53 protein-coding genes (2 of these 53 only partly in view) are annotated in these 56,863 nt (G+C 70.8%); 26 read left to right on the top strand and 27 right to left on the bottom strand.

Annotated features, from left to right (window positions below):
* A protein-coding gene (locus tag MQP27_RS42920) for a glycoside hydrolase family 3 protein (protein ID WP_242775768.1) crosses the window boundary here: on the top strand, positions 1-2,239 show its 3' portion. It extends 596 nt beyond the left edge of the window; only the last 2,239 of its 2,835 coding nucleotides appear in the window; the start codon falls outside the window, past its left edge; it ends in the stop codon at positions 2,237-2,239.
* Positions 2,240-2,350: 111 nt separating this feature from the next.
* Here MQP27_RS42920 and MQP27_RS42915 read toward each other — a convergent pair whose 3' ends face one another.
* The 3 genes from MQP27_RS42915 to MQP27_RS42905 all read right to left on the bottom strand — a co-directional run bounded on the left by MQP27_RS42915 (position 2,351) and on the right by MQP27_RS42905 (position 7,932).
* A complete protein-coding gene (locus MQP27_RS42915; protein ID WP_242775766.1) occupies positions 2,351-3,796 on the bottom strand; it encodes an aldehyde dehydrogenase family protein in 1,446 nt (481 codons plus the stop codon).
* A gap of 226 nt (positions 3,797-4,022) precedes the next feature.
* Positions 4,023-5,684 (bottom strand): PucR family transcriptional regulator, encoded by a 1,662-nt coding sequence (locus tag MQP27_RS42910; RefSeq protein ID WP_242775765.1) that lies wholly within the window; start codon positions 5,682-5,684, stop codon positions 4,023-4,025.
* Between the two features lie 124 nt (positions 5,685-5,808).
* Complete coding sequence (locus MQP27_RS42905; protein ID WP_242775763.1) at positions 5,809-7,932, bottom strand: ATP-binding protein; 2,124 nt, start codon at positions 7,930-7,932, stop codon at positions 5,809-5,811.
* Positions 7,933-8,210: 278 nt separating this feature from the next.
* Between MQP27_RS42905 and gabT the strand changes: the two genes are divergently transcribed.
* From gabT to MQP27_RS42890, 3 genes are all read left to right on the top strand, one after another.
* On the top strand, positions 8,211-9,545 hold the full coding sequence (gene gabT / locus MQP27_RS42900; protein ID WP_242775761.1) for a 4-aminobutyrate--2-oxoglutarate transaminase: 1,335 nt from the start codon (positions 8,211-8,213) through the stop codon (positions 9,543-9,545).
* Positions 9,546-9,776: 231 nt separating this feature from the next.
* A complete protein-coding gene (locus MQP27_RS42895; protein WP_242775759.1) occupies positions 9,777-10,598 on the top strand; it encodes a phosphatase PAP2 family protein in 822 nt (273 codons plus the stop codon).
* Positions 10,599-10,696: 98 nt separating this feature from the next.
* Complete coding sequence (locus MQP27_RS42890) at positions 10,697-12,481, top strand: GmrSD restriction endonuclease domain-containing protein (RefSeq protein ID WP_242775757.1); 1,785 nt, start codon at positions 10,697-10,699, stop codon at positions 12,479-12,481.
* A 49-nt stretch (positions 12,482-12,530) separates the two neighbouring features.
* Here MQP27_RS42890 and MQP27_RS42885 read toward each other — a convergent pair whose 3' ends face one another.
* The 8 genes from MQP27_RS42885 to MQP27_RS42850 all read right to left on the bottom strand — a co-directional run bounded on the left by MQP27_RS42885 (position 12,531) and on the right by MQP27_RS42850 (position 22,180).
* Positions 12,531-14,333 (bottom strand): chitinase, encoded by a 1,803-nt coding sequence (locus tag MQP27_RS42885; protein WP_242775755.1) that lies wholly within the window; start codon positions 14,331-14,333, stop codon positions 12,531-12,533.
* A gap of 70 nt (positions 14,334-14,403) precedes the next feature.
* A complete protein-coding gene (locus MQP27_RS42880) occupies positions 14,404-14,868 on the bottom strand; it encodes a bifunctional DNA primase/polymerase (protein ID WP_242775753.1) in 465 nt (154 codons plus the stop codon).
* A gap of 130 nt (positions 14,869-14,998) precedes the next feature.
* Positions 14,999-16,426 (bottom strand): NAD(P)/FAD-dependent oxidoreductase, encoded by a 1,428-nt coding sequence (locus MQP27_RS42875; protein WP_242775751.1) that lies wholly within the window; start codon positions 16,424-16,426, stop codon positions 14,999-15,001.
* A gap of 29 nt (positions 16,427-16,455) precedes the next feature.
* On the bottom strand, positions 16,456-17,256 hold the full coding sequence (locus MQP27_RS42870; RefSeq protein WP_242775749.1) for an ABC transporter permease: 801 nt from the start codon (positions 17,254-17,256) through the stop codon (positions 16,456-16,458).
* On the bottom strand, positions 17,257-18,180 hold the full coding sequence (locus MQP27_RS42865; RefSeq protein ID WP_242775748.1) for an ABC transporter permease: 924 nt from the start codon (positions 18,178-18,180) through the stop codon (positions 17,257-17,259).
* Positions 18,180-19,343, bottom strand: a complete 1,164-nt coding sequence (locus MQP27_RS42860) for an ABC transporter ATP-binding protein (protein ID WP_242775747.1) — start codon at positions 19,341-19,343, stop codon at positions 18,180-18,182. The genes MQP27_RS42865 and MQP27_RS42860 overlap by 1 nt, the downstream gene beginning before the upstream one ends.
* The gene (locus tag MQP27_RS42855) at positions 19,340-20,590 is read right to left on the bottom strand and encodes an ABC transporter substrate-binding protein (protein ID WP_242775745.1); all 1,251 of its coding nucleotides are present in this window, start codon (positions 20,588-20,590) and stop codon (positions 19,340-19,342) included. Before MQP27_RS42855 ends, MQP27_RS42860 begins: the two co-directional genes overlap by 4 nt.
* Before the next feature lie 54 nt (positions 20,591-20,644).
* The gene (locus MQP27_RS42850; RefSeq protein WP_242775744.1) at positions 20,645-22,180 is read right to left on the bottom strand and encodes a gamma-aminobutyraldehyde dehydrogenase; all 1,536 of its coding nucleotides are present in this window, start codon (positions 22,178-22,180) and stop codon (positions 20,645-20,647) included.
* A 212-nt stretch (positions 22,181-22,392) separates the two neighbouring features.
* On the opposite strand from MQP27_RS42850, the gene ybiA reads away from it, so the two are divergent.
* Positions 22,393-22,992, top strand: coding sequence for a riboflavin biosynthesis intermediates N-glycosidase (ybiA, locus tag MQP27_RS42845; RefSeq protein WP_242775742.1), 600 nt, complete (start codon positions 22,393-22,395; stop codon positions 22,990-22,992).
* On the opposite strand, the gene MQP27_RS42840 is transcribed toward ybiA, so the two are convergent.
* Positions 22,944-23,744: a DUF4190 domain-containing protein gene (locus tag MQP27_RS42840; protein WP_242775740.1), complete on the bottom strand. Its 801-nt coding sequence runs from the start codon at positions 23,742-23,744 to the stop codon at positions 22,944-22,946. The two genes, ybiA and MQP27_RS42840, sit on opposite strands and share 49 nt — an antisense overlap.
* Positions 23,745-23,879: 135 nt before the next feature.
* Here MQP27_RS42840 and MQP27_RS42835 point away from each other — a divergent pair, with 135 nt between their 5' ends.
* Both MQP27_RS42835 and MQP27_RS42830 read left to right on the top strand, forming a co-directional pair.
* The gene (locus tag MQP27_RS42835) at positions 23,880-24,917 is read left to right on the top strand and encodes an adenosine deaminase (protein WP_278197203.1); all 1,038 of its coding nucleotides are present in this window, start codon (positions 23,880-23,882) and stop codon (positions 24,915-24,917) included.
* Between the two features lie 34 nt (positions 24,918-24,951).
* Complete coding sequence (locus MQP27_RS42830) at positions 24,952-25,638, top strand: glycerophosphodiester phosphodiesterase (RefSeq protein ID WP_242775738.1); 687 nt, start codon at positions 24,952-24,954, stop codon at positions 25,636-25,638.
* On the opposite strand, the gene MQP27_RS42825 is transcribed toward MQP27_RS42830, so the two are convergent.
* Complete coding sequence (locus tag MQP27_RS42825; RefSeq protein WP_242775736.1) at positions 25,635-27,302, bottom strand: RNA polymerase sigma factor; 1,668 nt, start codon at positions 27,300-27,302, stop codon at positions 25,635-25,637. The two genes, MQP27_RS42830 and MQP27_RS42825, sit on opposite strands and share 4 nt — an antisense overlap.
* A 266-nt stretch (positions 27,303-27,568) precedes the next feature.
* On the opposite strand from MQP27_RS42825, the gene MQP27_RS42820 reads away from it, so the two are divergent.
* The gene (locus MQP27_RS42820) at positions 27,569-28,720 is read left to right on the top strand and encodes a serine hydrolase domain-containing protein (protein ID WP_242775977.1); all 1,152 of its coding nucleotides are present in this window, start codon (positions 27,569-27,571) and stop codon (positions 28,718-28,720) included.
* On the opposite strand, the gene MQP27_RS42815 is transcribed toward MQP27_RS42820, so the two are convergent.
* The 5 genes from MQP27_RS42815 to MQP27_RS42795 form a co-directional block, all read right to left on the bottom strand.
* Positions 28,713-29,237: a hypothetical protein gene (locus MQP27_RS42815; protein ID WP_242775734.1), complete on the bottom strand. Its 525-nt coding sequence runs from the start codon at positions 29,235-29,237 to the stop codon at positions 28,713-28,715. The two genes, MQP27_RS42820 and MQP27_RS42815, sit on opposite strands and share 8 nt — an antisense overlap.
* A 43-nt stretch (positions 29,238-29,280) precedes the next feature.
* A complete protein-coding gene (locus MQP27_RS42810; RefSeq protein WP_242775732.1) occupies positions 29,281-29,784 on the bottom strand; it encodes a hypothetical protein in 504 nt (167 codons plus the stop codon).
* A complete protein-coding gene (locus tag MQP27_RS42805) occupies positions 29,768-30,259 on the bottom strand; it encodes an RNA polymerase sigma factor (RefSeq protein WP_242775731.1) in 492 nt (163 codons plus the stop codon). The genes MQP27_RS42810 and MQP27_RS42805 overlap by 17 nt, the downstream gene beginning before the upstream one ends.
* 88 nt (positions 30,260-30,347) lie before the next feature.
* Entirely contained in the window at positions 30,348-30,965 is a 618-nt protein-coding gene (locus MQP27_RS42800; RefSeq protein ID WP_242775730.1) for a class F sortase, read from the bottom strand.
* Positions 30,962-31,318: a GVDTG sorting domain-containing protein gene (locus tag MQP27_RS42795; RefSeq protein WP_242775729.1), complete on the bottom strand. Its 357-nt coding sequence runs from the start codon at positions 31,316-31,318 to the stop codon at positions 30,962-30,964. Before MQP27_RS42795 ends, MQP27_RS42800 begins: the two co-directional genes overlap by 4 nt.
* A 219-nt stretch (positions 31,319-31,537) precedes the next feature.
* Here MQP27_RS42795 and MQP27_RS42790 point away from each other — a divergent pair, with 219 nt between their 5' ends.
* Positions 31,538-32,212 carry a YceI family protein gene (locus tag MQP27_RS42790; protein WP_242775727.1) on the top strand — a complete coding sequence of 225 codons (675 nt, stop codon included), beginning with the start codon at positions 31,538-31,540 and terminating at the stop codon, positions 32,210-32,212.
* Between the two features lie 118 nt (positions 32,213-32,330).
* Here MQP27_RS42790 and MQP27_RS42785 read toward each other — a convergent pair whose 3' ends face one another.
* A complete protein-coding gene (locus tag MQP27_RS42785) occupies positions 32,331-32,984 on the bottom strand; it encodes a TetR/AcrR family transcriptional regulator (protein ID WP_242775726.1) in 654 nt (217 codons plus the stop codon).
* A 68-nt stretch (positions 32,985-33,052) separates the two neighbouring features.
* On the opposite strand from MQP27_RS42785, the gene MQP27_RS42780 reads away from it, so the two are divergent.
* The 5 genes from MQP27_RS42780 to MQP27_RS42760 all read left to right on the top strand — a co-directional run bounded on the left by MQP27_RS42780 (position 33,053) and on the right by MQP27_RS42760 (position 38,738).
* Positions 33,053-33,823 carry an MBL fold metallo-hydrolase gene (locus MQP27_RS42780; RefSeq protein WP_242775724.1) on the top strand — a complete coding sequence of 257 codons (771 nt, stop codon included), beginning with the start codon at positions 33,053-33,055 and terminating at the stop codon, positions 33,821-33,823.
* A 71-nt stretch (positions 33,824-33,894) separates the two neighbouring features.
* On the top strand, positions 33,895-34,479 hold the full coding sequence (locus MQP27_RS42775) for a cupin domain-containing protein (protein ID WP_242775723.1): 585 nt from the start codon (positions 33,895-33,897) through the stop codon (positions 34,477-34,479).
* Positions 34,480-34,528: 49 nt separating this feature from the next.
* Positions 34,529-37,075, top strand: coding sequence for an AfsR/SARP family transcriptional regulator (locus MQP27_RS42770; RefSeq protein ID WP_242775720.1), 2,547 nt, complete (start codon positions 34,529-34,531; stop codon positions 37,073-37,075).
* A 57-nt stretch (positions 37,076-37,132) separates the two neighbouring features.
* Positions 37,133-38,059: a TIGR03619 family F420-dependent LLM class oxidoreductase gene (locus MQP27_RS42765; protein ID WP_242775718.1), complete on the top strand. Its 927-nt coding sequence runs from the start codon at positions 37,133-37,135 to the stop codon at positions 38,057-38,059.
* Between the two features lie 7 nt (positions 38,060-38,066).
* Positions 38,067-38,738, top strand: a complete 672-nt coding sequence (locus tag MQP27_RS42760; protein ID WP_242775716.1) for a hemerythrin domain-containing protein — start codon at positions 38,067-38,069, stop codon at positions 38,736-38,738.
* A gap of 153 nt (positions 38,739-38,891) precedes the next feature.
* Here the strand turns inward: MQP27_RS42760 and MQP27_RS42755 are convergent, their stop codons facing one another.
* Complete coding sequence (locus MQP27_RS42755) at positions 38,892-40,295, bottom strand: purine-cytosine permease family protein (RefSeq protein ID WP_242775714.1); 1,404 nt, start codon at positions 40,293-40,295, stop codon at positions 38,892-38,894.
* A gap of 369 nt (positions 40,296-40,664) precedes the next feature.
* Here MQP27_RS42755 and MQP27_RS42750 point away from each other — a divergent pair, with 369 nt between their 5' ends.
* The 9 genes from MQP27_RS42750 (at position 40,665) to MQP27_RS42710 (ending at position 48,599) form a co-directional block, all read left to right on the top strand.
* Positions 40,665-41,132 carry a DinB family protein gene (locus MQP27_RS42750; protein ID WP_242775712.1) on the top strand — a complete coding sequence of 156 codons (468 nt, stop codon included), beginning with the start codon at positions 40,665-40,667 and terminating at the stop codon, positions 41,130-41,132.
* On the top strand, positions 41,129-42,331 hold the full coding sequence (locus MQP27_RS42745) for a MalY/PatB family protein (RefSeq protein ID WP_242775710.1): 1,203 nt from the start codon (positions 41,129-41,131) through the stop codon (positions 42,329-42,331). Before MQP27_RS42750 ends, MQP27_RS42745 begins: the two co-directional genes overlap by 4 nt.
* Entirely contained in the window at positions 42,328-42,750 is a 423-nt protein-coding gene (locus tag MQP27_RS42740; RefSeq protein WP_242775708.1) for a RidA family protein, read from the top strand. The genes MQP27_RS42745 and MQP27_RS42740 overlap by 4 nt, the downstream gene beginning before the upstream one ends.
* Before the next feature lie 377 nt (positions 42,751-43,127).
* Positions 43,128-43,694: a TetR/AcrR family transcriptional regulator gene (locus MQP27_RS42735; protein WP_242775705.1), complete on the top strand. Its 567-nt coding sequence runs from the start codon at positions 43,128-43,130 to the stop codon at positions 43,692-43,694.
* A gap of 98 nt (positions 43,695-43,792) precedes the next feature.
* Positions 43,793-45,253, top strand: a complete 1,461-nt coding sequence (locus MQP27_RS42730) for a DHA2 family efflux MFS transporter permease subunit (RefSeq protein ID WP_242775703.1) — start codon at positions 43,793-43,795, stop codon at positions 45,251-45,253.
* A gap of 39 nt (positions 45,254-45,292) precedes the next feature.
* A complete protein-coding gene (locus MQP27_RS42725; protein ID WP_242775696.1) occupies positions 45,293-45,733 on the top strand; it encodes an SRPBCC family protein in 441 nt (146 codons plus the stop codon).
* A gap of 45 nt (positions 45,734-45,778) precedes the next feature.
* Positions 45,779-47,146, top strand: a complete 1,368-nt coding sequence (locus tag MQP27_RS42720; RefSeq protein WP_242775694.1) for a carotenoid oxygenase family protein — start codon at positions 45,779-45,781, stop codon at positions 47,144-47,146.
* Positions 47,147-47,272: 126 nt separating this feature from the next.
* Positions 47,273-47,845 (top strand): hypothetical protein, encoded by a 573-nt coding sequence (locus MQP27_RS42715; RefSeq protein WP_242775692.1) that lies wholly within the window; start codon positions 47,273-47,275, stop codon positions 47,843-47,845.
* Positions 47,846-47,999: 154 nt separating this feature from the next.
* Positions 48,000-48,599 (top strand): TetR/AcrR family transcriptional regulator, encoded by a 600-nt coding sequence (locus MQP27_RS42710; protein ID WP_242775690.1) that lies wholly within the window; start codon positions 48,000-48,002, stop codon positions 48,597-48,599.
* 6 nt (positions 48,600-48,605) lie between these two features.
* On the opposite strand, the gene MQP27_RS42705 is transcribed toward MQP27_RS42710, so the two are convergent.
* Both MQP27_RS42705 and MQP27_RS42700 read right to left on the bottom strand, forming a co-directional pair.
* On the bottom strand, positions 48,606-49,181 hold the full coding sequence (locus MQP27_RS42705; RefSeq protein WP_242775688.1) for a CGNR zinc finger domain-containing protein: 576 nt from the start codon (positions 49,179-49,181) through the stop codon (positions 48,606-48,608).
* A gap of 176 nt (positions 49,182-49,357) precedes the next feature.
* Positions 49,358-49,876 carry a GNAT family N-acetyltransferase gene (locus tag MQP27_RS42700; RefSeq protein ID WP_242775975.1) on the bottom strand — a complete coding sequence of 173 codons (519 nt, stop codon included), beginning with the start codon at positions 49,874-49,876 and terminating at the stop codon, positions 49,358-49,360.
* Between MQP27_RS42700 and MQP27_RS42695 the strand changes: the two genes are divergently transcribed.
* Positions 49,875-50,477, top strand: a complete 603-nt coding sequence (locus MQP27_RS42695) for a helix-turn-helix domain-containing protein (protein ID WP_242775686.1) — start codon at positions 49,875-49,877, stop codon at positions 50,475-50,477. The genes MQP27_RS42700 and MQP27_RS42695 overlap by 2 nt on opposite strands.
* Complete coding sequence (locus MQP27_RS42690; RefSeq protein ID WP_242775684.1) at positions 50,474-51,640, top strand: MFS transporter; 1,167 nt, start codon at positions 50,474-50,476, stop codon at positions 51,638-51,640. Before MQP27_RS42695 ends, MQP27_RS42690 begins: the two co-directional genes overlap by 4 nt.
* Here MQP27_RS42690 and MQP27_RS42685 read toward each other — a convergent pair.
* Together MQP27_RS42685 and MQP27_RS42680 are read right to left on the bottom strand one after the other, a co-directional pair.
* A complete protein-coding gene (locus MQP27_RS42685; RefSeq protein WP_242775682.1) occupies positions 51,573-52,832 on the bottom strand; it encodes an ArgE/DapE family deacylase in 1,260 nt (419 codons plus the stop codon). The genes MQP27_RS42690 and MQP27_RS42685 overlap by 68 nt on opposite strands.
* A 23-nt stretch (positions 52,833-52,855) precedes the next feature.
* On the bottom strand, positions 52,856-53,980 hold the full coding sequence (locus MQP27_RS42680) for a diaminopropionate ammonia-lyase (protein WP_242775680.1): 1,125 nt from the start codon (positions 53,978-53,980) through the stop codon (positions 52,856-52,858).
* 108 nt (positions 53,981-54,088) lie between these two features.
* Between MQP27_RS42680 and MQP27_RS42675 the strand changes: the two genes are divergently transcribed.
* A complete protein-coding gene (locus tag MQP27_RS42675; RefSeq protein WP_242775678.1) occupies positions 54,089-55,009 on the top strand; it encodes a LysR family transcriptional regulator in 921 nt (306 codons plus the stop codon).
* Positions 55,010-55,041: 32 nt separating this feature from the next.
* Here MQP27_RS42675 and MQP27_RS42670 read toward each other — a convergent pair whose 3' ends face one another.
* From MQP27_RS42670 to MQP27_RS42660, 3 genes are all read right to left on the bottom strand, one after another.
* Positions 55,042-55,446, bottom strand: coding sequence for a hypothetical protein (locus MQP27_RS42670; protein WP_242775676.1), 405 nt, complete (start codon positions 55,444-55,446; stop codon positions 55,042-55,044).
* Positions 55,447-55,934: 488 nt separating this feature from the next.
* Entirely contained in the window at positions 55,935-56,129 is a 195-nt protein-coding gene (locus MQP27_RS42665; protein WP_242775674.1) for a hypothetical protein, read from the bottom strand.
* Positions 56,126-56,863, bottom strand: partial view of a polyamine ABC transporter substrate-binding protein gene (locus MQP27_RS42660; RefSeq protein WP_242775672.1) — the 3' portion only. 453 nt of this gene lie beyond the right edge of the window; 738 of the gene's 1,191 nt are visible here — the last part of the coding sequence; its start codon lies off the right edge, out of view; the stop codon is at positions 56,126-56,128. The genes MQP27_RS42665 and MQP27_RS42660 overlap by 4 nt, the downstream gene beginning before the upstream one ends.

Below are 56,863 nucleotides of genomic sequence, written 5' to 3'. Positions count from 1 at the left end.
GGTCGAGGCGGGCGCGGTGGCCGGTGTGATGCCGGCGTACAACCTGGTCAACGGCCGCCCGAACCACGTGTCCCCGTATCTGCGCGAGCAGTTGCGCAGCTGGACCGACGAGGAGCTGCTGGTCTGCTCGGACGCGGGCGCGCCCTCCAACCTGGTCGACCACGAGCACTACTACGACACCCACGAGGAGGCCACCGCGGCCGCGCTCCTCGCCGGGGTCGACAGCTTCACCGACCACGGGACCGAGAGCGCGCAGATCGTCGGGCGCGTCCAAAGGGCGTACGAGGAAGGGCTGTTGACGGAGGCCGACATCGACACGGCCGTCCGCCGTCAGCTCTCCGTGCGCTTCCGGCTCGGCGAGTTCGACCCGCGCTACGACCCGTACGCCGGCACGCACGACTTCGACACCCCGGCGCACCGTGCGCTCGCGCTGGAGGCGGCCGAGCAGGCGATCGTCCTGCTCAAGAACGACGGTCTGCTCCCGCTCGCGCCTGACACCCGCGTGGCCGTCGTGGGCCTGCTGGCCGACGAGTGCAAACTCGACTGGTACAGCGGCACGTTGATCCACCGCTCGACCCCGCTGGAGGGCCTGTACGAGCGGTTCGGCGCGGAGCGCGTCGAGTTCGCGGAGGGCGTGGACCGCATCCGCCTGAAGACCTCGGCGGGCACCTTCCTCCAGGTCCCGGCCGTGGACGCGGACGACGAAGTACGCGGCGCCGAGGGCGCGTTGGACCCGGCCCTGCTCTCCGGCCGCACCGACCTGCCGCCGCTGACCACCGACCCGGCCGGCACCGAACTCGCCCTGATCGACTGGGGCGAGGGCGTCCTCACGCTGCGCGCGCCCGACGGCCGCTATCTCTCGGTGGCCGACGACGACTACGTACGCGCCTCCGCGGACCAGCCCGGCGGCTGGGTCGTTCAGGAGACGTTCCGCCTGGAACCCCATGCGAGCGGTCACCTCCTCAGGCACATCGGCACGGGTCGCCATGTGTGCGTCGCCGCGGACGGAGTGAAGGTTGCCGACGAGAATCCGGAAATCTTCGAGCTGGTCGTCGTCGAGCGCGGCGAGGAGGCGGTGCGGCGGGCCGCCGAGCAGGCGGACGTTGTCGTGGTCGTGGCGGGCAACGACCCGCACATCAACGGCCGGGAGACCGAGGACCGTACGACCCTGCGGCTGCCCGAGCACCAGGAGCGCCTGCTGCGCGCGGCCCGCGCCGCGAACCCGCGCACCGTCCTGACCTTGGTCTCGGCGTATCCGTACACGGTCCGCACGACGTCCCTCCCGGCGGTCCTGTGGACGGCGCACGGCGGCCAGGCGGCCGGTACCGCCCTCGCCCGGGTCCTGTCCGGCGACGTCTCCCCGGCCGGCCGGCTTCCACAGACCTGGTACGAGGACGACGGCGACCTGCCCGGCCTGCTCGACTACGACGTGATCGGCAGCCGCCAGACGTACCTGTACTTCGAGGGCACGCCACTGTTCCCGTTCGGACACGGCCTGTCGTACGCGAGCTTCTCCTATGCCGACCTGACGACCTCGGTGACCGGCGACGCGGTGCACGTCTCCTTCACGGTCACCAACACCGGGGACGTGTCGGCCGACGAGGTGGCCCAGCTCTACACCCGCGCCGTGGAGCCGACGGTGACCCGCCCGCGCCGCGAGCTGGTCGCCCACCGCAGAGTCACCCTCGCCCCGGGCGAGAAGGCCGACATCGCCTTCGAAGTCCCGCTCCGCGCCTTCGAGTTCTGGGACGTGGCACGCGGCGGACCGCGCCTGGAGCCGGGCCCGTACGACCTCCTGGCGGGCGCCTCCAGCGAGGACGTCCGCCTGCGGACGACGGTGGTTCTGGACGGCGAGCCGGGCGCCCCGCGTCCGGTCCTCCAACGGGGGCTCGACGCGGCCGACTTCGACGAGCAGAGCGGCGCGGCGATCGTCGACCGGACGAAGGTGGCGGGCGACGCGGTGACGCCGGAACCGAACCGGACGGCCGAACTGGTCTACCGCGACTGCGACTTGGGCGACGGCGTCACCGAGGTGAGGGTGTCGGTGGCGGGCGAGGGAGTGCTCGAACTCTCCTTGGACGGCGGCCCGGTCCTGGCCGTACTCAGCACAGAGACGGCAACCTCGGGCCCGTACGACTACACGACGCTCACCGCCGACATCGTCGCCGAGGGCGTGCACGACGTGCACATCAGACTGCGCGGCCCGCTGCGGCTCGCGCACGTCGGCTTCTCCGGTTGAGGGTCCGGACCAGGCCGACGAGGTGAAGGGGCCCGGCACCGGAAGGCATCGGTGCCGGGCCCCTTCCAAGAGGTTATCTGAAAACGATTGTCGTTACTAGAGAGCGAGTTACTAGAGGGCGAGGCCCGTCAGCACCAGCACCCGCTCGTACGTGTAGTCGTCCATCGCGAACTTCACGCCCTCGCGGCCGACACCGGACTGCTTGGCGCCGCCGTACGGCATCTGGTCCGCGCGGTAGGAGGGGACGTCACCGATGACGACGCCGCCGACCTCGAGCGCGCGGTGGGCGCGGAAGGCGACCTGGAGGTCGTGGGTGAACACACCCGCCTGGAGGCCGTACTTGGAGGAGTTGACAGCGGCGAAGGCCTCCACCTCCCCGTCCACCTTCTGCACGGTGAGGACGGGCCCGAAGACCTCCTCGCAGGAGATCGTCGTGTCGGCCGGTACGTCGGTGAGGACGGTCGGCGCGTAGGAGGCGCCGTCGCGGTCGCCACCGGTGAGCAGCGTCGCCCCGGCCTCCACGGCCTCCTTGACCCAGGACTCGACGCGCTTGGCCGCGTCCTCGCTCACCAGCGGGCCGACGTCCGTCTTGTCGTCGGCCGGGTCGCCGGTGACCTGGGCCTCGACGGCGGCGACGATGCGCGGGAGCAGCCGGTCGTACACGGACGCGTCGGCGATGACCCGCTGCACGGAGATGCAGGACTGGCCGCCCTGGTAGTTGGAGAAGGTGGCGATGCGGGTGGCGGCCCAGTCCAGGTCGGCGTCGGAGGCGTAGTCGCCGAGGACGACGGCGGCGCCGTTGCCGCCCAGCTCCAGGGTGCAGTGCTTGCGCGGCACCGAGTCCATGATCGCGTAACCGACCTTCTCGGAACCGGTGAAGGAGATGACCGGCAGGCGCTCGTCCTGGACGAGGGCGGGCATCTTGTCGTTGGCGACCGGGAGGATGCTCCAGGAGCCGGCCGGCAGCTCGGTCTCGGCGAGCAGGTCGCCGATGATCAGGCCGGAGAGCGGGGTGGCGGGGGCCGGCTTGAGGATGATCGGCGCACCGGCCGCGATCGCCGGGGCGACCTTGTGGGCACAGAGGTTCAGCGGGAAGTTGAAGGGCGCGATGCCGAGGACGACGCCCTTCGGGAAGCGGCGGGTGAGGGCGAGCCGGCCCTGGCCGCCGAGGTCGGTGTCGAGACGCTGGGCCTCACCGCCGTTGAAGCGCCGGGCCTCTTCGGCGGCGAACCGGAACACGGAGACGGCACGGCCGACTTCCCCGCGCGCCCACTTGATGGGCTTGCCGTTCTCGGCGGAGATCAGCTGGGCGATCTCCTCGGTGCGCTCGACGAGACGCCGGCTGACGTGGTCGAGGGCGGCGGCACGCACATGGGCGGGCGTGGCGGCGAACTCGTCCCGCACGGCGTACGCGGCGGCGACGGCCTCCTCGACCTGCGCGTCCGTCGGCACACTCACCTTGCCGACGAGCCGCCCGTCCCAGGGCGAGGTGACGTCGAACGTGTCCTCGCCGGTGACCTGGCGGCCGGCGAGCCAGAAGGCGGTGGTGGAAGTCATGTGCGAGTCCCGGCCCTTCCCTGTTGGGGGCGATGTTGCTGGCTTTCGGGTCCACGGTAGGACGGGGTGGGGGTGGGGGTGTTTGGCCGGGGTGTAGTGGTGGGGGACATCTACGCGCCGGTTTGGCGATTTCAGCCCGTCCGGCGTTTGAGGACGAGGCCGCCCAGGCCGAAGCGGGGGTCTGGGGGCGGCAGCCCCCAGCGACGGCCCCACCAACGCCGGGTGCCTACTCCGCCGACGTCGCCTTCAGCGCCAGCCACAGCTCCATCCGCACATCCGGATCGTCCAGCGACCGTCCCAGGATCTCCTCCACCCGCCGCATCCGGTACCGCAGCGTATGCCGGTGCACCCCCAGATCCGCGGCCGCCGCGTCCCACTGCCCGTGCCGCGACAACCACGCCCTGAGCGAGGCCACCAGGTCCCCCCGCCCGGTCGCGTCGTGCTCGTACAGCGGTCGCAGCAACCCGTCCGCGAACGCCTTCACCGCGTCGTCGGCCAGCAACGGCACCACCGACCCCGCCGCCAGCTGCTCGTGCTCCACGAACACCCGCCCTCGCCGCCGAGCCACCGACAACGCCTGCTCGGCCTGCTTGTACCCCGCCGCCGCGGCGATCGGCCCGACCGGCGCGGACTCCCCGATCACCAGCTCGTCCTCGTCGGCACCGGTCTGCTCCCGCACCGCACCGCCCCGCGCGGCCTCCATCGCGCTCGCGTAGTCCGCGCAGGCGCCCACCGCCGCTCCCCCGTCCGCGGCCAGCACCACCAGCCGCATCCCTTCCCCGTCTCCCTCGGGTACGACCAGCACGGCCTCCCCCGCCCGCGCGGCCGCCGCCTCCACGGCCTCGGTCAGCCCGGCGAGCGGGTCGCCCTCCGCCCTGTCGGCCGGGTTCGTCTTCCCCGCGACCTCCAGATGCGCGTGCGAGTCCACGGACATCCGTGCCACCGGGGCCGACTCGGCGACGATCATCCGGAAGGGCGCGTCCAGCAGCCCCCCGTACAGATCCCCCGCCACGGCCCGGGCGTGGTCCGGCTCCCCGGCGAGCAGCATCCGCAGCACCGCCGCCCCGATCCGCTGCTCGGCCGCGTGCAGCGAACGCGACCGCTCGGTCGTGAGCGTCAGCAGCGCGATCGCCGAATGGACGGCGTAGCGCTCCGCCGTACCCGGCGCCGCGGCCGTGCCGACGGCGAGCGCGGCGCGCGGCCGTCGCCCGGTGCCGATGGAGTGGAGTTCGACGCGGTCCTCGTTCTCCGGTCCGCCGACCACGGAGGAGGCCGGTGCCGGCCGCTCGCGCAGCCGCTCCACGTCCGCCGTCAGCCGCGCGGCGCGCCGCCCCGCCCACTCCGGGGCGGTCGCGACGACGGCGCCCGAGGCGTCGTACAGCGCCGCCCATCCGTCGACCTGCGAGGCGAGCGCGGCGAGCAGCCCTTCCGGTCCCTCGGCCAGTGCCTGCCTGGTCAGCTCGCGCTGCGCGGCGAAGCCGGCCGTCACCGCGCGGTACTGGTCCGCCGCGATCGCCGCGGACACGGCCTTGCTGATGGCGAGGAAGGGAGTGCGCCGCGGCACTTCCAGCAGCGGCAGCCCCTCTTCCTTGGCCGCGTCGACGAGCGCCTTGGGGATCTCCTCGTAGTTCACCCCGACGGCGAACCCGAGCCCGACGACACCCGCCCCCACCAGCCGCTTCACGTACCGCCGCATCGCTTCCGGATCCTCCGCGTCCAGTTTCAGCGCGGTGACCAGCAGCAGCTCCCCGCCCTCCATGTACGGCACGGGGTCGGCGAGTTCGCTGACGTGCGCCCAGCGGACGGGCACGTCCAGGCGGTCCTCGCCCGCCCGCACGGTCAGCTTGAGCGCGGAATGATGGACGAGCGAGGCGAGCGTGGGTGGCATGGGGCCTTCAGGTCTGCGGGGATCGGGCGAACCTTGTGATCATTTGGCCGCCGTGTATGAACGGCTGATGCAGATTCTGCCTCACCGTACGACAGCCCGCCGTACCGAAGTCCAGACCCGGGCCCTATGCCCGCAGATCCACCAGCAGCGGCGGAGCGTGCTCCCCCTTCACACTGGTCAGGGACAGCACGGCGTGGCCCGGCGGGACGCCGTGCGCAAGCTCCGATGCCGACCACCGCTCCCGTTCCACCTGGCGCACGGTCACGGCGCGCGCGGTGGGCGCCTTGCCGGTGATCACCCGTCGCAGCATGTGTACGGCCTTGCCGGCCGGGGTCTCGGCGATGATCTGCCGGTCGGTGACGTCCCGCGCCTCGGTCCACTCCTTGCCCCATACCTCGGCGAAGTCCTGCCCGTCCCAGGGGGTGAGTCCCGACAGCGCCATCCGGCATCCGGTGGCCCCGAGCAGGGGCCCGCGCAGCGGCCGGGGCACATCGTCGAGCGTCCTCAGGGTCAGCACGGCCCCGGCGTTCGCCGACCGCAACCGCTGAATCCCCCGTACGGCCTCCGGAGTCACGACCCCGGTCGCGTCGTCCAGCACCAGACAGGCGAACAGCGACCGGTCCTCCCGCACCGCCACACTCGCCGTGAACTGCGCCAACACCAGCCGCGCAAGCATCCGCGAGGCATCGGCGTGCCCGCGCTCGGGCAGGTCGATCCGGACGCGGACGGGATGATCCAGCGCCTTGAGCGAGAAGGGCTTCGACTGCCCGGAGGTGTCGAAGAACCCGGCGAAGGCGGGCCGGTCGAGCAGGGCCACGCGGTCCGCGAGCACCGCCGCCACGTCACCCGGGTGCCCCGACTGCCGCTGCCGGGCGTCCAGTTCGCGCAGCAACGACTCCTGCCCGGAGCCCTCCAGCGCCGCCCGCAGCTCCGCCAGCGGCCCGGGTGCCCCGTCCAGCAGCTGCCGCAGCTCCGGCACGGAGGGGAAACGCCCGTGGACCGCCCGGAAGGGCCCGAGAAGCTGCGCCAGCACGGTCGTCGACCGCCGGCTGTCGCTGCCCGGGTGCGGATCGGCGAGGTCCCCGACCAGCGCCTCGGCGAGCACGGCCGCCGCCTCGTCGGGGTCGGCCGTGCCGCCGTACAGGTCCAGGTCGTAGACGGATTCCGGATTCCCGATCCGTACGACGACGTCGTACGCGTCGATCGGTCCGAGCCCGGCGCCCGCCGCGCCGACCACGACCACGGCGGCGCGTCCGGCGAGCGCGTGCAGGCACAGGGACTCGGCGAGCGGCCGGACGACCGTGCCGGTCTTGCCGGAGCCGGCCGGGCCGACCGCCAGCAGGGAGGTGCCGAGCAGGTCGGGGCCGAGGCCGAGGCCGGCGCCCCGGTACACGTACGGATTGCGGGGGTCGTCGGCGGTCGTGCCGAGCCGCACCTGGCCGGTGAGCAGGTCGTGCCGGGCCAGCCGGGCCGGGAGGTCGCGCTCGCCGGACGGATGCAGACAGGCGGCGGCTCCGTCCTTGAGTACGGCGCCGGTGAACGCGGCGAGGCTGTGCCGGCCACTGCGCACGCCCTGCCAGGCGCGGGCGATCCGAGCCAGGTCGACGTCCCGCATCAGCCCGGCCCGGGCCTCGGCCGCCAGCCGCTCGGCGGCGTCGACGGCTCCGGCGGCACGCAGCTGCGGCCACTCGGCGGGGTCCTGGTCGGGGGCGGGCGGACGCTCGGCGCGCGGCTTGACCTGACGCCAGGCGGGCGGGCCGTATCGACGCCAGATCTCGGACCAGCGGCCGAGCCTGCCGACGCCGATCATGATGACCAGGGCGATCAGCACGTAGTAGGCGTAGACGACCACGACCGACGCGAAGCTGTGCGGCTGGGCCCAGGAGTCCGGGATCATCGCGTAGAGCGGGAGCAGCCACCAGCCGCCGAGGTAGCCGTTCCACAACAGCGACCAGATCAGCCAGCCGACGAGGAACGCGATCACCGCGCCGCCGATCAGCTGCCGGGCCGGAATGAGCTCCGGCTCCTGCTCCGGCCGCGGCCGGTACCCGAACCGCCACACCCCCGGCAGCGCCTCCGGCCGCGGCGCCCGCAGCCACGCCAGGAACCCCGACCCGTCCGGCCGCGGCGGCACCCCCGGCGCCGCGGGCGGCCTGACCGGCATCGCCGGCACCTCCGGGGGCCCCGCCGGACGTGGCACGGGGTTCGCATGCGTACCCCGCGTGTCCCGCGTCCCGTCGCTGTCCATCGCCCTCGCCCCTTGACCAGCCGTTCCGTCCACCATCAGCGGTCAATCTAACGCCCCGGCATGGGGAGTTCACCGCTTACGTGGCCGCGCATCGCGATGGGCGCCATGTCCACCGCGGACAACCCGAATCCGCGACAACGCCCACATGGAGCATGCCCACCCCCCTCTCCCCGTCCTAGCCTGCGAGAAAAGAAGACAAGAGGCCGTAAACGGTTCTCCGGCCCTCCGGCTCTCCAGCCCGGCCGTCCGTAAGCCCGCAACACCCCCAGGAGCCCCGCATGAGCGCAATTCCGCAGGAGCGCCGCGTCGTCACCGCCATCCCCGGTCCGAAGTCGCAGGAGCTGCAGGCCCGCCGTACCGCCGCGGTCGCGCAGGGCGTGGGCTCCGTGCTGCCCGTGTTCACCGCGCGCGCGGGCGGCGGGATCATCGAGGACGTCGACGGGAACCGTCTGATCGACTTCGGTTCCGGTATCGCCGTGACCAGCGTCGGCGCCTCCGCCGAGGCCGTCGTACGCCGCGCGAGCGCCCAGCTCGCCGACTTCACCCACACCTGTTTCATGGTCACCCCGTACGAGGGGTACGTGGAGGTCGCGGAGGCGCTGGCCGAGCTGACCCCCGGTGACCACGCCAAGAAGTCCGCGCTGTTCAACTCCGGCGCCGAGGCCGTCGAGAACGCCGTCAAGATCGCGCGTGCCTACACCAAGCGGCAGGCCGTCGTCGTCTTCGACCACGGGTACCACGGGCGGACCAACCTCACCATGGCACTGACGGCGAAGAACATGCCGTACAAGCACGGCTTCGGGCCCTTCGCGCCCGAGGTCTACCGCGTCCCCGTCGCCTACGGCTACCGCTGGCCCACCGGCCCGGAGAACGCCGGCCCGGAGGCCGCCGCGCAGGCCATCGACCAGATCACCAAGCAGGTCGGCCCGGATAACGTCGCCGCGATCATCATCGAGCCGGTGCTCGGCGAGGGCGGCTTCATCGAGCCCGCCAAGGGCTTCCTGCCGGCCGTCCGGAAGTTCGCCGCCGACAACGGGATCGTCTTCGTCGCCGACGAGATCCAGAGTGGCTTCTGCCGGACCGGGCAGTGGTTCGCCTGTGAGGACGAGGGGATCGTCCCGGACCTCATCACCACCGCCAAGGGCATCGCCGGCGGTCTGCCCCTCGCCGCCGTCACCGGGCGCGCCGAGATCATGGACGCCGCCCACGCCGGCGGCCTCGGCGGCACCTACGGCGGCAACCCGGTCGCCTGCGCCGGTGCGCTCGGCGCCATCGAGACCATGAAGGAGCTCGACCTCAACGGGAAGGCGAAGGCGATCGAGGCCACCATGAAGGGCCGCCTCACCGCCATGGCCGAGAAGTTCGACATCATCGGCGATGTGCGCGGGCGCGGCGCGATGATCGCGATCGAGCTCGTCAAGGACCGGGCGACCAAGGAGCCGAACCCGGAGGCCACCGCGGCGCTGGCCAAGGCCTGCCACCAGGAGGGCCTGCTGGTCCTGACCTGTGGCACCTACGGCAACGTCCTCCGCTTCCTGCCCCCGCTGGTCATCGGCGACGACCTGCTCAACGAGGGCCTCGACATCATCGAGCAGGCCTTCGCACGGATCTGAGCCACCCGGAACCACACGGAATCCGCAGCTCACGCACAGGGTGCCGACCTCCTGCGCCCCACCCGTCCCAGCCCTCGCGAGCGCCGCGATTCCGGGGCTGGGGCGGTCGGCGTCAGGCCGTGTGAAGAACGTGTGCGAGGTGCATGACGGGACGCGATTCCGCCTGTTTTCCGGCCACCCCCTGCCGTAGGTTCTACCCAGATGAGAGATACACCCCGCCCACAGGGGACTGTGGGCGATCTCAGGCCGTGGCCTCCCCAGCTACGACCTGGTCGTGCCCTCGCGCACACACACGGAGCTTCCGGCTCCGGATCTCCTCACCGATCGGACAGTCGCCCGCCCCAAACCCCCCGGGACGGGCGTCGATCCGATCTGATCGGCCGCCTCGGAACTACCCCCCCTGTTCCGGGGCGGCCGGCCTCCTTCCTCCTTCTCGGGCTTCCCGCCCTCCTCTTCGCGCTGATCACCTGGCAGGTCGTCTCCGACGGCCTGCTTCTGCGCGTGGACGAGCGGGTCAGCCGGGCCCTCGTCCACCCGGACCGCTTCTCCGAACTCCTCGCCGACCTCGGCAACGTCCAAGTCGCGGTCCCGGTGCTCGCCGTCGTCCTCGTGTACGTCGCCTGGCGCGGCCGTGGCGCCGGGACGCCGCGCTGGTGGCTGCCGCCGCTCGCGGCCGCCGTCCTGATGGCGCTGGTCCCGGCGCTGATCGTGCCGCTCAAGGTGCTGGTCGACCGCCCGGGCACCCCGGCCGTGCCGCCGGGCACCGGCTACTACCCCTCCGGCCACACCGCGACGGCCTCGATCGCGTACGGCGCGGCGACCCTGCTCCTCCTCCCCTGGCTGAGCAGCGCCTACGCCCGGCGTGAGCTGGTGATCGCCTGCGCCGTCGTCAACCTCGCCGTGGGCTTCGGTCTCGTACGACGCGGCTACCACTGGCCGCTCGACGTGGTGGCCAGCTGGTGCCTGTGCACGGTGCTGCTGTGCTCGCTGTGGCTGCTTCTCCGCGAATCACGCAACCGATCACGATCGAACGCAAATCAACACCCTAACTAGGCATTACCCAAAAGAATCAACCCTCCGACTGCGCACCGGTTAACAGCGCGCGACCATGATCGGCCTAGCCCCCTCAATACATGCGATCATGAGGAATCATGTCAATCACCCCGCGCGGAATGTCGATCCAAGAAGCGTACAACCTTTACCGCAGCGAAAAGCTCACAGTTAACCGAAACTATCAGAGAAAGCTGGTATGGGGCGTCGACGAGAAAGCCCACCTCATCGACAGCATTCTGCGTGGATTCCCGATCCCACTATTCCTCTTGGCGGAGACATCCGATCAAAACTACGAAATAATTGATGGGATGCAACGCCTTGACGCCGTGTTTGGATTCATTGAGCAGCGATACGGACTTACCACTGAGAACGGAACGCCCAGATTCTTCGATCTGGCCGAATTTTCGAGAGCTCGCCAGTTATCGGAATCGGGCGCCTTCACGCGAGAGCCCAATAAGCCGGATTTGATAACGGCATCTCAATGCGCAGACCTCCTGGATTATCAACTTGCGGTGACCATCTTCAGCTCCAGCGAAGAAACACAAGTGACTGAAGTGTTTCGGCGCATTAACTCGGGTGGGCGCCAGTTGAGCGCGCAAGAAAAAAGGCAAGCCGGAGTTGTGAGCGAATTCGTCCGGCTACTGAGGCGCCTAGCCTCAGAATTTCGGTACGATGGATCGCCGGACGTACTCCCTCTCACGAAGATGCCTGTCGTATCTATCGACTCCGCTCGCGAGCGGCTGGGCTACGGGATCGCCGCGGAAGAGACTTTCTGGTGCAGTCTTGGAGTGTTGAGCACAAAGCAGCTCCAGCAGAGCGAGGACGAGCAACTGCTGGCCGACATCTGCATTTCAGCAGTACGCGGAAATACCTTCAGCGTCAGCTCCGACGTCCTGGACAAGTATTTCGACCTGGAGGCTGCGGAGAGTAAATCATTGGCTGCAGACCTTGCCGCGTACGGCACGGAAAAGTTGGCCGATGACGTCAAGGTCGTGCTCGGAGCCATGAAAACAATGGTGGACTCCACGAAACCTGATGTGGTGGGAGCGTTCCGCTCTCACGTCAGCACGAGTGGGTGGTCCTCGGCAAAGACGCCTTTCTACGCGGTGTTTATGGCCTTCTTCGATCTGATGATCCGAAGAGAAAAGCAGCTCACTGATCCCCACGGCGCTTTCGCCGCGATATATAGGGTGACCGGTAAGTTAACGCCCAGCAGGAACACCACGACTGAGGCGCAGCGCCAAGCGAACATAGATATTGTGCGAGGCCTCATCGATAAATACTTCACCGAGTCGCCCAGGGGCGCGTTGACTCACGGTCCGGCAATGGAGATAGAATTTCCAAACCTGATCAGACGAGCCCCCATCGAAAGCGCCAGATATGAGTTCAAACAGGGAATCGTCTCACTCGACAAGAGGCGTACGATCAACAGGGATCTCCTCAGGAAGCTACCCAAATTGATGTCGGCCATAGCCAACACGGGGCCAGAGGCAGACGGCTATGTCATTTTCGGAGTGGCCGATAATGAAGCCGCCGCTAAACGAATTTCCGAACTCGACTCAATAACGCCCGTACCGCTGGCTCGGCAAGTATTGTTCGGCATTGATCGAGAATGCCTCGTTCTGGGCATCGACATGGCATCCTACGTGCGTCATATCATTCAGGCTATACAGTCGTCCGCATTGGATGATCCCTTGAAGGGTGACATTCTCGCGAACATAGATACGATCTCTTATTCTGGGCGCTCCTACGTGGTGGCGAGGATACCGGCACAGCGAGATCTCTCCGGGTTTGAAGGCGAATACTATGTCCGCGACGGAGATGGGCTGCGGAAAATGACGACTGCGGAAGCATTGTCTGCAGCAAAAAGATTCAGCCGATAATTTGAATGTGATGCCCGACACCTTTCCGTCGGGCATCACATTCAGCGCCTCAGCCGAAGTAGCCGTCGAACGTCCGCTGGAACTCCCAGTTCGAGTAGCGGTCCCAGTTGACCGACCAGGTCATCAGGCCGCGCAGGGCGGGCCAGGTGCCATGGGTGCCGTACGAGCCGCAGTTCGACTTCTTCGTCAGGCAGTCGAGGGTCTTCACCACCTCCGCGGGGGCCACGTAACCGTTCCCCGCGTTCGTCGACGCCGGCATGCCGATCGCCACCTGGTCCGGGCGCAGGGGCGGGAAGACGTTGTTCGCGTCGCCCGCGACCGGGAAGCCGGTGAGCAGCATGTCGGTCATGGCGATGTGGAAGTCGGCGCCGCCCATGGAGTGGTACTGGTTGTCGAGGCCCATGATCGGGCCCGAGTTGTAGTCCTGGACGTGGAGCAGGGTCAGGTCGTCGCGGAGGGCGTAGATCACCGGGAGGTAGGCGCCGCAGCGCGGGTCCTGGCCGCCCCACTTGCCGGTGCCGTAGTACTGGTAGCCCATCTGTACGAAGAACGTCTCCGGGGCCATGGAGAGCACGAATTTCGTGCCGTACTTCGCCTTCAGGGTCTTCAGCGCCGAGATCAGGTTCACGATCACCGGGGTCTTCGGGTTCTTGAAGTCCGTGTCGTCGGCGTTCAGGGAGAGCGAGTGGCCCTCGAAGTCGATGTCCAGGCCGTCCAGGCCGTAGGTGTCGATGATGGACGAGACCGACGACACGAAGGTGTCCCGGGCCGCGGTCGTGGTCAGCTGGACCTGGCCATTGGCGCCGCCGATGGAGATCAGCACCTTCTTGCCGGCCGCCTGCTTGGCCTTGACCGCCGCCTTGAAGTCGGCGTCCGACTCGACGTTCGGGCACTCCGACACCGGGCAGCGGTTGAAGCGGATGTCCCCCGAGGTGGTGGAGGTCGGCTCGCCGAAGGCCAGGTCGATGACGTCCCAGCTGTCGGGGACGTCGGCCAGGCGCGTGTAGCCGGAGCCGTTGGCGAAGCTCGCGTGGAGGTAGCCGACCAGGGCGTGGGTGGGCAGGTCCGACGATCCGGTGGACCCGGCGGTCGTGGTGGCCGTCACCGCGGCCGACTTCGCGGACTCGCCGGCGTCGTTCACCGCGGTGACCTGGAAGCTGTACGCCGTCGACGGGGACAGTCCGCTCACGGTGGCCGAAGTGCCGCTCGCCGTCTGGACCTTGGTGCCGTCGCGGTAGATCGCGTAGCTCGTGGCGCCGGTGACCGCGCTCCAGGACAGGGCGACCGAGGAGGACGTGACGGTGCCGGCCTTGAGGCCGGTGGGCGCGGCCGGTGGCTGGCCGGTGGAGGCGCCCGGGCCGACCAGGGAGACGTCGTCGGCGTAGTAGGCGCCGGTGCCGTACCAGCCGTGGGTGTAGATGGTCACCTTGGTGGTGGCGGCACCGGTGGTGAAGGTCGTGGTGAGCTTCTGCCAGTCGGGGGCGGACTGGGTCCAGCTGGAGACGTCGGTGGTGCCGGTGCCGGACGCGCCGAGATAGACGTAGGAGCCGCGGACGTAACCGCTCAGCGTGTACTGCGCGTTCGGCTGCACGGTCACGGTCTGCGCGCACTGTGCGTTGTCGCTGCCGGCCGGGGTCGCCTGGAGTGCCGAACTGCCGCTGTGGAGGGGTGAGTTGACGGTCGTACCGGCTGTGCAGGACCAGCCGTCGAGGCCGGACTCGAAGCCTCCGTTGCGCGCCAGGTCCGCGTCGGCCGCACGGGCGGCCGACGAGAGCGCGGTGATGCCGGGCACGGTCAGGAGTACGGCCGTGAGCGCGGCGAGGACGGGTCTGGTGCGTCTTGGGCGGTCCACAAGTACCTCCGGGCATGGGGGAATTGGAGGGGTGGAGCGCACTCAACTTGGTCCAGACCAATCCGGGTTGTCAAGACCTCCCGTCCTCCCCCTCCTCTATGGCCAGCCCCGCCGCCGCCTCGTGCATGGCCAGTTCGAGGAGCGCCGGGTCGGTGAGGGTGCCCGAGCCGTCCGGCGGGACCAGCCAGCGGACCCCGCCGGTGGAGCGGCCCGGGTACGGCACGACGATCCAGGTGCCGGCCCCGGCCGTACGGATCCCGGTGCCTAGCCAGCGGGCCGCCGTGCCGGGCGGCACGAAGAAGCCCATGCGCGCGTCCCCGAAGTCGACCAGCACCGGGCCGGGCTGGTCGATGATCCGGGTGAGCACGTCGAGCGTCGGATAGCCGAGGTCGGCGGGCAGGATGAGCACGTCCCAGGCCTTGCCCGCGGGCAGCAGCGCGACCCCCAGGGGATTGCGTTCCCATTCCCAACGGCAGGCCTCGGGATCGGGAGCTACCGATGCCAGCCACTCGACTGCCGTCTTCGCCCCAGTCATGAGAAGACCTCCCTCTCTGTCGTCGACGCGAGTCGCGTCACGAGGGAGAGGGAGGTCTCCGGCGGGCATTACGCGGGTTTGCAGAACCAATTGCGAGTGAACTGGATCACATCCGACCGGCGCGCCGGTCTCAGCTGTCGAAGCCCAGGCCCAGCTTGTCCATGGTCCGCAGCCACAGGTTGCGCCGGCCGCCGTGCGCGTCCGCGCGGGCCAGCGACCACTTGGTGAGCGCGATGCCGGTCCAGGCGAAGGGCTCGGGCGGGAACGGCAGCGGCTTCTTGCGGACCATTTCGAGCGAGGTGCGCTCGGTCTCCTCGCCGGACAGCAGGTCGAGCATGACGTCGGCCCCGAAGCGGGTGGCGCCGACGCCGAGGCCCGTGTACCCGGCGGCGTACGCGACGTTGCCCTGGTGGGCGGTGCCGAAGAACGCCGAGAAGCGCGAGCAGGTGTCGATCGCGCCGCCCCACGCGTGCGTGAAGCGGACGCCCTCCAGCTGCGGGAAGCAGGTGAAGAAGTGCCCGGCGAGCTTGGCGTACGTCTCCGGTCGGTCGTCGTACTCGCGGCGCACCCGGCCGCCGTACGGGTAGATCGCGTCGTAACCGCCCCACAGGATCCGGTTGTCGGCGGACAGCCGGAAGTAGTGGAACTGGTTCGCAGAGTCCCCGAGGCCCTGGCGGTTCTTCCAGCCGATCGAGGAGAGCTGCTCCGCGCTCAGCGGCTCGGTCATCAGGGCGTAGTCGTAGACCGGGACGGTGTACGCGCGCACCCGCTTGACCAGGTTCGGGAAGATGTTGGTGCCGAGCGCGACCTTGCGGGCGCGGACCGAGCCGTACGGGGTGCGTACGGCCATGCCGGCGCCGTAGGTCTTCAGGGTGAGGGCGGGCGTGTGCTCGTAGACCCGGACGCCGAGGCGCAGGCAGGCGCGCTTGAGGCCCCAGGCGAGCTTGGCGGGGTGGAGCATGGCGACGCCCCGGCGGTCCCACAGACCCGCCTGGAATGTCGGTGAGTCGACTTGTTCCCGTACCGCTTCGGCGTCCAGGAACTCCACGCCCTCGGCGAGGCCCTCGCGCTCCATCTCCTCGTACCAGTCGCGCAGTTCCCAGGCCTGGTACGTCTCGGTCGCCACGTCGATCTCGCCGGTGCGCTCGAAGTCGCAGTCGAGGTCGTGCCGGGCGACCGCCTTCTCGATCTCGTCGAGATTGCGGGCGCCCAGCTCCTGGAGCTTGCGGATCTCCTCCGGCCAGCGGGTCAGGCCGTTGGGCAGGCCGTGGGTGAGGGAGGCGGCGCAGAAGCCGCCGTTGCGGCCGGAGGCGGCCCAGCCCACCTCACGGCCTTCCAGCAGGACGACATCCCGCTGCGGGTCGCGCTCCTTGGCGATGAGCGCGGTCCACAGTCCGCTGTAGCCGCCGCCGACGACCAGCAGGTCGCAGGTCTCGGCGCCGGTGAGCGCGGGCTCGGGGTGGGGCTTGCCGGGGTCTTCGAGCCAGTACGGGACCGGCTGTGCGTCGGAAAGGGACTTCGTCCAGTTGTTGCCACGACTCATGGCGCTTGGGGCCATGATTTCAACTCCCTACCAGGGCTGTGCGGTTATGCCTTCTGCCTGTTGCGGCGATTGCTGATGATCATCGAGGAAAGCACCAACAGTACGGCGACCAGGAACATGGCCGTACCGATGACATTGATCTGAACGGGTGTTCCGCGCTGTGCCGAACCCCAGACGAACATGGGGAAGGTGACGGTCGAGCCCGCGTTGAAATTGGTGATGATGAAATCGTCGAAGGAGAGCGCGAAGGAGAGCAGCGCACCTGCCGCGATTCCGGGGGCCGCGATGGGCAGGGTGACGCGCAGGAAGGTCTGCACCGGGCCGGCGTAGAGGTCCTGGGCGGCCTGTTCCAGGCGCGGGTCCATCGACATCACGCGCGCCTTGACGGCGACGACGACGAAGCTGAGGCAGAACATGATGTGCGCGATGAGAATCGTCCAGAAGCCCAACTGAGCACCCAGGTTGAGGAACAGGGTGAGCAGCGAGGCCGCCATGACCACCTCGGGCATGGCCATCGGCAGGAAGATCAGCGAGTTCACGGAGCCGCGGGCGCGGAAGCGGTAGCGGACCAGGGCGAAGGCGATCATCGTGCCGAGGACGGTCGCGCCGACCGTCGCCCAGAAGGCGATCTGGAGGCTGATGGACAGCGAGCCGCACATGTCGGCGACCCCGCACGGGTCCTTCCAGGCGTCCGTGGAGAACTGCTGCCATTCGTAGTTGAAGCGCCCCTTCGGTTTGTTGAAGGAGAACACCGTGACGACGACGTTCGGCAGCAGCAGATATCCGAGCGTGATCAGTCCCGCGATCACGACGAGATGGCGCTTGAGCCAGTTGACGAAAGGCATTTAGACCAGATCCTCCGTCCCGGCCCGGCGGATGTAGAGGGTGACCATGAGCAGAATCGCGGCCATGAGGATGAAGGAAAGGGCCGCGGCCGTCGGATAGTCCAGGATTCGCAGGAACTGCGTCTGGATGACGTTTCCGATCATGCGGGTGTCGGTCGAGCCGAGGAGTTCCGCGTTGACGTAGTCACCGGCCGCCGGGATGAAGGTGAGCAGGGTGCCGGAGACGACACCGGGCATCGACAGCGGGAAGGTGACCTTGCGGAAGGTCGTGAAGGGCTTGGCGTACAGGTCGCCCGCCGCCTCGTGCAGCCGTCCGTCGATGCGCTCCAGGGAGGTGTAGAGCGGCAGGATCATGAACGGCAGGAAGTTGTACGTCAGACCGCACACCACGGCCAGTGGCGTGGCCAGCACACGGTCGCCGGAGGTCCAGCCGAGGGCGTTGGTGAGGTCCAGGATGTGCAGCGAGTTGAGCGCGCCGACCACCGGGCCGCTGTCCGCGAGGATCGTCTTCCAGGCGAGCGTGCGGATCAGGAAGCTGGTGAAGAACGGCGCGATCACCAGGATCATGATCAGGTTCCGCCAGCGGCCCGCACGGAAGGCGATCAGGTACGCCAGCGGGTAGCCGAGCAGCAGACACAGGATCGTCGCGGCACCGGCGTACAGGATCGAGCGCAGGAACTGCGGCCAGTACTCGGACAGCGCGTCCCAGTAGGTGGCGAAGTGCCAGGTGACCTTGTAGCCCTCCTCCAGGGAGCCCGTCTGCACGGACGTGGAGGCCTGGTAGATCATCGGCAGCGCGAAGAAGACGATCAGCCAGAGCAGACCGGGCAGCAGGAGCAGGTACGGCGTCCAGCGGCCCCTTTTGCGCGGGGGCTTCTTCTCGGGGACCGGCGCCAGGGGTGGCGCCTCGGTGACGGCGGCCATCAGGCGGCGTCCTCCTCGACCTCGGCGACGCCGGCGTCGATGTCCTGGGCCGCGTCGAGGCCGAAGGTGTGCGCCGGGTTCCAGTGCAGGACGACCTCGGCGCCGGGCACCAGGCGGGCGTCCCGGTCGATGTTCTGGGCGTAGACCTCGAACTCGGGGCAGACGGGGCTGTCGATGACGTACTGGGTGGAGACGCCGATGAAGGAGGAGTCGGCGATCTTGCCGGTGATGCGGTTGCGGCCCTCGGAGATCTCGCCCGCGTCGTCGGCGTGGGTGAGGGAGATCTTCTCGGGGCGCACGCCGACCAGCACCTTGCCGCCGGTGGTCGTCGGCGCGGAACATCGCGACTCGGGCAGCACCAGCTTGCCGCCGCCCGCCTTGAGGACGATGTCGTCGCCGCTCTTGGTGTCGACCTCGGCCTCGATCAGGTTGGAGGTGCCGAGGAAGTTGGCGACGAACGTGGTGTTCGGGTTCTCGTAGAGGTCGGTCGGCGAGCCGAGCTGCTCGACGCGGCCCGCGTTCATCACGGCGACCGTGTCGGCCATGGTCATGGCCTCCTCCTGGTCGTGCGTGACGTGGATGAAGGTGATGCCGACCTCGGTCTGGATGCGCTTGAGCTCCAGCTGCATCTGGCGGCGCAGCTTGAGGTCGAGGGCGCCGAGCGGCTCGTCGAGCAGGAGCACCTTGGGGTGGTTGATGAGGGCGCGGGCCACGGCCACTCGCTGCTGCTGGCCGCCGGAGAGCTGGTGCGGCTTCTTGCGCGCCTGCTCGCCGAGCTGGACCAGCTCCAGCATGTCCTCGACCTGCTTCTTCACCGACTTGATGCCGCGCCGGCGCAGGCCGAAGGCGACGTTCTCGAAGATGTCGAGGTGCGGGAAGAGGGCGTACGACTGGAAGACGGTGTTCACCGGCCGCTTGTACGGCGGCAGATGGGTGACCTCCTGGTCGCCCAGGAACACCGTGCCGCTGGTGGGCTCCTCCAGGCCGGCGATCATCCGCAGGGTGGTGGTCTTGCCGCAGCCGGACGCGCCGAGCAGGGCGAAGAAGGAGCCCTGCGGCACGGTCAGGTCCAGCGGGTGTACGGCGGTGAAGGAGCCGTAGGTCTTGCCGATTCCGGAGAGGCGGACGTCGCCGCTGCTGTCTGTGGTCTTCATCCTCGTCACGCCCCTGTGAGCTTTGCGAACTTCTGCTGGTAGGCCGTCTCTTCCTTCGAGCTCAGCGAGCGGAAGGCGTGCGACTTCGCCTGCATGGCCTTGTCGGGAAGGATCAGCGGATTGGTCGCCGCCGACTTGTCGATCTTGGCGAGGTACGGCGCCACGTCCGCGACCGGACTGACGTAGTTGATGTAGGCGGCGAGTTCGGCGGCCGGCTCGGGCTCGTAGTAGTAGTCGATGAGCCGTTCGGCGTTCGTCTTGTGCCGGGCCTTGTTCGGGATCAGCATGTTGTCGGTCGACGTCATGTAGCCGCTGTCGGGGATGACGTAGCCGACGTCCGGGTTGTCCGCCTGCAGCTGGATGATGTCGCCGCCCCAGGCGACGCACGCGGCGAAGTCGCCCTTGGTGAGGTCGGACGTGTAGTCGTTGCCGGTGAAGCGGCGGATCTGGCCCTTGTCGACGGCCTTCTGGAGGCGGGCGATGACGGCGTCGTAGTCATCGTCGGTGAACTTCGCCGGGTCCTTGCCCATGTCGAGCATGGTCATGCCGACGGTGTCGCGCATCTCGGTCAGGAGGCCGACCCGGCCCTTGAGCTTGGGGTTGTCGAGCAGGTCGGAGACCGACTTCACCTCGACGCCGTCGAGCGCCTTCTTGTTGTACGCGACGACCGTGGAGATGCCCTGCCAGACGTACGAGTAGGCGCGTCCCGGGTCCCAGTCGGGACTGCGGAACTGGTCCGAGAGGTTGGCGTAGGCGTGCGGCAGGTTGGACGCGTCCAGTTTCTGGACGTACCCGAGCCGGATCATGCGGGCGGCCAGCCAGTCGGTGAGGACGATCAGGTCCCGGCCGGTGTCCTGGCCGGCGGCGAGCTGCGGCTGGATCTTGCCGAAGAACTCGTCGTTGTCGTTGATGTCCTCGGTGTACTTGACCGTGATGCCGGTCCGTTTGCGGAACTCGTCCAGCGTCGGGTGGCGCTTCTCGCTGTCGTCCACGTCGATGTACTCGGGCCAGTTGGAGAAGTTGACGACCTTCTCCTTGGCCGAGTGGTCGTCGGCGGAGACCCCGCCGCTCGTCTTGCCGGCCGCGGGGATGCCGCAGCCGCTCAGGGTGGCGAGACCGCCGAGGGCGAGTGCGCCGCCCGCGGAGGCACGCAACAGGGACCGGCGGGATGTCGCCGCCGCCCGGCTCTTGTGCAGGCTGCGCCGCATCGCGGCCGCCACGACCGGTGAGAGGCGGTCGGGCTCGTACTGCTCCATGCGCTGATGCCCTTTCGGGAGTGGCGGCCGCGGGTCGGGCGGCCTGCACTGCTTCTATCGGTCCCCGAAGACGGTGCGGTGCCAGTCCTTGCGGACCACCGCGGTGTTGTCGAACATGACGTGCTTGATCTGGGTGTACTCCTCGAAGGAGTACGCGGACATGTCCTTGCCGAAGCCGGACGCCTTGTAGCCCCCGTGGGGCATCTCGCTGATGATCGGGATGTGATCGTTGATCCACACGCAGCCCGCCTTGATCTCGCGGGTGGCGCGGTTCGCCCGGTAGACGTCACGGCTCCAGGCGGAGGCGGCGAGGCCGTACGGGGTGTCGTTGGCGAGCCGGATCCCGTCGTCGTCGCTGTCGAAGGGAAGGACCACCAGCACCGGCCCGAAGATCTCGGACTGCACGATCTCGCTGTCCTGGGCGGCGTCCGCGACCAGGGTGGGGCGATAGTACGCGCCGTTCTTGAGATCTCCCTGAGGAGCCTCGCCGCCGGTCACCACGCGCGCGTAGGAACGCGCCCGCTCGACGAAACCGGCGACGCGGTCGCGCTGGACGTGCGAGATCAGCGGGCCGAGGTCGGTGCCCGCGGCGAAGGGGTCGCCGACCCGGACGGTGTCCATGAGGGCGGCGGTCTGCTCGACGAACGCGTCGTAGAGAGGCCGCTGTACGTACGCGCGCGTGGCGGCCGTGCAGTCCTGGCCGGTGTTGATGAGCGCGCCCGCGACCGCGCCGTTGACGGCGGCCTCCAGGTCGGCGTCGTCGAAGACGACGAAGGGCGCCTTGCCGCCGAGCTCCAGGTGGATGCGCTTGACGGTCGCGGTGGCGACCTCGGCGACGCGCTTGCCGACGGCGGTGGAGCCGGTGAAGGAGGTCATGGCCACGTCGGGATGCCCGACGAGATGCTCACCGGCCTCCTTGCCCGTCCCCGTGACGATGTTGACGACACCGTCCGGGATGCCCGCGTCGGTCGCGGCCTGCGCGAACAGCAGCGAGGTGAGCGGGGTGAGCTCGGCGGGCTTGAGCACGATGGTGTTGCCCGCGGCGATCGCCGGGAGGATCTTCCAGGCGGCCATCTGGAGGGGGTAGTTCCAGGGCGCGATCGACCCGACGACCCCGATGGGTTCACGACGGACGTACGAGGTGTGGTCGCCGGAGTACTCCCCCGCCGACTGCCCCTGCAGATGCCGGGCGGCACCCGCGAAGAAGGCGATGTTGTCGATGGTCCCCGGCACGTCGAACTCGCGCGTCAGCTTCAGCGGCTTGCCGCACTGAAGGGACTCGGCGCGGGCGAACTCCTCGGCGCGGTCGGCGAGCACGGCGGCGAAGCGGTGCAGCGCGTCCGAGCGCTCGCCCGGGGTCGCGCCCGCCCAGCCGGGGAAGGCCGCCCGGGCCGCGGCGACGGCCGCGTCCACGTCGTCGGTTCCGGCCAGCTCGTACGTGTACACGTCCTCGCCGGTCGCGGGATCGACGACCGCGAAGCTGCGGCCCGAGGTGCCCTTGGCCGGGCGGCCCGCGATGAACTGCGCGCCGTCCGCGAAGCGCTCCTGCGCCGGGAATCGTTCCGGGGTGGCGGTGCCCGGGTTCTGCATGTCGCTCTCCTCCGCCTTCGCCCCGCTGCTCCATGGGGGCGGGTGGCGTAGCTCCAGCTCGATTTGAGTGCCGATCCTGACAGAGCAAAGGGACTCCTACAAGTGATTCCGTTGTTGCCTTTCGGTTACGCGACGGAATCTGTCGACCAGGTGTCGAGTGAGCATGGAAAAGGGGGGACGGAGTGTCAGTGGTGCCTGCCAGACTCGCGTGCATGGAGAGGATCACGGGGAAGATCGACTCGCGGGAAGCGCTGGTCAGCGCGGTCCGCGAGGGGCTGAAGGTCAAGTATCTGTACTTCTGGGGGCACCGCGCGCGACCGGACGGGCGGGTGGGGCCGAGCTGTCTGAGCCAGTGGTGGCCGTCACCGTTCGTGGTGGACGGGGTGACCTATGGGACGGCCGAGCACTGGATGATGGCGCGGAAAGCGCGGCTGTTCGGCGACGCGGAGGCGGAGGCACGCGCGCTGGCCGCGGGGCACCCCTCCCTCGCCAAGAAGGCGGGGCGGCTGGTGCGCGGCTTCGACGAGGAGATATGGCGGCGGGAGCGGTTCCGGATCGTCGTCGAGGGCAGCGTGCACAAGTTCGCGGCCCACCCCGAGCTGCGGGAGTTCCTGCTGAACACCGGGGACCGGGTGCTGGTGGAGGCGAGCCCCGTGGACCGGGTGTGGGGCATCGGCCTCGCCGCGGACGACGAGGCCGCGGCGGATCCGGAGCGCTGGCGGGGGCCGAACCTGCTGGGGTTCGCGCTGATGGAGGCGCGGGCTCAGCTCTCGGCGAGCAGCGGGGCCGAGACGCTGGGCGCGGAGTTGTAGTAGGGGTCGTAGTCCGAGCCGTCGTCGCTGTCGTTGATCGCGAGCACGATCCCGACGATCACCAGGGCGATCATGGCGAGGCTCAGGATGATCCCGATGATGCCGGTGATGAAGCCGGCCTGCGCCTGGCCGCGGTTGGTGGCCTCGCCGCGGTCGGCCCGCCGCTTGCCCTTGATCCCGAAGATCACGGCGAGGATGCCGAGGACGAGACCGAAGACGCCGTAGAAGCAGAAGAGGCAGCAGGAGACGATGCCGAGCACCATCGCCGAGGTGCCCATGCCGTTCTGCGGGGGCGGCTGCATACCGGGCCAGCCGTAGCCCTGCGGGTAGGCGGGGTAGCCGTATCCGCCGGGCGGCGGGGGCCCCTGGGGCGCGGGGCCGCCGGGAGCCGTCGGCGGGGGCGGTACGGCGGACTCGGCCCAGCCGTTCTGGGGGGCGCCGTAGGGAGGGGTGCCGTAGCCGGGAGCGGGGGCGCCCGGATAGCCGTAACCCGGGGTGGCCGCACCGGGCGCACCCGTGCCGGGCGGGGCGAAGCCGTCGGACGGCGGTACGGAGGTCACGGTGGCCTGGTCGTGCATGGACGGCGGCTGCCCGGCGGGCTGCTGCGAGGCGGGCGACTGGGCCTGCGAGTAGGGCTGCTGATCCTGCGGAGCGGCCGGCTGGGCGCCCTTCTCCAGCGAGGTCTTCCGCTCCGGCGGCGCCCACGGATCCTGCTCGGGCGCACCCCCACCCGGCTGTGTCTGCTCCGCCACGTCACTGTCCCCCTCAGTCGTTCGTCACGCCATGTTAAAGCCTGGGCCTGGCACCACCACTGCCTGCACCCCCCTCGGACGATCTGCCTACCATGACCCCGATTCACCGATCAGCCGATCACCCGGGGAGAACCCTTGCGCACCCAAGACCCGCACGCCTTCATCGCCGGCCTGCCGAAAGCCGAACTCCACGTCCACCACGTCGGCTCCGCCTCCCCCCGCATCGTCTCGGAACTGGCCGCCCGCCACCCCGACTCCAAGGTCCCCACCGACCCCGAGGCCCTGGTCGACTACTTCACCTTCACGGACTTCGCCCACTTCATCGAGGTGTACCTGTCCGTCGTCGACCTGATCCGCACCCCGGAGGACGTCCGGCTGCTGACGTACGAGGTGGCGCGGGACCTGGCCCGGCAGCAGGTGCGCTACGCCGAGCTGACCATCACGCCCTGGTCCTCGACCCGCCGCAACATCGACGAGCTGGCATTCATGGCCGCGATCGAGGACGCCCGCAAGGCGGCCGAGGCCGAGTTCGGGACCGTGCTGCGCTGGTGCTTCGACATTCCGGGCGAGGCCGGCCTGGAGGCCGCGGAGGAGACGGCGCGGCTGGCGACGGACGACAGGGTGCGGCCCGAGGGGCTGGTCTCGTTCGGGCTCGGCGGGCCGGAGATCGGCGTACCGCGGCCGCAGTTCAAGCCGTACTTCGACCGGGCGATCGCGGCCGGCCTGCGCTCGGTGCCGCACGCCGGGGAGACCACCGGCCCGGAGACGGTGTGGGACGCCCTGACGCATCTGCGCGCCGAGCGCATCGGGCACGGCACGAACTCCTTCCAGGACCCGAGGCTGCTGGAGCACCTGGCCGAGCGGCGGATCCCGCTGGAGGTCTGCCCGACCTCCAACATCGCCACGCGCGCGGTCCGCACCCTCGACGAGCACCCGGTCAAGGAGTTCGTGAAGGCCGGGATCCTGGTGACGATCAACTCCGACGACCCGCCGATGTTCGGCACCGACCTGAACAACGAGTACGCGGTCGCCGCCCGCCTCCTCGACCTCGACGAGCAGGGCCTCGCGGCCCTCGCGAAGAACGCGGTCGACGCCTCCTTCCTCGACGAGGCGGGCAAGGCCCGTATCAGGGACGAGATCGACACGTACACCGCGGGCTGGCTCGCCCCCTGACACGAGCACGATCGGCACCAGCACAATGGGCGCCATGCAGAACGTGACCGCCGTGGCCCACCGCGGCGACCCCTACCGCGTCCGCGAGAACACGATCGGCTCGCTGCGGTCCGCGCTCGAACAGGGCGCGGACGCAGTGGAGATCGACGTACGGCTCACCCGGGACGGTGTCCCGGTGCTGCTGCACGACGAGACGCTGGAGCGGCTGTGGGGGCACGAACGCCCCCTCGTCTCCCTGTCGGCGGCCGAGGTGCGCGGCCTCACGGACGGCGGGGTGCCGACGCTGGCCGAGGCGCTGGCCGCGACCGACGGCTGCCGCCTGATGATCGACCTGCCCGGCACCTCGGACGTGAAGGGGGCCCGCCGGGTGGTGGGCGCCGTGCGCGAGGCCGGGGCGCGGGACCGCGTCTACTACTGCGCGGGCGCCACGGAGATGCTCGCGGTCCGGGGCGCCGACCCGTCCGCCGAGATCGCCCTGACCCGCACCACCCTGGCCCCGGCCCGCCCCGCGCTCCTGGAGGCGATCCGCCCCCGCTGGCTCAACTTCCGCTTCTCCCTGCTCGACCACGACCTCACGGCCCACGTCCACCGCTCCGGCTATCTGGTCTCGGCCTGGACCCCCGACACCCGCCGCTCGCTGCGCCGCCTCCTCGGCCTGGGAGTCGACTCGATCACCACGAACCGCGTCGACCTGCTGTGCGCCCTGCGCAAGGCCGGTTAGACGCGGGAGTGTTGGAGCACGGTCGCCGGGTCGGAGGGCGTCGCCCGGGTGACGTACTGCGGTACCGGGGTGTCGTCCTTGCCGGTGTCGCGGACCAGGCCGTAGCGGATGGCGCCCTGGGCGGGGCCGGTGGTGATGTCCTTCTCCGCCGCGTCCCAGCTGCTCGGGAAGACGGCGAGGCCGTAGTCGGCGCCGCGTTCGTTCACGGTGAGGGTGACCGTGCCGTCGAGGTAGAAGTACTCGTTCTGCCACATCTGCTGGGTGCCGGCGGGCAGGACGTCGTAGCCCGTGGTCGTGCTGCCCATGCCGGTGGCGGTGGGGTCCGTCGCGCTGACCGGGTCGTCCATGCGGCGGCCGCCGCCCGAGGCCACGTGGAAGAGCTTGCCCTTCAGGCCGGTCCAGGCGGGCGGGACCAGGCTGCCGGAGCGGGACGACGGGGTGATCTGCCAGCGGACCAGGACATAGCCCCGGCCGGTGAGGGTCACGCTGTCGCCGCGGTGGTTCATGACGGCGTGCGCCCCGCCGGTGCTGGTGATGCCGGACTCCGGGCGGTGCGGCAGCGCGGCGGGCGGGGTGTCCGGGTCCGGTGCCGTGTCCACGGCGTCGACGACACTGCCGTACAGCTCGGTCTTCTTCGTCGGTGACGGTGACGGGGACGGGGAGGGCGGCGGTGAGGTCGTGGCGGTGGCGGGCGGTGCGCGGTGGGTGCTCGCGGCCGTGGGGGTGACCGTGGCGCGCGGGGGCGAGGGGTCGGCGGGCCGGGTGACGACGTACGCGCCGCCCGCGACGATCGTCGCGCCCGCCGTGACGGCGACGGCGGGCTTGGTCAGGACGCCGAGCAGCTTCGCGGACCAGCCGGCCGAGGTGGCGGCCGCGGCCGTCTTGGCGCCGAAGGCCAGCGAGAGCGTGAAGCCGGCGGGCAGCGGCACCAGCGCGAGGCCGACGAGCAGGCGCTCGGCCGGTACGACGGACTCGCGCGCGTCGCCGCAGTAGGCGCAGCCCCGGATGTGCCGGGCCAGGCGCTTGCGCCAGACCGAGTCGGGGCGGCCGTCCCAGCGGCCGGTCAGCTCCCGCAGCCCGGGGCAGGCGCCGTCCAGCGCGCGCACGATCCCGCGCGCGGTCTCCAGTCGCTCCTTCATCCGCTGGACGCGGACCGCCGCGTGCTGCCGGCTGATGCCGACCGCGTCGGCCAGCTCGCGCCGGGTCAGCTCCCCCGCGACCTCCAGCCACCACAGCGACAGCAGTTGCCGGTCCTCGTCGTCCAGCCAGCGCACCGCCTCCGCGACCTCGCGCCGCTGGCCCTCCAACTGGAGCCGCAGCACGGTGAGTTCGGCGAAGTCGGCGGCCTCGCGGGCCGCGCTCTCGTCCAGCTGCTGCGGGGACCTGCGGCGCGCCCGGTCCCGTATCTGCCGCATCGCGATGGCCATCAGCCAGGACCGGAAGCTGTCCGGGTCGCGCAGCGAACCGAGGTTGTCGACCGCGCGCAGCATGGTCTCCTGGACGACGTCGTCGACGTCCGCGTGCCCGTTCAGGGCGCGGCCGACGACGTTGTAGACCAGCGGCAGCCAGCCGGCGACCAGCTCGTCCAGCGCCTGCCGGTCACCGGCCTGCGCCGCGGTGATGGTGGCACGCCAGTGCCGTCCGGTCTCGGCATACGTCCTCATGCCCGCACCCTCTCAGCCGGGCCCCCGCGGTTGGCAATGTCGGAGATCACACCTCCGGTGACGGCGGGGGCGGCCTCGCGATAACACTTTTTCGGCACGGACCTGCCCCACCCGTAGGGGTGAACCCTCACAACTCCCTTGCGCTGTAGGGGATTTGTTCCGGGTCCGGTCGGGGTGCCGTCCCCTCCCCGCCGACGATCCGCGGGTGCCTCGACCGCCTCAGGATGATCTACGACATCCAGCGCGACGCCTCCCAGGAGCAGCCCATGCGCCCCCGCACCCCGACCGTCCTCGCCGCCACCGTGGCCCTCGCCCTGACCGCGGGCCCCCTGGCCGCACCGGCCCTCGCCGTACCCGCGCCCGCCTCGGCCCGCACCACGACCGCCCCCGACGCCAGCGCCCTGCGCGCCGCGATCGCCGGGATCCCCGACGCCGACGCCACTGCCGCGCTGGTCAGGGTCGGCGGCACGGCGGGCAGTTGGCGCGGCAGCGCGGGCGTGCACGACCTGGCGAGCGGCACGGCGGCCGACCCCGACGCCCGCTTCCGGGCCGGTTCCACGACGAAGGTGGTGACGGCGGCGGCCGTACTGAAGCTGGCGGCACAAGGCCGGATCGACCTCGGCACACCGGTCCAGCACTACCTCCCCGGCCTGCTCACCCGCGCCTTCGAGCCCGTCACCGTACGGCAGTTGCTGAACCACACCAGCGGCATCCAGCCGGGCGACGGCTGGGGCGACACCTTCGAGGAGCAGTACGCGCACCGCTTCGACACGCTCACCCCGCGGCAGGTGGTGGCGTCCGCGGTGGCCAAGGGCCCCGAGTTCCGGCCCGGCACACAGCAGGACTACCTCAACATCAACTACACGGTCCTCGGCCTGCTGATCGAGAAGGTGACGGGACGCCCGTACGCCGACGAGGTCGCCCGTCTCGTGCTGCGCCCGGCCGGCATGCGGGACACGTACTTCCCCGGCACCGATCCCCGCATCCGGGGCCCGCACAACCACGGCTACCAGGCGGTGCGGCGGGCGGACGGGACGACCGAACTGGTCGACGTGACCGACTGGAACCAGGCGGACCGGTTCGCGGCCGGCGACATGATCTCCACGACCGCCGATCTGCAACGGCTCGTGACGGCGCTGTTCGGGGGCCGGATCGTGCCGCCCGGGCCGGAGTTGGAGGAGATGTTCACGGTACCGGCCGGCATCGAGGGGGCCACCTACAGCGCGGGGTTCCAGCGGTTCGAGCTGGACGGGGAGGTGTACTGGTTCAAGTCGGGGGCGCGGTACGGCTACAGCACGGCGGTCGGCGGGAGCCGGGACCTGCGCCGGACCCTGGTCTACTCCGTCAACTCGACCGACTCGAAGAGCGAGGACATGAACAAGGTGGCCGAGCGGATCGTGCTCGCCGCGCTCAAGTAGCGAGCGCCGGGGCGGGGTTCGGGGTGGTCAGGGTTTCCAGGCGCTTGATCTTGCGCCGGACGACGTACAGCGGGAGCACGCCGAACACCCCGAACGACATGTCGATCACCGACCACCAGAAGGGGATCCCGCGGATCGGGCCGCAGATCAGCGCGAGCGGGATGATGCCGGCGCAGGCGATCATCGCGAACTCGACGGCCCAGATGTTGCGGACGGGGTCGCGGTAGGGGCCGTAGAAGGCGACCGCGATGACGAGGTGGGCGAAGGCGAGCCAGTCCGTGCCGTAGAGCAGGAAGGGGTAGTCGGTGTCGGCGGTGTCGAGGCCGCGCCGGACGCGCTCGATCCACTCCATGAGCGCGGGCAGGTGCTCCGGCACGGACAGCCACCTGAGCAGGTCCTCGGTCCAGCGAAGTTCGTGGACCAGGGGGAAGGCCGTGGCGCCGCTGAGCACCAGGCAGACGACGAACAGGACCAGCCAGGCGCGGATGCCCTTCAGCAGGGCGGCTCTGTCGCTCATGGCGGCAGCGTACGCCTGTTTCTGAACGCGTTCAAAACTCCTTTCAGGGGCGGTCCGCGGTGGTCGAGGGCCGGGCGGAGGGCGCCTGGCTCGACGCCGTCGACGGCCGGGTGGTCCGGGTGGACGAGGTGGTCGGGGTGGTGGTCGGGGCGGTCGGGGTCGGGGAACGCACGCCGGGGACCGCGGTGGCGGACCTGTCGGGGGCGGCGCTGTCGCTCGGCGCCTTCGTGGGGACCGAGTCCTGGGAGGAGACGGAGGGGCTGGGCACGGCCGAGGGGCTGCTCGCGGGCGGCGGGGCGAGCGGGACGGTCGGCGCGCCGGGGGTGTCGGAGGCCGTGAGCCGCAGCGGCAGGATGACGAGGGCCGCGACGCCGCAGGTCAGGGCGGCACCGGCCGCGGCGCGCAGGAGCCGGCGGCGGGCGGCGCCGCGGCGGATCGCCTCGTAGCGGCCGGCGGGCGGGCCCAGGTACTCGGCCGGCGGGCGCAGGATGACGGTGAGGGGGTCCTCGGGGTCGTGGTCCGGGCCCTCGTCAGAGTGTGTGATCAAGGCTTCTCCTCAGGTGGGCGCGGAGCAGTTCGCGGGCCGTGTGGAGGTCGGCCTTGACGGTTCCTTCCTTGCGTCCGGTGAGCACGGACACCTCCCGGATCGGCATGTCAGCGTAGTAGTGCAGCAGGATCGGGACCCGCAGGCGTTCGGGCAGGGACTGCACGAGGAGTCGTACCGAAGGATCCGTCTGTTCTGCGTGCGGGGCCACCGCGGCCTCCGTCGTCGCCCGGCGCACGGCCCGGCGCTCGCGCTCCAGTTTGCGCCAGTGGTCCCGGACGAGGTTGGCCGCGGTGACGTACAGGAAGCCGCGCGGTTCCGCGACGGACGTCCAGCGGGCCCACAGGCGGGTGAACGCCTCCGAGGCGATCTCGTGGGCCGTCTCGTCGTCGTCGACGAGACGGCGGCACCAGCCGGCGAGACGCGGGTAGAGGGCGGCGAACAGTTCGGACGCTGCCTTCTCGCGGGACCGTTTCAAGGTTCTCCAGGTGGGGGGTGGGGCGCTCGTAGGGGTAGAGCCCGGACCGTCGGCGTACGTTCCGTCGGTCCGGGATCCGGACGGCGGCTCAGTGCTTCGCGGCCGCCGATCCGAGCGTCGCGAAGACGATCACATTGTCCTGATAGCCGTCACCGGTGCGCGGGCCGCCGCAGGTGATGAGCCGCAGCTCCGGCCGGTCGACGTTCCCGTACACCTCACCCGTGGGGAACTCGGCCTTGGCCACCGTCTCCACCCTCGTGACGGCGAACTCCGCAGCCTTGCCGTTGGCCAGGCGCACCTCGATCCTCGCGCCCTGCTCGAGGTCGGCCAGGTGCCGGAAGACTCCGTCCCCGTAGGCGCCGACCGTGACATGGCCGAGGATCACCGACGGGCCGGTCTGCCCCGGCGTCGGGGAGTGCTCGTACCAGCCCGCCCGGTCGTGCGCCGCGATCGGCGGCACCTGCACGCTGCCGTCCCCGGCCAGGCCCAGCTTCATCACCGGGGTGTCGACCCCGATGGCCGGTATCCGGAGCCCGACCGGGACCGATCGCCCCACCGTCGGCACCGACTTGGCGGCGGGCGGAGGCGTGGCCGAGGTGGACGGCCGGCTCGCGGAACTCCCGGTCGTGGCGCCGGTGCCGCCGCAGCCGGCGAGCAGCGCGGCCAGGGCGACCGCGGCGAGGGCGCGCCCGGGCAGCCGGCTCATGCCCCGTTCGCCCGCCGGCGGCGCACGAGGACGACGGCGCCGCCGCCGAGGACGAGGGCCGCACCGGCGCCCCCGCCCACCAGGGCGCCGGTGTCGGAGGAGTCCGAGGAGGTGGGCGCCACACCGGTGTCGGGCGCTCCGCTCGGCACGACGGAGACCTGGCCGGACGGCACCCGGGTCGGCTCGGTGGTGGGGGTGCGCGCCTCGCTCGGGGCGGGGCTGGGCGCCTTGGTGGCGGCCCGGCTCGGAACGGCGGTCGGGGCCGGGGACGTCCCGTCGGCGAACGCGGGCAGCGCGCCCGCCAGTACGGCCGTGCAGGCGAGGGCCAGGGCACTGAAGCCGGTTCGGCGCATGAATCGCTCTCTTTCGTCGGCCCGCCGGTGGTCGGCCGGCGGGCTGTGTCATTGATCGAGCGGAGAGACGAGACAGCCGGGACACAGGTTGTAAAGAGCCGGCAAAGTCGTACGGCGAACCGCACAGGTGAGCGACGTGGAAACAATTCGTGCCGACCGTGTGTGCGGGTCCGGAAGGTGTCTTGCGGCACTTCCTGCCATGACGTAGTTACGTGAATCATGAACCTGTTCACCCGTGCTGCGTCCCTGCGCCGCCCGGCTCCCCCCCCCCCCCCCCCCCCCACGCCCCCCGCCGCTCCCCAACACCGCCCCGGACAGCAGCAGTTCGCGCCGACCGGCGTGCTGGATCCGGCCCTCGCTGCACTGACCGGGGAGTGGGTCGTCGACCCGGCGCACAGCCGGATCGGCTTCTCCGTACGGCATGCCCTGGTGACGACCGTGCGCGGGGCGTTCACGGAGTTCGAGAGCCGCCTCTACTTCGACGGCCGCGACCCCTCGCGCTCGCGCGCCGAGATCGTCCTGTCCACCGCGTCCGTCGACACCGGCGTGGAACAGCGCGACGCCCACCTGGTCGGCCGCGACTTCCTGGACGCCCGCGCCTATCCGCAGATGCGTTTCACCAGTACGGCAGTACGCCTCGCGGGCAACGACGTCTACCGCATGACCGGCGACCTCACCATCAAGAACGTCACCCGCCCGGTGGACCTGGAGCTCACCTACATCGGCCATGTCACCGACGCGTTCGGGGACGAGCGGGTGGGCTTCGACGGCACGACCACCATCAACCGCTCGGAGTGGGGCCTGAGTTACAACCAGCGACTGGCGGAGGGCGGTGCGATGGTGAGCGAGAAGGTCCGCCTCCAGTTCGACATCGCCGCGATCCGCATGTCGTGACCCGCATGTCGTGACCCGCATGTCGTGACCCGCGCCGGCGCCGAACGGCTTCAGCGCCTCGGGGCGCGTGAGGAGAGCGGGGCCCGTCCTCCGGCGCGGCACGTGTCGGCCCCGCGGCTCACCCCTCCCGGGACGGGAGCGGCAGGAGCGTGGCGGTGAGGGTGTCGGCCAGCCATTCCTCGTAGGCGTCGGCCGACCAGCCCCGTCCCGCGGTGAGCTGGGTGAACAGCTGCGGTCCGGCCAGCGCCCAGACCGCGTCCACCAGACGGGCCGGATCCGCCCCCGTGCGCAGCACACCGGCCTCGTCGCAGTGCGTGACGAACCCGGTGACCCCGGTCAGCCGCTCCCGCTCGGCGGTCTCAAGGATCTCCCCGACCTCCGGCCCGGCCTGGGTGAGCAGGGAGAACAGCGCGGCCACGCGTTCATGGATGCCGCGCACGTACGCGGCGTAGAGCCGGAGCTTGGCGACCGGGTCCGCCGTGCGCAGGATCTCGCGAGTCTGGGGGCGGTCCGCCATGGGCACCGGTTCGTCGTCGCCAGCCAGCGTGATGTCCCACAGGGCCTTGACCATGCCCGGTTTGCCGCCGAACGACTTGTACACCGTCTCGGCCGAGACACCCGCCCGCTCGGCCACCGCACGGATGGTCGTGGCGTGGAACCCGTCCCGGAAGAGCAGCTCGCGGCAGGCCTCCAGCACCGCGGCACGGTTGCGGCGCGCGGCCTCGCGCCGGCGCTCGGAGTTGTAGGGCCGGCGTGGCGTCTCGCCTGCCATCGGCACTCCCCTTAATCTGTTACAGTCCGCTGTATCGAATATATCCAGCCCCGTTGCCGGAGGCTCTCATGTCCCGTCCCGCGACCGTGCGGGTGGCACCCGGCGTCCATCGCCTCGGCGATCACGGCGTCAACTTCTACCTGATCGAGGAGCCCGACGGCCTCGTCCTGGTCGACGCGGGGCTGCCCGCGCATCTGGAACAGCTCGGCGCGCTGCTGGACGACCTCGGCCGCCCCCTGGCCGACATCCGCGCCGTGCTCCTGACCCACGGCCATCTCGACCACACCGGCCTGGCCCACACCCTCCAGCAGGCCGGCGCCGGCATCTGGATCCACGAGCGGGACGCCGGCATCCTGCGCGACGGCCCGCGCAGCGCCAACCGCCATGCCGAGCCGGAGCGTTCGATGCTCCCCTACCTGCTGCGCCGCCCCTCCGCGCTCGCCCTCCCCCTCCAGTTGGCCCGCTCCGGGGCCTTCACCGCCCCCGCCGTGCAGGGCGCGCGGGTCTTCGACACCGACCTGGTGCTCAAGGACCTTCCGGGCGCCCCGCGGGCCGTCGTCATGGCCGGGCACACGCCCGGCAGCACCGCGTACCACTTCGCCGACCGTGGGCTGCTGTTCACGGGCGACGCCCTGGTCACCGCCGACGCGTTCTCCGGCCGCACCGGGCCCACGGTGGTGTGCCGCTGCTTCACCCACGACAGCCGCGCCGCGCTCGCCGCGCTCGACCGGCTCGACGAACTGCCGACGGCGGGCGTGCTGCTGCCCGGCCACGGCGAGCCCTTCACGGGCGGCGCCGCGACCGCGGCCCGGCTGGCACGCGAGTACGGCGTCCGCTGACGTCCCGATCCTCCCGATCCTTCCGAACTCCCCGAACTCCCCGAACTCCCCGAACTCCCCCAGGAGAAGACATGAGTTCCGCACCGTCGAACAGCGGCACGGAGACGAACGACACCGAGACGAACGACGCCGAGATGGCGGACTACCTCCGTCCGCGCGTCATGCACGTCCCCGCCGAGAAGGGCGTCGTCAAGTGGATGTCGGGCGACGTCTACTCGACCCTGGCGCCGGCCGCCTCCACCGGCGGCATCCTCGGCTTCACCGACTGCTGGCTGCCGCCGGGCGGCGGGCCGATAGCGCACGTGCACAGAAGTGCCGACGAGTCGTTCTACGTCATCTCGGGTGCGGTGGAGTTCCTGAACGGCGAGGAGACCTTCACGGCGAACCCCGGTGACTTCGTCTTCGTACCCCGGGGCACGCGGCACCGGTTCCGCAACCGCACCGACGAACGGGCGCACATGATCTCCTTCTTCACTCCCGGTGGAGGCGAGACGCTGTGGCTGGAAGGCGGGGACGACCCCGTCCCCGGCGAGGAGCCCCAGTTCTGGCCGGCGGAGCGCGGCATGGCCCTGGGACCGCTCCTCTCCCGGCCGGAGATCGACCTGGTGCTCCTGCCCGAGGCCCCGGACTTCGAGACCCCCGCCGACCAGGCCTGACCGAAGCCGAGCGCGCTGCACCGGGCCGCTGCCCGCTAGACTCCGGCAGGTGGTAACGGGGGTACAGGGGTACGAGTTCGGGCTGCTGGGGCCGCTGATCGGCCGCCGTGACGGGCGCGAGCTGGATCTGGGCAGCCCGATGCAGCGTGCGGTCCTGGTGCGGCTGCTGCTCGCCCAAGGACGTCAGTGCGGCCTCGACCACCTCGTCGACGCGCTGTGGGAGGAGCCGCCCGTCAACGCGGTGCGCTCGGTGCAGACGTACGTCTACCGCATCCGTCTCGCGCTCGGCGAGGAGCGTTCCCGGCTGGAGACCACGCCGGGCGGCTACCAGCTCGACATCCCGGAACAGGCCGTGGACGTCCTGCGTTTCGAGCGGCTCGTCCGCGAGGGCGAGGCGCTGCGGGCCGGGCGGCAGCCCGGCCCCGCCCTGCGCGCGTTCGACGCCGCGCTGGCACTGTGGTCGGGGGAGCCGCTGTCCGGCGTACCCGGCCCCTACGCCCAGCGGTACCGGCGGCGGATCGCCGAGCTGCGGCTGAACGCCCAGGTGGCGCAGTTGGAGTGCGCCGACGAACTGGGCGAGCACACGCGCGTGGCGACGGAACTGGTCTCGCTGATCGCCGACCATCCCCTGCGGGAGGACCTGTACGCGCTGCGCATGCGTGCGCTGCACCACGCCGGGCGGGCGGCCGAGGCGCTGGCGGTCTACGCCACGGCCCGCGAGACGATGGTGGCCGAGCTGGGCATGGATCCGGGGCCGGAGCTGCGCGAGCTGCAGGCACGCATCCTGAGCGGCACGGAGGCCCAGGACGCCTCGGAGGACCCCGAGTTCCCTGAGATCGCTGAGCTCCCGGAAGCCGCGACCGGTCTCCGCCCGCAGCAACTTCCGCCCGCGCCGGGCGACTTCGTCGGCCGGGAACGGCTGTGCGAGCGGCTCCGGCTCGCCCTGCGGCCCACCGCGGAAGCCGTCGCACTCTCGGTGCTCAGCGGCATCGGCGGCGTGGGAAAGACGGCGCTCGCGCTCCGCGTGGCCCACGGCATCCGCGGCGACTATCCGGACGGCCAGCTCTACGTCGACCTGCGCGGCGACGGCGACCAGCCCGCCGACCCCGCCGACGTGCTGGTCGACTTCCTGCTCGCCCTCGGCATGCCCGCCGCCGCGATCCCCGCGACGCCCAGCGCCCGCGCCGGGGCATACCGCACCCTGACCGCCGATCGCCGGATCCTGGTGCTGCTGGACAACGCGTCCGACACCGCCCAGGTGACCCCGCTGCTCCCGGGCACCCCCGGCAACGCCGCGCTGATCACGACCCGGCACCGCTCGCTCGTACCGCCGGGTGCGACACGGTTCGAGGTGCCGGTGCCCGATCAGCGGGAGGCGGTGGCCATGCTGGGCCGGTTCACCGGGGACGCCGAGATCGCCGCCGCCCCGGAACTCGCGCGCGAACTGGTCAGCGCCTGCGGCCAGTTGCCGCTGGCGCTGCGCATCATCGGGGCCCGTGCGGCGGCCCGTCCCGGACGCGGGCTCGGCGCCCAGTTGCTGCGCCTGCGCGCCGAGGAGCACCAGCTCGACGAGTTGCGGGCCGGTGGTATGTCGGTGGAGGCCACCTTCCAGGTCGGTTACCGCGCCCTCGCCCCCGAACAGGCCCGCGCGATGCGCCTGTGCGCGCTGCTCGACGCCGCCGACTTCCCCGTGGCGGTCGCGGCGGTGCTGCTCGACCGGCCCGAGGCGGAGACAGAGGAGCAGCTGGAGCATCTGGTGGAGGCCGGCCTGCTCGAACCGCACTCGGCGGACCGCTACCGCTTCCACGATCTGGTACGGGCGTTCGCGGCCCGGCGTGCCGACCGCGAGGACCCGGTCGCCGAACGCGAGGCGGCACTGGTGCGGTTGACGATGTTCCTGCACGCCACCCTGCTCCAGGCCATGAGCGCGACCGAGCAGGCCGGTTCGCTCACCACCCATCTCTTCTCCGTACCACTGCCCGGGCTGCGGTTCGCCGACGCCGAGCAGGCCCGTACCTGGCTGCTGGCCGAGCACACACTGCTGGTCGCCGTGTTCTCGCGGGTGCTGCGCGACATCCCGGACGCCTCGCGGATCGTCGCCGCCGCGCTGTCGGTGATCGCGGCGAGCGGTCTCTTCGCCGGGCCCGCGCACCAACGTGAGCTGGAACGCCTCGCCGACCAGGCGGTCGCGACGGCCGAATCGGGCGACGACCTCGCCTGGCAGGCGCAGACCCGGCACATCCGGGCCTGGCTCGCCTTCATCCGCGGTGACCTGACCGCGGCGGAGACCGACCTGCGCGAGGCGATCCCGCGTGAGCGCGCCGTCGACGAACCGGTGCCGTACTTCATGTCCACCCGGCTGCTGTCGGTCGTCCTGGCCGACCAGGGGCGGATGCCGGAGGCCCTCGGGTTCTTCGCCGAGTCGGAGGCCGTGGCCGGCTCCGAGGACGATCCGAACAGCCCGGCCTCCTTCCACCGGGAGGTGGGCCGCCTGTTCACCGCGCTGAGCTCGGACCGGGCGGAGGTGGACATCTCCGCGGCACAGCATGTGAACGAGGTCAGCGACCGCCTGCGACGGGCAGCGGCAAGGCTCTGAGCTGCGCGTTCACCCGTCGTCGACCGGATGCCGATCCCTGTTCGGCACGGTGGCCGGGTGACTGACACGCTCAAGATCGGTCTGGGCTCCCCCCAGTACGGTCCGTTCACCGACCCCGCCACGGTCTCGGAGTTCGCCGCCACGGTCGAAGCCATCGGCTTCGACAGCCTGTGGGTGGGCGACCGGGCCCTCGTACCGACCCGTCCCCGTGACCCGTATCCGGGTGGCGGTCCCGTACCGGAGGAGTACCGCACCTTCCTGGACCCCCTCGTCACCCTGTCCTTCCTGGCGCACGCCACCCGACGGCTGCGCCTGGGGACCAGCACCCTGAACGCGCCCTTCTACTCCCCGCTGCTGCTGGCCCGTTCGCTGACGTCCCTCGACATCCTCAGCCAGGGGCGGCTCGACATCGGGTTCGGGCTCGGCTGGTCGTCCGACGAGTACGAGGCCATCGGGGTGCCGTGGGCGGGGCGCGGGGCACGCCTCGAGGAGATCCTGGACGTCCTGGACCACGTCTGGTCCGGTACGGCGGCCGAGCACAAGGGCGCGCTGTGGACGATCCCGAGCGCGCATTACGAGACCTTCCCCGTGCAGCGTCCCCGCCCGCCGGTGCTCCTGGGCGGGTTCACCCCGGCCACGCTGGAACGTATCGGGCGGCGGGCGGACGGCTGGGCGGGCGTGGCCCTGCCGGTGCCCCAACTGGCCTACGTCATCAGCGAGATCAGGCGGATCGCGGAGGCGAACGGACGTGACCCCGAGGCCCTGCGCACCGTCGTGCGGGTCAACCCCGTGGTGACGGCCGAGGCCGCGCCGAGCGACGCCGTCCCGCACCGGGGAACGGTCGAGCAGGTGGCGGACCACCTGCTCGCCGCCCATGCGGCCGGGGCCGACGAGGTCCTCGTCGACCTCCAGCAGACCGCGCGGAACGCGGAAGAGCTGACGGACCTCGCACACCGCTTTCACGACCGACTGAGCAAGGGATAGGAGCAGCATGTCCGAGATGGTCGACCGAGCGGCCGGCTCGAAGCCGGACGTCCACGACATGGTGGTGGTGCATCGCAGCTTCCGGCAGGCGTGCGCGCAATTGCCGGACCTGGTGCGCGGAGTGCGAGCCGGCGACACCGCGCGGGCCGCGCTGGTCGTCGACGAGGTCCGGTTCATGCTCATGGGCCTGGAAGCCCACCACACCAGCGAGGACGAATACCTCTGGCCCCTGCTCGCGGACCGCGCGGCGGCGCACGCCGAGGCGATCGCGCGCATGGAGGAACAGCACCACCGGCTCGAAGAGCTGGTCACGAAGGTGACCGGCGCACTGGACGGACTGATGGCCGCCCCCCAGCCCGCCGTCTGCGCCGAGGTGGCGGACCAACTCACCGAACTCGGCCTGGTGTTGACCGCGCACATGGACGAGGAGGAGAGGACCATCCTGCCGCTGGCCGCCGAACATCTCGGCGTCGCCGAATGGGAGCGGCTCGGCGAGATCAGCCTGGCGAAGGTGGAGAAGAAGCATCTGCTGCGCGCCTTCAGCGCGTTGATGGCGGTGGCGACGCCGGCGGAGCGGCGCACGTTCCTCGCCAAGGCCCCCCTGCCGGCCCGCATCCTGTGGCGCCTGTCCGGCCGCCGCGCACACGCCCGCCGGGAGGCCCGTCTGTACGGGGCGTGAGCCGCCGGCGTGACCAGGATCGGTAGTTGACACTGGGCAACGTTCGTGAAGTCCCCCACCCCGGGACCGATCGAACGCATCAGCCCGAGGCCCGGGGTCAGAGGTGTGTTCGGCGCTTCGGTACACGGCAGGTCGCAGGCGGCGCCGGGGCGTTCACAACGTCGTGAGAGCCGAATCGACTGCCGCGGTCTCCCGGTCGGTGTGCGGCGCCCTGAGCAGTTCGTGGGCGAGGGCGGCCACCATGAAGGAGGCCGCGTAGCTGACGTCGACGCCGCCCAGCAAGTGTCCGATCGGACCGGTGTAGACGTCGGTGGCCATGAACGGCACCGACGCGCCGATGCCCAGGAAGAACGCCAGCAGTGCGCGGGGGCGTGTGCCCCGGTACGGGCCGGTCCGGTCCTGGAAGGCCGTGGGCTGCGGGTAGCCGCGGCCGCCCTGGTGCGTCCGGTAGAAGTCGATGAGAAGGATGGCCAGCCAGGGCATGACGAAGTAAGAGACCATCAGCAGGAACGTGTTGAAGTGCGACTGGAAGTTGCCGCCGCCCAGAAGGAGTGACAGCACACAGCCGACCGCTCCGCCGGCCACGACGACGGTGGTGCGGCGCAGGGGGAGGTCGCAGGTCAGACCGGCCATGGCGCCGCTGTAGAGATTGACGGCGTTGTGGGAGAGGGCTCCGGCCACGAAGACGGCCAGTACCAGTTTCAGCAGCGGTGCCGGCAGCACGACGCCGAGACCTGCGAGCGGGTCTCCGCCGGCCAGCGTGGTCAGTGCGGCGCCCAGCACCATCATCCAGGTGGCAGAGCTGAAGAGTCCGCCGAACGCCCAGAGGAACATGGACCGGGCGCGCCCGTTCGCGGGGAGGTAGCGCGAGTAGTCGGAGGCGTAGATGGTCCAGCTGACGGTGTAGGAGAACACGACGCTGCACACCAGCAGCCACGTGGTCACAGAGTGGCCCGAGGAGGCGTTGGTGGTCGCAGCGGGTCCGGTCCCGTGCACCACCACGGCGATGGACACGATGCCGAAGACCACCAGACTCGCGCGTGTCAGCCATCGGCCCATGGCTTGCAGGGTGTCGTAACCGAAGACGGCGATCAGCACGCTCAGCCCGGCGACCACCACGATCATCGGCGTGTACGGCAGTCCGGTCAGGTTCGTCAGTGAGCGCGCGCCGAGCACCGTGCCCAGGCTGAAGTAGCCGATGAACAACAGGATGCCGAGGAACGCGGGGACGTAGTTTCCCCGGTAACCGAACGCCGACCTGGTCATCGTGACCTGCGGTATGCCCAGGCGCGGCCCCATCACCGCGCAGGCGGCGGTGGCCAGCGAGCCGAGGAGGTTGCCGGCGGCGATCGCGGTGACGCTCCCGACGAGGCCCAGCCCGAGCGGCACGCCGGCACCACCGAGCACCACCGGTGCCAGGTAGACGACGGGTGCGAAGCGCATCGAGAACTGGTCCCGCTCGCGGCCGTGCCGACGGCTGTCGTCGACCCAGTCGATGCCGTGGTGCTCGGTGAGGGGTCTTTCCGTCCGGCCTGACACAGCACGGTCTTTCTTCATGGCGTCCTCTGGAGTGCGTGGTGGAGACGACGGGGCCCGCGCGGTGCCACTCGACGGTGTCGGTGTGTGGGCTGTGGTGCCCGTGGTGGCCCGCGCTCGGCTGCCGGGCCGCCGGCTCATCCGGGCGGTGGCTCACCGTTGCACCCAGAAAGTGACCTGTCAATAGGGTTACTCATTGCGGATAACAGCGCAGAGGTACTCGGTCTACCTGAACGACTTTCGCGACTTACGTCCAATTCTGACTCACTTGCGCAGGCGTGACTCAAGGATGGCTACCGCATTGACAGGTGCCACATCGCTACATCACCCTGATCTCGTCACCACATATACAGGTGACCTCAGAGCTGCTTCATGGACGAGGAACCCACCTTGCAAGATCAGAACGAGTACCTGTATTTCCTGCGTCGCGCTTTCGACGGGATGCTCGGAGTGCTGGAGGACCTGGGCGACGACCTGAGCAACGCCCGCCCCCCGCTGGCCGGTGCCAACTCCGTCTACGCGATCACGTATCACTGCGCGGCGGTCGCCGACTACTGGACCGGGCACGTCATCGCGGGGCGTGAGGTCGACCGTGACCGTGCCTCGGAGTTCACCGCCAGGGGCCAGGGACGGCAGCTGCGGCAGCAGATTGATGCGCTGTTCGAGCAGTTGGAGGCCGACCTCGCCTCGGTGGCGCCCGCGGCGCGACCGCTGAACACCCCGCCCGCCGACTTCGAGGGACCTGACCGCCCGCTGAGCGTGCAGGGCGTCCAGCTGCACGTGCTGGAGGAACTCGCCCAGCACCACGGCCAGATACAGATCACCCGCGATCTGCTCAAGCAGGGAGGCTCCGCATGAGCACCACAACGGCGCCGCGGCCGGTGCCGGGCTTCGACGATCTGGAGCGGGACTGGCTACGGGCGCGTGGCAGTGTGAAGTGGCATCGTCCGGGACCGCGCGTACTGCCCGCCTGGGTGGCGGACATGGACTTCCCCGTCCCTGCGGCCGTCACCGCCGCGTTGCGGGACGCCGTCGACCGTCGCGATCTGGGCTATCCGGACTGGCCGGACGGCAGCCCGCTGCGCACCGCCTTCGCACGGCGGATGGCCGACCGCTACGGATGGGCAGCAGCGGCGGAGCGGGTGCGCGAGCAGACCGACCTGATCCAGTGCCTCCAGCTGGTCCTGCACCTGGCGACCGGTCCGGGAGACGCGGTCGCCGTACAGACCCCGAACTACCCTCCGTTCCTGGCGACGTTGTCGACCATGGGGCGCCGGGCCGTGCCCGTCCCGATGCAGGACACCGACACGGGATGGCACATGGACCTCGCCGCGCTGGACGCGGCGGTGGCACGGAAGCACTGCAAGGTGCTGGTGCTGGTGAACCCGCACAACCCGACGGGCCGCGTCCTGACCCACGGAGAACTGGAGGAGATCGCCGCCATCGCCCGCCGGCACGACCTGCTGGTCATCAGCGACGAGATCCATGCCGAACTGACCTACGCTCCCCACCGGCACATTCCCTTCGCGAGCCTCTCCCCCGACGCGGCGCGCCGGACCGTCACGCTGACGTCCGCCACCAAGGCGTTCAACCTCGCCGCCATCCGCTGCGCCCTCACCCACTACGGACCGGACCGGCTGCTCGCCCTCCGCGACGCTCAGCCACCGGATCTGTACGGCACCGTGTCGCCCCTCGGAGTCGTTGCCACCCAGGCCGCATGGCGCGAGGGTGACGCCTGGCAACGCGAACTGCTGACCGTCCTGGACCGCAACCGCCGACGGGTCCACCAGGTGCTGCACGCACAACTGCCGCAGGTACGCCATCACCTGCCCGAGGCCACCTACCTGGCCTGGATCGACACCAGGCCACTGGGGCTCGGCGAACCACCGGTGGAGAGGGTGCTGAAAACCGGCAACGTCCTGCTGGACGGCGGGAGCCCCTTCGGTCCGGACGCGGACGGGTTCCTGCGCCTGAACTTCGCCACCTCGCACGCGGTCCTGGAAGACGTCCTGGCCGGCGTTACCCAGGCACTTGCCCCGCCGAGGAACGCCTCATGAGCCGTACGGGAACCAGAGCGCCGATCGTCCCCGCCTCCCGTTCCACGACGGCCGGCCCCTTCTCGCCCGGTATCCGTCTCGGGCCACTCCTTCAGGTGGCCGGCCAGGTCGGTATCGCACCGGCTCCGCCGGAAGGTTCCGCACCTGCCCCCGAGGCGTCGGTGCGCGCCCAGACGCGGCAGGCCCTCGGCAACGTGGGAGAAATCCTCGCCGAGGGCGGGACCGGATGGGAAGACGTCCTCATGATTCGCGTCTATCTCATCGCGACCAGCCACTTCGACGAGTTCAACGGCGCCTACCGTGACTACCTCGGCGAGCAGGGGTGCACGATCATGCCGGCTCGCACCACGGTCTATGTGGGGCTGCCACCGGGGTTGCTGGTGGAGATCGACGCGCTCGCCGTCCCCGACGACCGCTGACCGAGCCGGTGACACCGCCGGTGGCCTCCTGAGGTGCGCCCCCGCAGGAGGCCGCCGCCCGGCGTCTCGGACTGCCGTACGGCACGTTCCGGCGCCATCTGTCTGCGCCAGGGGCTCGACCTGCTGTGCGAGTCCCTGTGGCACAAGGAGCCCTACGGCTCGACAGTCCGAGTCCCACGGCGCAGGGGCCGTAGACAGCAGTGGACAGTGCCCGGCCCCGTCAGGGCCTGGAAAGTGGACATCCGTTGCGGCCAGGCTTCGAGTCATGGACACCGCGTCTCCCACGAACCCCGCCGGCCCCCGGCGTACGCGGCCCGCCCGTGAGCGGCTGGCGCGAACACATTGACACCGAAAAGTGTGAGTGGTTGAGTACTCACATGAAGAACGAACGTCCCCGCCAGTTGTCCACCGCCGAGGAGCGCCGCGAGACGGTGCTGCGCACCGCGATCGGCGCCTTCGCCGCCCGGGGGTACTGGGGCACCACCACGACCGAGGTGGCGAAGGCGGCGGGGATCTCACAGGCGTACGTCTACCGGCTGTTCCCGAACAAGGAGCTGCTGTTCACGGCGGTGGTCGAGCACTGCTTCGTACAGGTCAGAGCCTGCCTGGAGCAGGCCGCGGCCGAGGCGAGGGGGAGCTCGGCGGAGGTGGTCCTCGGGGCCATGGGGGCCGCCTACGCGCAGCTGATCAGCGACAACGACCTGATGTTGATCCAGCTTCACGCCCAGGCGGCGGCAGTGTCCGAGCCGGCCGTGCGCGAGGCGGTCCGGCAGGGGTACGCCCGGGTGGTGGAGTACGTGCGCGGCGCCTCGGGCGGGACGGAGGCACAGATCCAGGAGTTCTTCGCACGCGGGATGCTGTGCCACCTCATCGTCTCCATGGGGGCCGACGAGGTGGACGCCCCCTGGACCCGGACGCTGTCGGCCGGCATCAGGCACTACTGACGCCCGGCGCGACCGCGCGACGGGCTCATCGGCGGGGCAAACAGCCCCGCCCCCCTTAGGCATCACATGTGAGTGGTTAACCACACAGGGAGAACGCTGTGAAACCCACCGACACCACCGACCCCCGCCGCGGCCCCGGAACCGCGCTCGCGGCCCTGGCCGCGGCGCAGTTCACCGTCATGCTGGCCACCTCGATCGTGAACGTGGCCCTGCCCCAGATCCGCGACGGTGTCGGACTGTCCGACAGCGGCACCACCTGGGTGGTCAACGCCTACGGCCTCGCCTTCGGGGCACTGCTGCTGGTCGGTGGCCGGGCCGCGGACCTGCTGGGCCGCCGCCTGGTGCTACTGGCCGGACTCGCGGTCTTCGGGATCTCCTCGCTGGCGGCGGGCCTGGCCACCTCGTCCACGGTGCTGATCGCGGCCCGGGCGGTCCAGGGACTGGGCGCCGCGGCGATCGCCCCCGCCGCGCTGGCCCTGGTGATGGACCTGTTCCCGCCCGGCCCCGCCCGGGGCCGCGCCCTGGGGGTGTGGGGAGCGGTGTCCGGGGCGGGAGGCGCAGCCGGAGTCCTCCTCGGCGGTGTCCTCACCCAGGCATGGGGCTGGCAGTGGATCTTCTACGTGGTCGCCATCGGCACGTTCGCGGTCCTGGCCGCCGTAGCGGCGAGCGTGCCGAGGGCGAAGGCCACCGGTCGAGGGCGGTTCGACGTGATCGGCACCGCCACCGTGACCCTGGCGCTCACCGCCCTGGTGTGGGGGCTGACCTCGGCCCGCCGCTCGGGCTGGACGGACACCGCGGTCCTCGGGGCCTTCGCCGCCACCGCCGTATTGCTGACCGCGTTCGTCCTGGTCGAGCGCCGCCATCCGAACCCGCTGCTGCCGCCCCGTCTGTTCCGCACCGGACGGGTCAGCGCCGGCAACCTGCTGATGGCGCTACTGGGTTCGGTATGGATCGCCCTGTTCTTCTTCCTGCCCCTCTACCAGCAACAGGTCCTCGGCCTGAGCCCGCTGGTCACCGGGCTCGGTCAACTCCCGCTGGCCTTCGCCAACATGCTCGGCTCCACGCTGGCGCCCCGGATCTCCCGCCGGATCGGCTCCACCGCGACCGTCACCGGTGCACTGCTGGCGGAGGCCGCCGGACTGCTGTGGCTGTCCCGGATCAGCGTCGACGGCAGCTACCTCGCCGACGTCCTGGGCCCCACCGTCCTGGTCGGCCTGGGCCTGAGCGTCGCCTTCGTCCAGCTGACCGCCCTGTCCGTCGAGGGTGTCCCGCAGCAGGACGCCGGGCTGGCCGGCGGCCTGGTCAACACCACCCGGCAGGTCGGCGGCGCGATCGGACTGGCGGTGCTGGCCACCCTCGCCGGCACCACCACCGCACACGCGGCCGGCCACCAGCCGCACCTGGAATCGCTCACCGCCGGCTACCGCACCGCCTTCGCCGTCTCCGCCGCCGTCCTCGTGACCGCCGCCGCCCTCGCCCTGCTCCTCACCCGTCGCACCGAGGCCACGAGTCCGCGGCCGGCAGCACAGCCCGCGGCCGCCACCGACCGCCCGGCCTGACCGCACCCCACGACACGTCAACCGAGAGGAATCCCCGCCATGTTCACCATCGACGAGACCGCCCCCGTCATCGTCCGGCTGTCCACCGTGATCGACGCCCCGCTGGAGCGGGTCTGGGACCTGCACACCGACATCGACTCCTGGGCCGAGTGGAACGCGGACGTGGACGAGGCCAAGCTCGACGGCCCGCTGCTGCCCGGCACGTCCTTCCGCTGGAAGACCCACGGCCTGGACATCACCTCCACCATCCGCGAGATCGTCCCCGGCGAGCGCCTGGTCTGGGGCGGCCCCGCAGGCGGGATCGAGGGCGTCCACGTGTGGACCTTCCAGCGAACCGGCGACCAGGTCACCGTCCACACCGAGGAGTCCTGGAGCGGCGCCCCCGTCGAGGCCGCCACCGTCGAACTCGGCCAGGCCCTGAACAACTCCCTCACCACCTGGCTCACCGCCCTCAAGCCCCGCGCCGAGCACACCGCCTGACCCTCACCGCCACCAACCCACCCTTCACGGAAACGAGGTTCTGCCATGACCAGCACCGACAAGCCCTACCTGATCGGCCACTACACGCCGGCCGTCGACGAGATCAGCGCCACCGAGCTGACCGTCGAGGGCGCCCTGCCGCCGGAGCTGACCGGCCGGCTGATCCGCAACAGCCACAACCCCAAGCCCGGTGTCACCCCCACCCACTGGTTCAAGGGCAGCGGCATGGTCCACGGCATCCGGCTGCGTGAGGGCCGCGCCGAGTGGTACCGCAACCGCTGGGTGCGCACCCCCGCCCTGGACGGCGCCCCCTACATCACCGACAAGGGCGTCGACCTCACCGCCAGCACCGCCGGCACCCACGTCATCGAGCATGCCGGACGCCTCCTGGCCCTGTGCGAGGCCAACTTCCCCTTCGAGCTCACCCGGGACCTCGACACCGTCGGCGCCTACGACTTCGACGGCAAGCTGCGCAGCGCGATGACCGCGCACCCCAAGACCGACCCGGTCACCGGGGAGCTGCACTTCTTCGGCTCGTCGCCGTTCCCGCCGTACCTGATGTATTACGTCGCCGACGCCAAGGGCCAGGTCACGCACAGCGCCGAGGTCCCCGGGGCGACCGCCTCCCTCAAGCACGACTTCGCCGTCACCCGCCACTACGTGGTCTTCGTCGAGGGCACGGTCACCTTCGACCCGAACGAGCACTCCGGCATCCCCTACGGCTGGAACGACGCGCAGCCCGCCCGGATCGGCGTGATGCCCCGCGGCCCGCAGGGCGCCGAGAAGATCCGCTGGTTCTCCATCGAGCCGGGCAACATGCTGCACGCCGGCAACGCCTACGAGGACGCCGAGGGCCGCATCGTCCTGGAGGGCCCGACCGTGGACAAGGAGGGCTTCCAGCTCTCCTGGAACTGGTGGGTCGGCGCGCCCGGCCGCGGCTCCGAGCCCAACACCCGTTCCTACAACCGCCGTTGGGTGATAGACGTGGCCGCCGGCAGCGTCGACGAGCAGATCATCGACGACCTCGCCGTCGAATTCCCCACCCTGAACGAGGACTTCCTCGGCGTCGAGAACCGCTATCAGTACGCGGTTTCCTTCCCCGACCAGGAGGGTTACGGCGGCTACGGCATCGTCAAGTACGACCGCACCACCGGCGCCCGCCGCATCCACCAGGCCGGCGACGCCCGCCTGCCCAGCGAGGCCGTTTTCGTCCCGGCCGCCGGCGCCACCCGCGAGGACGACGGTTACCTGCTCACCGTCATCTCCGACCTCAAGCAGGACGCCTCCCAGCTCCTCGTCCTGGACGCCTCCGGCCTCGACCGGATCGCCACCGTCCATCTCCCGCGCCGGGTGACCGGCGGCATCCACGGCTCCTGGATCCCCGACGCCGACATCGACGCCGCCAACAGCTGAACCCCGCCGGCCGGGGTCCGGGGGACTCCCCCCCCCGGGCCCTGGCCGGGCCGCCGGTGCCCACCCCGGATTCCGGAGCCGGCGGCAGACCCGACGCGCAGACCATCCCAGGAAGGGAAACCCCCGATGCCGGTCGACGCCGCGCTCCTTACCGTCCACGTCCTCGCGGTCCTGACGATGCTGGCCAGCCTGGCAACCGACTGGATCGGCGTCCTGCGCCTGCGCCACGCCACCACCCTCGCCCAGGCCCGCAGAGGCGTCGCCATCCTCGAAATGTCGGCCGCTTTCGGTGTCTGGGGCCGCCTCGCCGTCCTGGCCACCGGGCTGTGGCTGGCCATCGACGCCTGGCACTGGCAGGGCTGGATCATCGCCGGCCTCCTCGGCTGGACCGCGCTCGTCGCCCTCGGCGAACCCCTGACCGGCAAGGACCTCCGCAAGATGGCCAAGGCCGCCCGGAAAGCCGACGACGACGTCACGCCCAAGCTGGCCGCCAAGATCTACCACCCCCGCCTCTGGTCCTCCGTACTCACCCGCACCGGCGTCGGTGCCGCCGTCCTCGCCGTCATGCTCGCCAAACCCGGCCTGATCCCCGCACTCGCCCTTCTCCTCGGTGGTTACGCCGTCGGCGCCCTCACCGCACGGCTGACCGCCGCACACCAAACGCTGCCCACTGCACCGGGCAGTCCCCTCGACCCGTGACGATCACCGACCACCCCGCCCGGAGATCCTGATCCGGGGAGGGGACCGCGCGGCCCGAATCCCCCGCGGGCGGCGCACCGCGCCCCGCCCGCACCCCGCGCGGGCGGGGCGCCCCCCAGCAAGCACCTGAGCAGCAGCCAGAGAGCAGGCCGCCATGACCACCGCCCGGACCATCCGCCAGCGCGCCCACGACGACTTCGTCCGGGAGATACGCGACATCGCACGCCGCCTGCTCGCCCAGCACGGCATCCAGGCCCTCTCCCTGCGCGCGGTGGCCCGGGAGATCGGCGTCACGTCCTCGGCGCTCTACCGCTACTTCCCCGGCCGCGCGGCCCTCCTGAACGCCCTGGCCGACGACGCCCACCACAACGCGGCGGACTTCGTCGAGCACCGAGTCGCCGACTGCGCCCCCGCCACCCCGGCCCTCAGATGGCGCACCGCCTGCCACGCGCTCCGGGCATGGGCGCACGAGCACCCCCACGAGTTCGCGCTGCTCTACGCCCCCGCGCCGGCAGCGAACGGACCCGGCTCACCCGCCCCCGCCGCGTCACGCATCCCGCTCCTCCTGGCCGGCATCCTCACGGACCACCGGGACGCGGACACGATGCCACGCATGTTCACCGGATGGACCCAGCTCATCGGCGCCATCACCCTCGAAACCAGCGGACATCTCCGCGACCACGGCGACACCTGCTTCAACGGCTCTGTCGACCTCATGACGGCGTTCCTGCTGCCCCCGCCGGATGCGCGGTGAGAGGCCTCACGTTCCGGTTTCGGCCACGGCCTGCTGCTTCTTCCGCTTCCGGTAGCTGGCGGCCTTGTTCCTGTTCCCGCACTCCGCCATCCCGCACCACCGTCTCGCTCCTGAGCGGGACAGATCGACGAACAGACGCGTGCAATCCGCGTTGGCGCACTCCCTCATCCGCGGAAACTGGTCCGAGCTCAGCAGGTCGACCGCGTCTCGGGCGATAGCCCCGAGGATCTCGTCAGTACTGCCGGTGCGCGTCAGCCGTCCCGTCTCGTCGAGCTGATGCTTCGGCAACGGAAGCCGGGCCGCTTCGTTCACTTCGGCAAGGGCATCCCGGGCACCGGTGTCCGGAGGGTTCCCCGGGGACCAGGCTCTGACAAGCGTGTACACGGCCTCACGCAGCCGGCAAACCCGGTCCAACGCTCGGGCGTCCATCGTGCCGGGATCGTCCAGAAGGTCTGCCTGACGGACCCAGAGCCGCAGGTCCTCCGGAGAGTTCAGCAGTTCCGTGCGGAGGCTGCGCCGCCACAACTGGGTACCCGCAAGGTCGAGGCACAGACGACCACTCACAAAGACAAACTCAGCCACGTACCCATACTGACAGGTGACGCACCCCGCGTCGATATCGGACCTCGCGCGAGGTCATCGCAGACAGGGCACCCGTGCCGCCCCTGCCTCAGCTCGACAAGTCCCTCATTCGTCGCCCTCTTGGCAGGTGACGAAGGGTGAAACTATCGACCTACGCCGTGCTCCCTGTCCGCGGCTCAGGTCAGCGGCAGCCGCATGATCGTGAGGTCGAACCAGCGACCGAACTTGGTGCCCGCCTCCGGCACCGTGCCGATGTGGTGGAACCCGAACCGTTCATGCAGCCGGATGGATCCGGCGTTCCCGGATTCGATGTCGGCGATCACGGCGTGGTGGCCCGCATCACGCGCCGATGCGATGAGGGCGGCCAGCAACGCGGAGCCGATGCCGAGCCCGTGCCGGCCTTCGCGGACGTACACCGAATCCTCCACGGTGTGGCGGAACCCGTCCAGATCCCGCCACGGCGCATAGACCCCGAAACCGGCCACCTCGCCCGCCGCCTCGGCCACGAACGCCGTGCCACGCTCGAGGTGGGCGCGCAGCCAGGCGGCCCCCTCCGTAGCGGACTGCGGTGTCTGCGTCCACAGGGCCGTCGAGTGTTCGATCGCGTGATTGCGGATGGCACGGACGGCCTCCGTGTCACCGGGGTGGGCCGGGCGTACCGTCACCGCCCGGCTTCTCTCGTATATTGGATTCATGTCCAACATAGTAGATCCTCTGGTGCGACAGATCGCGGACCGTGTCCGCACCGAGCGGGAACGCCGCCGATGGACGCTGGCCCAGCTCGCAGACGCCTCAGGTGTCTCCCAGGCCATGATCAGCAGGATCGAGCGCGGCGAGAGCAGCCCCACCGCCGTCGTCCTCGGCAAGTTGTCCGCCGCCTTCCAGCTCAGCGTCTCCTCCCTGCTTGCCCTCGCCGAGGGAACGGCCGAAGGAACACAGGGCGACTCGGGCGATATCGCGGGGGTGCGCCGCCAGGCCGACGCGGCCGAGTGGCGCGACCCCGACACCGGCTACCGGCGCCGCCAGATCACCGGGCCCCAGTTCCCCGCGGAGATCGCCGAGATCCACCTGCCCGCCGGAGCCCGCGTGCCGTATCCCGCCGCGGCCTTCGTCTTCGTACGACAGGTCGTCTGGGTCCTCGACGGCCGGCTGACCTTCCATGACGGCGACACGGTCCACGAACTCGACGCGGGCGACACCATCGAACTCGGCGATCCCACCCCGCGCGTCTTCGCCAACACCACCGACGCCGACTGCCGCTACGCCGTCATCCTCACCCGCGCCACACAGCCATGACCCGCCTCCTTCCCCGAGGCGGCACGTTCCTCCTGGCCGTCATAGCCGGAACGGCGATAGCGAACAACTACGCCATCCAGCCCGCGCTCACCTCCGTCGCCGCCGACCTGGACGTCCCTCTCTCGCTGATCGACCTCGTGCCGACCGCCGCGCTCACGGGGTGCATGACCGGCTTCGCCCTCCTGCTCCCCCTCACCGACCACCTCGCCCCCAACCGCCTGGTCACCGCACAGCTCACCGCCCTGGCCGCCGGCCTCGCCCTCGCCGCGGCCGCGCCCGACGCAGCCGTGCTCCTGGCCGCCTACCTGGTCATCGGCGCCGCCGCCGGCGTCGCGGCCCAGGCGAGCAGCGTCGCCGGCCGCCACGCCCCACCCGGGCGCAGCGGAAGGGGGGTCGCGATCGTGGCCGCCGGCATGTCGGCCGGCATCCTGCTCAGCCGCCTGGCGGGCGGCGCACTCACCGACCTCCTCGGCTGGCGGCGGATGCTCCTCGTCTTCGCCGCCCTCGCCCTGCTCGGCGCGCTCTCGGCCGCCACGCTCCTGCCCCGGCAGCGTCCGCACTCCGGCCGCAGCTACCGCGCCACCCTCGCCGCACTGCTCCCGCTCCTGCGCCACCATCCGCAACTGCGTCGCGCGGTGGCCACCGGCGGGCTGTGGTACTTCGCCTTCAACCTCACCTGGGTCGCCCTCGTCCTCACCCTGGCCCAGCCGCCCCACTCCCTCGCCCCGGCCGCCATCGGCCTGTACAGCCTTGCCGGACTCCTCGGCTTCGCCGTGCTCCCCCTCACGGGACGTCTCACCGACCGGTACGGCTCCCAAGCCGTGATCACCGCCGCCATGCTGGCCGCCGCCGCCGGAACCGCCCTGCTGGCCACCGGCCTGGACAGCCCGCCGGTCGCGGCAGTCGGCCTCGCGCTCTTCGACGCCGGCTGCTTCGCCGCCCAGGCCGCGAACCAGAGCCGTGTCATCGCCCTCGACCCTCACCGCTCCGGCAGCCTCAGCAGCGTCTATCTCGTGTTCTACTTCGCGATCGGCGCCGTCGGCACGGGCCTCGCCGCACCCCTGCTCAACACCCTCGGCTGGCAGGGCACCGCCCTCACCGCCCTCGGCGCGCTGCTGATCGCCGCCGCCCTCGGACGCACCGGCATCCGGCAGACTCGCTGAGCAGAAAAAGGTCCGCACCGGATCCGCCGACGGCTCCGGAACAGAAGTCGGTGATGGTGCCGGTGAGAATGTCGGTGAGGCGGTCCAGCGAGGCCAGGTCGACGTACTCGGTGGCCGCGTGGGCGCCCTCGCCGTCGACGCCGAAGAGCAGACAGGGGATACCCGCGCGGTCCAGGAGGGCGCAGTCCGTCCAGAAGGGCTCGGCGCGTATCACCGGCGGGTGGCCGAGGGTCTGCTCGGCGTGGTGGGTGAGAGTGCGGACGATCAGGGCTTCGGGGTCGGCTTCGAAGGGTTCGCGGTGCAGGCCGCGGGCCAGGCGGTAGCGGAAGTCGGGGACCGTGGCGGCGAGGCGGTCGAGGACGTCGGTCAGTTCCCGCTCGACACTCTCAGCGCTCTCACCCGGTACGGTGCGGCGCTCCAGGGTGATGCGGCAGCGCGCGGGGTAGGTGGACGGTTCCTCGCCGCCGTGGATGACGGAGGCGTGTACGGTCCCGGTGCCGAGGAGGGGATGCGCGGGCCCCTGCGCGAGGTGCCGGCCCAGTTCCTCCAGGGCGACCAGGAAATGCCCCGCTTTGGCGATGGCGTCGATGCCGAGCTCGGGCCGCGAACCATGGGCGGCACGGCCCTCGATCTCCACGTCGAACCATGCGAAGCCCTTGTGGGCGAGGGTGACTTCGAGATGGCTGGGCTCGGTGACGATCGCCGCGTCGGCGGTGAAGGACTCCAACACCTCCTCGGTGCCGAGGCTGCCGTGCTCCTCGTCGGCGACACAGGCGAGCAGCACGTCGCCGCGCAGGAAGCCGTGGGCGGTGGCGCGGGCGGCGGCCACCATCATGGCCGCGATGCCGGCCTTCATGTCGAAGGTGCCGCGGCCGTACATCCTGCCGTCGCGGATCTGTGGGTCGAGCGGGTCGCCGTCGTAGCCGGCGAGGCCGACCGTGTCGAGATGGCCGTTGAGCATCAGGGACCGACCGCCGCCGGTGCCGCGGGCGACAGCGACGAGCGAGGGCCTGCCGGAACGCCTCTCCAGGGTGTGGACCTCGAAGCCGTGGGCGGCCAGCCATTCGCCGCAGAAGCCGGCGATGACGGTCTCGCCCGCGCCACCCGGAACGAGGTCCGGATTGACGGAGTCGATGGATACCAGATGGGCCAGCAGTCGGCCGACATCCGGGTCCAAGGGCTCGGGGAACATGTGATCCTTCCGCTTCTCCGGGTTCAGTGGCCCGCGGTGGCGTGCGGGTTCGCGGCCGTGCCCTCGGTGCTCAGCAGCACGACCACCGAGGACGCGTCGAGTCCCAGTGCCGTACGGCGTTCTTCGGCGCCCGCACCGGCGAGCACCGCGCGGAGGCCGGCCAGCGCCGCGGCCCCGCAAGGACCCGAGGAGACACCGAGGTCTGCGAGATCACCGGCTGCGTCCGCGCTGTCGAGGTCGGCGACGGCGACCGCGGCGTCCAGCCCGCCGCGCAGGAAGGGCCAGGCGATGCTGGACGGGGTGCCGCAGTTCAGCCCGGCCATGGTGGTGTCCCCGGTGGAGACGCTGACGGGTTCGCCGACGTTGAGGCTTTCGAGGACGCAGGCCGCAGCCTCGGGCTCGACCGACAGCAGCGCCGGAGCCCGCCCGGACGGGCGGCTGCGGTAGTGGGTGACGACGGCCTGGGCCAGTGAGCCCACGCCCACGGGTATGGCGACGAGGTCGGGGCCCTGGGCGTATCCTCCGTCCGCCAGTTGCTCGTCGATCTCGGCGCAGAGGGTGGAGTAGCCCTCGACGATCCACCCCGGGATCCGCTCATAGCCCGCCCAGGCGGTGTCCTGGACGAGGACCGCGTCCGGCCCCGCAGCCGCCTCGGCCGCCAGGCGCACGGCCTCGTCGTACGCCCCCGCGACCTCGGTGACCGTCGCCCCCTCAGCGGCGATGGCCGCCACGGCCTGCGGATGCACACCCCGCGGCACGAAGACGTGGGCGCGCTGTCCGAGCAGGCATGCCATACGGGCCACGGCCCGGCCGTGGTTGCCGTCGGTGGCGGTCACCAGGGTGACGGGGCCCGGTTCCTTTCCGCTCGCGGCCCGCTCGGCAAGGATGCGGTGGACCGCCCAGGAGGCACCCAGCGCCTTGAACGCGGGCAGCCCGAGACGGGACGACTCGTCCTTGACGAAGACCCGGCCCACCCCCAACTCCGCGGCCAGCTGGGGGAGTTCGGTCAGCGGGGTGGGTGAGTAGCCGGGCAGCGCGGCGTGAAAGCCCCGCACCTCGGCGGATACGGGTGCACACCGCCAGGCACGGGCACCGGGCCGCACAAAGCACGGCAGCGTACGGAGGGAGGAGGAAGCGTTCTCAGTCACACGATCAGGGTCCGATCTTCACCTACGATCGGTCCAGCGAATGTTTCCTACCTATAGTCATCGGAAAAACCGACCGATCGAGCCCACGGCAAGGAGCGCGGTCCGCCGATGTTCGACTTGCACCGACTGCGCCTGCTGCGCGAGCTCAAGCATCGCGGCACGCTCGCGGCCGTCGCCGCCGCCCTGTCCTACGCCCCCTCCTCCGTCTCCCAGCAGCTCTCCCAGCTGGAGGCCGAGGCCGGTGTCCCGCTCCTGGAACCGGTTGGGCGGCGGGTACGGCTGACCGCGCAGGCCGAGATTCTCGTCGCTCACACCGAAGCGGTGCTCGAACGCCTGGAGCGCGCGGAGGCGGACATCGCCGCCTCCCTGACCGACCTGACCGGCACCCTGCGCGTCGCCTCGTTCCAGACGGCCGCCCTGACCCTGGTCCCGCCCGCACTCGGCCTGCTGCGCGACCGGCACCCCCAACTGCGGGTCCACGTCACCCACATGGAACCGGTGAAGTCCCTGCCCGCCCTGCAGGCCCGCGACTTCGACCTGGTCCTCGCCGAGGAGTACCCCGGCAACCCCAACCCCCGGCCCACCGAACTCGAACAGGAGGACCTGCTCGACGACCCCCTGTACCTCGCCCTGCCCGAACGGGCCGACGGCCCCGGCACCGAGGGCCCGACGGCGGCACTGCGCCGACTCGCCGACCACCCCTGGGTGATGGAACCCGAGGGCACCCCTGCCCGCCACTGGACCACAGCCCTGTGCCGCAACGCCGGCTTCGAACCCGACGTACGGTTCGAGACCACCGACCTCCTGCTCCATCTCCGCCTGGTCGAGCAGGGACACGCGGCCGCCTTCCTGCCCGACCTCGTCTGGAACGGGCGGCCCCCGACCGTCGCCCTGCGGGAACTCCCCCGCGGTCAGCGCACCCGCCGGATCTTCACCGTCGTACGCCACGGCCGCAGCCGACACCCCGCGATCCTGGCCTGCAGGAGCGCCCTCCTGCGCACGGCTGCCTTGCCTGCCGGCGAGGCTTAGGGGCAATCGACCTCAAGTCCAGGCCGCACCGGTCACCCGCGGGTGTGCCGACGCGCGCGCATGAGCTGCTGCACCACGAGGTGCCCCGATCCTCCGCCGAGGCCGAGGCCGAGGCCGGGATGGGTGGAGGCACCGATGTGCCACAGACCGGCCACCGGGGTCGCATGCCGGGACGCCGCGGGCAGCGAGCGCCACAGCAGGTTCTGGTCGAGTTCGGCGGATCCTCCGTAGGGGTAGCCGCCCACCGCGTTGGGGTTGTGCCGGGCGAGGTCGTCGGGGGTGACGGCATCCCAGGCGAGCGTCTTGCCTGGCAGATCGGGCGAGTGCCGGGCCACGCGTGCGAGCACCCGGCGGGCGTAGCCGTCGGTCAACCCCTTCGTCCAGCCACCGGTGACATCCAGCTCGTCCGCCGCGTCGCCTTTCGGCTCGTAGGGCAATTCCTGCGGTTGCAGCCAGTGCGGCGGCCCCTTCGGGTACGCGCGACGGGTCGAGGACGTGCTGCCGGCCCACGACCACCGTGGGCCGGCGGGGCAGCGGGCCCGCCTCGGCCTCCGCGCAGGCGATCGCGGTACTCGCCGATCCGTCGCTCACATGCAGCCGCACGCCCGTACCGGGAGCGCCGGGCTTGGTCGCGTACCACGGGCGGGACAGGGGCGTCATCGGGCAGCAGATCTCCGTACAACGCGGTCGGGGTCACAGAGGCGAGGACGGCGCGACGGGCCCGGATGGTCTCACCGCCACAGACGACACCGCGGACCCTGCCGTCGCTGACGAGCAGCCGCTCCACCGGCCGGCCGGTGCAGACGTCCACGCCGAGCTCACCGAGCAGTGCCTCGAAGGCGCTGACGGCTGACGAAGTTCCCGGCTCCGCCCGCGACCACGGCCAGGCCGAAGCGGTGCAGCGTGGCGGCCAGGACGGGCAGCATCAGGCCGCCCGAAGCGGGTCCGGCGACAGGCCGGCGTGCAGCATCCGCGGCGCCCACAGCAGGTCCGGCTCGTCACCGCGGAAGGTGCTCCGGCAGTACGACCGCGCGCTGGTGAGAGCGGCCCGCAACCATGTCTCGGTGCCGGTGAACCGCTCCCGGCACAGCAGGCGCAACCGACCGGCCGCGCCCCTCACAACCCCACGATCTTGTTCCACCGCTTGGCGAACTCCACCCGTTCCGTCGAGGTGATGTCCCGGGCGATGGCGAGCCGCTTGCGCATCGTCGCGTCCGGGAAGATCAGCGGGTTCTCGGCGAGGGCGGCGGTGTCCTTGTCCTTGTCGGCGGCGAGGATCTCCTGGGCCGCGGGGACGGGGCAGACGTAGTTGACCCAGGCCGCGAGTTCGGCGGCCACCTCGGGCTCGTAGTAGTAGTCGACGAGCTTCTCCGCGTTGCTCTTGTGCAGGGCGCGGTCCGGGATCATCAGCGAGTCGGCCCACAGCTCCGCGCCCTCCTCGGGGACGACGAAGCGGATGTCCGGGTTGTCGGCCTGGAGTTGGATGACGTCTCCGGAGTACGCCTGACAGGCCAGGACGTCACCGCTGACCAGGTCCTTGGTGTAGTCGTTGCCGGTGAAGCGCCGGATCTGGCCGCCCGCCACGTACTTCTCGACCTGGTCGCAGACCTTGTCGAAGTCGGCGGCCTTCCACCGGGTGATGTCGACGCCGTTGCCCTGCATCAGCAGCGCGAACGCCTCGTCGAGGCCGGACAGCAGGGTGACGCGCCCCTTGAGGTCGCTCGCCCACAGCTCGGAGACATGGCGGATCTCGCGGCCCAGCTTCTTGCGGTTGTAGGCGATGCCGGTGATGCCCGACTGCCACGGCACCGAGTATCTGCGGCCCGGGTCGAAGGCGGGCGAACGCAGCTGCGG

Origin of the sequence: Streptomyces cylindrosporus (assembly GCF_022698165.1) — a bacterium.
Lineage (GTDB): Bacteria > Actinomycetota > Actinomycetes > Streptomycetales > Streptomycetaceae > Streptomyces > Streptomyces cylindrosporus.
This window is presented reverse-complemented; position numbering and strand designations above follow the sequence as displayed.

Coding starts and splice junctions, on each gene's coding strand:
- MQP27_RS42850 (WP_242775744.1), bottom strand. CDS start 22,180: ATGCAGAACCCGGGCACCGCCACCCCGGAACGATTCCCGGCGCAGGAG.
- MQP27_RS42820 (WP_242775977.1), top strand. CDS start 27,569: ATGCGCCCCCGCACCCCGACCGTCCTCGCCGCCACCGTGGCCCTCGCC.
- MQP27_RS42720 (WP_242775694.1), top strand. CDS start 45,779: ATGACCAGCACCGACAAGCCCTACCTGATCGGCCACTACACGCCGGCC.
- MQP27_RS42735 (WP_242775705.1), top strand. CDS start 43,128: ATGAAGAACGAACGTCCCCGCCAGTTGTCCACCGCCGAGGAGCGCCGC.
- MQP27_RS42710 (WP_242775690.1), top strand. CDS start 48,000: ATGACCACCGCCCGGACCATCCGCCAGCGCGCCCACGACGACTTCGTC.
- MQP27_RS42760 (WP_242775716.1), top strand. CDS start 38,067: ATGTCCGAGATGGTCGACCGAGCGGCCGGCTCGAAGCCGGACGTCCAC.
- MQP27_RS42685 (WP_242775682.1), bottom strand. CDS start 52,832: ATGTTCCCCGAGCCCTTGGACCCGGATGTCGGCCGACTGCTGGCCCAT.
- MQP27_RS42825 (WP_242775736.1), bottom strand. CDS start 27,302: ATGAGGACGTATGCCGAGACCGGACGGCACTGGCGTGCCACCATCACC.
- MQP27_RS42890 (WP_242775757.1), top strand. CDS start 10,697: ATGTCAATCACCCCGCGCGGAATGTCGATCCAAGAAGCGTACAACCTT.
- MQP27_RS42905 (WP_242775763.1), bottom strand. CDS start 7,932: ATGGACAGCGACGGGACGCGGGACACGCGGGGTACGCATGCGAACCCC.
- MQP27_RS42725 (WP_242775696.1), top strand. CDS start 45,293: ATGTTCACCATCGACGAGACCGCCCCCGTCATCGTCCGGCTGTCCACC.
- MQP27_RS42785 (WP_242775726.1), bottom strand. CDS start 32,984: ATGGCAGGCGAGACGCCACGCCGGCCCTACAACTCCGAGCGCCGGCGC.
- MQP27_RS42855 (WP_242775745.1), bottom strand. CDS start 20,590: ATGGAGCAGTACGAGCCCGACCGCCTCTCACCGGTCGTGGCGGCCGCG.
- MQP27_RS42675 (WP_242775678.1), top strand. CDS start 54,089: ATGTTCGACTTGCACCGACTGCGCCTGCTGCGCGAGCTCAAGCATCGC.
- MQP27_RS42715 (WP_242775692.1), top strand. CDS start 47,273: ATGCCGGTCGACGCCGCGCTCCTTACCGTCCACGTCCTCGCGGTCCTG.
- MQP27_RS42910 (WP_242775765.1), bottom strand. CDS start 5,684: ATGCCACCCACGCTCGCCTCGCTCGTCCATCATTCCGCGCTCAAGCTG.
- ybiA (WP_242775742.1), top strand. CDS start 22,393: ATGGAGAGGATCACGGGGAAGATCGACTCGCGGGAAGCGCTGGTCAGC.
- MQP27_RS42800 (WP_242775730.1), bottom strand. CDS start 30,965: ATGAGCCGGCTGCCCGGGCGCGCCCTCGCCGCGGTCGCCCTGGCCGCG.
- MQP27_RS42755 (WP_242775714.1), bottom strand. CDS start 40,295: ATGAAGAAAGACCGTGCTGTGTCAGGCCGGACGGAAAGACCCCTCACC.
- MQP27_RS42870 (WP_242775749.1), bottom strand. CDS start 17,256: ATGCCTTTCGTCAACTGGCTCAAGCGCCATCTCGTCGTGATCGCGGGA.
- MQP27_RS42795 (WP_242775729.1), bottom strand. CDS start 31,318: ATGCGCCGAACCGGCTTCAGTGCCCTGGCCCTCGCCTGCACGGCCGTA.
- MQP27_RS42775 (WP_242775723.1), top strand. CDS start 33,895: ATGAGTTCCGCACCGTCGAACAGCGGCACGGAGACGAACGACACCGAG.
- gabT (WP_242775761.1), top strand. CDS start 8,211: ATGAGCGCAATTCCGCAGGAGCGCCGCGTCGTCACCGCCATCCCCGGT.
- MQP27_RS42865 (WP_242775748.1), bottom strand. CDS start 18,180: ATGGCCGCCGTCACCGAGGCGCCACCCCTGGCGCCGGTCCCCGAGAAG.
- MQP27_RS42780 (WP_242775724.1), top strand. CDS start 33,053: ATGTCCCGTCCCGCGACCGTGCGGGTGGCACCCGGCGTCCATCGCCTC.
- MQP27_RS42695 (WP_242775686.1), top strand. CDS start 49,875: ATGTCCAACATAGTAGATCCTCTGGTGCGACAGATCGCGGACCGTGTC.
- MQP27_RS42815 (WP_242775734.1), bottom strand. CDS start 29,237: ATGAGCGACAGAGCCGCCCTGCTGAAGGGCATCCGCGCCTGGCTGGTC.
- MQP27_RS42875 (WP_242775751.1), bottom strand. CDS start 16,426: ATGGCCCCAAGCGCCATGAGTCGTGGCAACAACTGGACGAAGTCCCTT.
- MQP27_RS42830 (WP_242775738.1), top strand. CDS start 24,952: ATGCAGAACGTGACCGCCGTGGCCCACCGCGGCGACCCCTACCGCGTC.
- MQP27_RS42745 (WP_242775710.1), top strand. CDS start 41,129: ATGAGCACCACAACGGCGCCGCGGCCGGTGCCGGGCTTCGACGATCTG.
- MQP27_RS42700 (WP_242775975.1), bottom strand. CDS start 49,876: ATGAATCCAATATACGAGAGAAGCCGGGCGGTGACGGTACGCCCGGCC.
- MQP27_RS42740 (WP_242775708.1), top strand. CDS start 42,328: ATGAGCCGTACGGGAACCAGAGCGCCGATCGTCCCCGCCTCCCGTTCC.
- MQP27_RS42690 (WP_242775684.1), top strand. CDS start 50,474: ATGACCCGCCTCCTTCCCCGAGGCGGCACGTTCCTCCTGGCCGTCATA.
- MQP27_RS42790 (WP_242775727.1), top strand. CDS start 31,538: ATGAACCTGTTCACCCGTGCTGCGTCCCTGCGCCGCCCGGCTCCCCCC.
- MQP27_RS42915 (WP_242775766.1), bottom strand. CDS start 3,796: ATGACTTCCACCACCGCCTTCTGGCTCGCCGGCCGCCAGGTCACCGGC.
- MQP27_RS42880 (WP_242775753.1), bottom strand. CDS start 14,868: ATGACTGGGGCGAAGACGGCAGTCGAGTGGCTGGCATCGGTAGCTCCC.